The following is a 57671-nucleotide window of genomic DNA, read 5'->3' on the forward strand; positions in this document are numbered from 1 at the left end:
GGGGCAATACGCTCGCCTGAGCGGTAAAGAGATCGAAGCGATGGATTACCCCTGTCAATTAGCACATTAGGTTAGCCGCGTTTTACTTTTGCCAGACTAAACCACATCCCTACCGCTAACAGAATTAACATGCTTCCGGCACTGCTCAGCGCCACGCTGTGCGACCAGGTAAACGCCTGTCTGGCGGCGTCCAGTATCGCCTCACCAAGTGAAGGCGAGAGCGTATCCGCCAGCTGCACCGCTTCTCCCATTGACGACGATGCGCGTTCGATTTCCTCTGCGTTCAGGTCGGAAGGAAGCAGGATAGATGCGGAAAAGCTGCGGCTTAACAACAAGCCAAAGATTGCAATGCCAAGCCCGGCGCCCAGTTCATAGGCCATGGTTTCTATCGCCCCGGCCGCCGCCGCTTTTTCTGCGGGCGCAGCGGCCATAATGGCGGCAGTAGAGGCGAGCAACGCGCTGGCGGCGCTAAAACCCAGCAGCGCCATCAGGCACCAGGCCTGCCATTGCTGCGTGCTGAAATCCGTCATTGCCAGGCCATAAAAGCTCAGCGCGCTTAGCGCCATGCCGCCAGTCGCCACTGTTCGCAATCCCAGTCGTGAAACCAGCATCCCGGCAAGGGGGCCGCTGAATCCACTTGCGAGCATCACTGGCAGCATAAACAGCCCTGCTTCATACGGCGTTAAGCCATGAACAAACTGAAGCTCCTGCGCCATCAGCAACTCGAAGCCGACCAGCGTGATCATCGCCGTCATCGCCATCACAACGCCGCTCAGAATGATGCGATGCGTAAACAGACGCATATCGATCATCGGGCGCGCTGCGGCGAGCTGCGTGCGGATAAACATGCCCAACAACAGCGCGCCGATCATCAGCGTCAGGGCGATAACGCCGCTGGCCAGTTGCCCTTTCAGCGCGGTTTTCGCGCTGTATACCAGCAGCAGGATGGCGATAATCAGCATGACCGCATGGCTAAAGTTCAATGGCTGATCGCGGCGACCGGACTGGCGAGGCACAAAGCGCGCCGTTAACGCCATCACCACCAGAACAATGGGTACATTGATCAGAAAGACCGATCCCCAGTAAAAGTGCTCCAGTAACATACCGCCGACCAGCGGGCCGAACGCGGCGCCGCCCGACCCTACGGCCGCCCAGACGCCAAGCGCCATATTACGGTGACGGGCCTCAGAAAACGTAGCGCGGATACCGGCCAGCGTCGCCGGAACAATCATCGCCGCGCCGATAGCCAGAATCGCACGGGTAGCGATCAGCCAACTGGCGTTGTGGGCGAATGCTGCCGCCAGCGACGCAAGACCGAATAAGCCTCCCCCCAGCAACAGCAGGCGTTTAAAGCCGATTCGATCGCCCAGCGCGCCCATCGGCAATACCATCCCTGCCATCACCAGAGAATAAATATCAATGATCCACAACAGCTCGTTGCCACTGGCGCCCAACGTCATGCTCAGCGTGGGTGCGGCAACGTGCAGCACCGTTGCATCAATCGCAACAGGGATGTAGACCAGTACAATAATCATTAACGTTAACCACTGACGAAACATAAAACGTCCTTTGAAAGCAAAAACTGAACACATGTTCAACTCTCGCGATCCTACGGAAAGTTGAACGCATGTCCAGCTTTTTGTTACACTGCGCCAACTGCGAAAATGGGAGAAAGCCATGAGTTATCTGAATCGGGATGAGCGCCGTGAGGTGATCCTGCAAGCGGCAATGCGCGTCGCGCTGGAAGAGGGATTGAGCGGCATGACGGTAAGGCGAATCGCGCAGGAAGCCGGCGTCGCGACCGGACAACTCCACCACCATTTCAGTAGTTCGGGCGAGCTTAAATCTCAGGTATTCGTTCGTCTGATTCGCACCTTGCTGGATGCCAGCCTGGTGCCTGAGCACTGCACCTGGCGCATGCGGCTGCACGCCATGCTGGGGAGTGACGATGGCGGATTAGAGCCCTACATTAAACTCTGGCGGGAAGCGCAGATCCTGGCGGATAACGACCCGGAAATTAAAAGTGCCTACCTGCTGACCATGCAAATGTGGCATGAAGAAACGACCGCCATCATTGAAGGCGGTCAGGAAGCAGGAGAATTTTCATTGGCCTCAGCCGCCGCTGATGTCGCCTGGCGATTAATCGCATTAGCCTGCGGGCTGGACGGCATGTACGCCCTCGGTATGCCTGAAATGACCGACCCTGCCTACCAGCAGCATCTGGACCGCATGATTACGCTGGAGTTATTTCGCTGATGTTATGCGTTAGTTAACAATGCATCTTTTGTATTTACATTTGGTAACACTTAAGCAACTTATTAACCGCCCTTCACTCCTCGTGGTCTCGCTTTTTTATCTATCCTTTCAATCAATATTCTTAAAAGTCTTCAATAAATTCTAAAAAGGGCCCGCGCGCCCTTCCTGGACTTATTTCTTTTTTTTCATGAACGACGTGTGCGTGTGAGGGCAATATGGCGCTACAAAATGAGAAAAATAATCGTTATCTTTTGAGTGACTGGAGGCCAGAACAACCCGCTTTCTGGGAAAACAAAGGTAAACACATTGCCCGAAGAAATCTTTGGATATCAGTGGCTTGTTTATTGCTCGCATTCTGCGTCTGGATGTTATTTAGCGCCGTCGCCGTTAATTTGAATAAAATTGGTTTTAATTTCACCACTGACCAGCTCTTTTTATTAACCGCTTTACCTTCGCTGTCCGGGGCTATATTACGCGTGCCCTACTCCTTTATGGTACCTATATTTGGCGGGCGTCGCTGGACGATTTTTAGCACAGTTATTCTGATTATTCCCTGTATCTGGCTCGGTTTTGCGGTGCAAAATACATCCACCCCTTTTGGAGTATTTATTATCATTGCGCTGCTGTGCGGTTTTGCTGGCGCTAACTTTGCCTCCAGTATGGGCAACATCAGTTTTTTCTTCCCGAAAGCAAAGCAAGGTAGCGCCCTCGGCGTGAACGGCGGTTTAGGCAACCTTGGCGTCAGCGTGATGCAACTTGTCGCCCCGCTGGTGATTTTCCTGCCCATGTTCACTTTTCTGGGCGTACAGGGCGTGCCGCAGCCCGATGGCTCGCTGCTTTCGCTGACGAATGCCGCGTGGATCTGGGTGCCGTTATTGCTTATCGCGACCCTCGCAGCCTGGACCGGGATGAATGATATCGCCAGTTCGAAAGCCTCTGTCGCTTCTCAACTGCCGGTGCTGAAACGCTTTCACCTTTGGCTGCTCAGCCTGCTCTATCTCGCCACCTTCGGTTCTTTTATCGGTTTCTCCGCAGGATTCGCCATGCTGGCGAAAACCCAGTTTCCCGACGTCAATATTCTGCAACTGGCCTTCTTTGGCCCGTTTATCGGCGCGCTTGCGCGTTCTGCGGGCGGCGTTATTTCTGACAAGTTCGGCGGCGTTCGCGTCACGCTGATTAACTTCGTTTTCATGGCGCTGTTTACCGCCCTGCTGTTTCTGACATTACCGGGCTCCGGCTCAGGAAGTTTTATCGCCTTCTATCTGGTGTTTATGGGGCTTTTCCTGACGGCGGGCCTGGGAAGCGGCTCGACCTTCCAGATGATTGCGGTCATTTTCCGCCAGATCACGATCTACAGAGTGAAACTGCGCGGCGGCTCAGATGCGCAGGCCCAGCGTGAAGCCGTGACCGATACGGCCGCCGCCCTCGGTTTTATCTCTGCGATTGGCGCAGTCGGCGGTTTCTTTATCCCTAAAGCTTTTGGTTCTTCTCTGGCGTTGACCGGCTCGCCGGTTGGCGCAATGAAAATCTTTCTGGTGTTTTACATCGTTTGCGTACTGGTGACCTGGCTGGTTTATGGTCGCCGTAAACCGGCAGCAACAAAAAAATAAAACATATTCATCACAGGTTCGGACGTAGGCCGGATAAGACGCCGGGCGTCGCCATCAGGCAATCGCGCAGCGCCTTATCCGGCCTACAAGACCGCCTGACACATTATGGAGCAGGAGAAATGTCATGAGTAAACTGTTGGATCGCTTTCGCTATTTTAAGCAAAAAGGCGACACTTTTGCGGACGGTCACGGTCAGGTGATGCACACCAACCGGGACTGGGAGGACAGTTATCGTCAGCGCTGGCAGTTCGATAAAATCGTGCGCTCCACGCATGGCGTGAACTGCACCGGCTCCTGTAGCTGGAAAATCTACGTTAAAAATGGTCTGGTGACCTGGGAAACGCAGCAGACGGACTACCCCCGAACCCGCCCGGATCTGCCTAATCATGAACCGCGCGGCTGCCCACGCGGCGCCAGCTATTCCTGGTATCTCTATAGCGCTAACCGCCTGAAGTATCCGCTGGTGCGTAAACGCCTGATTGAACTGTGGCGTGACGCCCTTTCCCGCCAGCCTGATCCGGTACTGGCGTGGGAGTCGATCATGAACGATCCGCAAAAGTGCCAAAGCTACAAGCAGGTGCGCGGACGCGGTGGGTTTATTCGTTCTAACTGGAAAGAACTTAATCAACTGATCGCGGCGGCCAACGTCTGGACCGTCAAAAATTATGGCCCTGACCGTGTCGCCGGGTTCTCGCCGATTCCGGCGATGTCGATGGTCTCCTACGCCGCCGGGACTCGTTATCTCTCGTTGCTCGGCGGAACCTGTCTGAGTTTCTATGACTGGTACTGCGATCTGCCGCCCGCATCGCCGATGACGTGGGGCGAGCAAACCGATGTCCCGGAATCCGCAGACTGGTACAACTCCAGCTATATCATCGCCTGGGGCTCTAACGTGCCGCAAACGCGCACGCCGGACGCACACTTCTTCACAGAAGTGCGTTACAAAGGCACCAAGACAATTGCCATTACGCCGGACTACTCAGAAGTCGCCAAGCTGTGCGACCAGTGGCTGGCGCCGAAGCAAGGTACTGACAGCGCGCTGGCGATGGCAATGGGCCACGTCATCCTCAAAGAGTTTCATCTCGATAACCCCAGCGACTATTTCCTGAATTACTGTCGCCGCTATACCGACATGCCGATGCTGGTCATGCTTGAAGCGCGCGAAGACGGCAGCTATGTGCCGGGTCGCATGATGCGGGCGTCCGATCTGGTCGACGGGCTGGGTGAAACCAATAACCCGGAATGGAAAACCGTCGCTTATAACCGCGCGGGTGAACTGGTGGTGCCGAACGGTTCCATCGGCTTTCGCTGGGGCGAGCAAGGCAAGTGGAATCTTGAGCCGCTGGCGGCAGGCAACGAAACGGAACTGACCCTCTCCTTGCTGGGCCAGCATGATGATGTTGCTGGCGTAGCGTTCCCTTACTTTGGCGGTAATGAGAACCCGCATTTTCGCAGCGTGAAGCAAGAACCGGTTCTGGTGCGCCAGTTGCCGGTGAAGCGTCTTACCCTGGCCGATGGCAGCCTCTGCCCGGTCGTCAGCGTCTACGACCTGGTGCTGGCGAATTATGGCCTGGATCGTGGTCTGGATGACGATCACAGCGCCAAAGATTACGCGGAAATTAAGGCCTACACTCCCGCCTGGGGCGAACAGATTACCGGCGTACCGCGTCGTCACATCGAAACGATCGCCCGGGAATTTGCCGATACCGCGCATAAAACGCATGGCCGTTCCATGATCATCCTCGGTGCCGGTGTGAACCACTGGTATCACATGGATATGAACTATCGCGGGATGATTAACATCCTCGTGTTCTGCGGCTGCGTGGGACAAAGCGGCGGCGGCTGGGCGCACTACGTGGGGCAGGAAAAGTTACGCCCGCAAACCGGCTGGCTGCCGCTGGCATTTGCGCTGGACTGGAACCGCCCGCCGCGTCAGATGAACAGCACGTCGTTTTTCTATAATCACGCCAGCCAGTGGCGTTATGAAAAACTAACCGCGCAGGAACTGCTGTCGCCGCTGGCTGATTCCTCACGCTTTACCGGCCATTTAATTGATTTCAACGTGCGAGCTGAACGTATGGGCTGGCTGCCCTCCGCGCCTCAGCTCAATCTCAACCCGCTCACGCTGAAAAGCAAAGCGGAACAGGCCGGATTATCCCCTGCCGATTACACCGTACAGGCGCTGAAGTCGGGAGATATTCGTTTTGCCTGCGAGCAGCCGGACAGCGGTAAAAACCACCCGCGCAACCTCTTCGTCTGGCGCTCGAATTTGCTGGGTTCATCCGGCAAGGGGCATGAATACATGCTCAAATACCTGCTGGGCACTGAAAGCGGCATTCAGGGAGAGGCGCTGGGGTCCAGTGACGGCGTCAAACCGGAAGATGTGGAGTGGCAAACGGCCGCCATTGAAGGCAAGCTCGACCTGCTGGTGACGCTGGATTTCCGTATGTCCAGCACCTGCCTGTTCTCGGATATTGTGCTGCCGACCGCCACCTGGTATGAAAAAGACGACATGAATACCTCGGATATGCATCCGTTTATTCATCCGCTGTCTGCTGCCGTTGACCCGGCGTGGGAATCGAAAAGCGACTGGGAAATCTACAAAGGGATCGCCAAAGTGTTCTCCGACGTCTGCGTGGGGCATCTTGGCAAAGAAACCGATGTGGTGCTGCAACCGCTACAGCATGACTCCCCGGCGGAGCTGGCGCAGCCGTTTGATATTCTCGACTGGCGCAAAGGCGAATGCGATCTGATCCCCGGTAAAACCGCGCCGAACATCGCGGTGGTGGAACGCGACTATCCGGCGACGTATGAGCGGTTCACCTCCCTCGGCCCGTTGATGGATACGCTGGGCAACGGCGGGAAAGGCATTTCCTGGAATACGGAAAACGAAGTCGATTTCCTCGGTAAACTCAATTACACCAAACGCGAAGGCCCGGCGAAAGGTCGCCCGCTGATTGACACCGCGCTGGACGCCTCTGAGGTCATTCTTGCGCTGGCACCGGAAACCAACGGCCAGGTGGCAGTCAAAGCCTGGGAAGCGCTGGGCGCGATTACCGGGCGCGATCATACTCATCTGGCGCTGAACAAAGAAGACGAGAAAATCCGCTTCCGGGATATTCAGGCCCAGCCGCGCAAAATTATCTCCAGCCCGACCTGGTCCGGTCTTGAAAGCGAGCATGTCTCTTACAATGCCGGGTACACCAACGTTCATGAGCTGATCCCGTGGCGCACGCTGTCCGGTCGTCAGCAGCTCTATCAGGATCACGCCTGGATGCGCGCCTTCGGGGAAAGTCTGGTGGCCTACCGTCCGCCGATTGACACCCGTAGCGTCAGCGAAATGCGCGAAATCCCGCCGAACGGTTTCCCGGAAAAAGCGCTGAACTTCCTCACGCCGCACCAGAAATGGGGCATTCACTCCACCTATAGCGAAAACCTGCTCATGCTGACGCTGTCGCGCGGCGGGCCGATTGTCTGGATCAGTGAAACCGATGCCCGTGAGCTGGGCATTGAGGATAACGACTGGATCGAGGCCTTCAACGCCAACGGCGCCCTCACCGCGCGTGCGGTGGTCAGCCAGCGCGTGCCGCCGGGTATGACCATGATGTACCACGCTCAGGAACGCATCATGAATATCCCCGGTTCTGAAGTCACGGGAATGCGCGGCGGGATCCACAACTCCGTTACGCGCGTCTGCCCGAAACCGACCCATATGATCGGCGGCTATGCGCAGCTGGCCTACAGCTTTAACTACTACGGTACGGTCGGATCGAACCGCGACGAGTTCATCATGATTAGAAAAATGAAAAATATTAACTGGCTGGATGATGAAGGTCGGGATCAGGTACAGGAGGCGAAAAAATGAAAATACGCTCACAGGTAGGCATGGTTCTCAACCTTGATAAGTGCATCGGCTGCCACACCTGCTCCGTCACCTGTAAAAACGTCTGGACCGGGCGTGAAGGTATGGAGTACGCGTGGTTTAACAACGTTGAGACAAAACCTGGTATCGGCTATCCGAAAAACTGGGAAGATCAGGAGGAGTGGCAAGGCGGCTGGGTTCGCGATGTCAACGGCAAGATAAGACCGCGTCTGGGCGGCAAGATGGGCGTTATCACCAAAATCTTCGCCAACCCGGTGATCCCGCAAATCGATGATTACTACGAACCGTTTACCTACGATTATCAGCATCTGCACAGCGCGCCGGAGAGCAAAAACCAGCCCACCGCCCGCCCGCGTTCGCTGATTGACGGCAAAAGGATGGACAAAATTGTCTGGGGGCCAAACTGGGAAGAACTGCTCGGCGGCGAATTTTCAAAACGTGCCCGCGATCGTAACTTCGAGAAGATGCAAAAGGAGATGTACGGCCAGTTCGAAAACACCTTCATGATGTATCTGCCGCGTCTGTGCGAGCACTGCCTGAACCCAAGCTGTGTGGCGACCTGCCCGAGCGGCGCGATTTATAAGCGTGAAGAAGATGGCATTGTGCTGATCGACCAGGACAAATGTCGCGGCTGGCGTCTGTGCATCAGCGGTTGTCCGTACAAAAAAATCTACTTCAACTGGAAAAGCGGCAAATCAGAAAAATGTATTTTCTGTTATCCGCGTATCGAATCCGGTCAGCCGACCGTCTGCTCGGAAACCTGTGTTGGCCGTATTCGCTATCTCGGCGTGTTGCTGTATGACGCGGACCGCATTGAAGAAGCGGCCAGCACCGAACACGAAACCGATCTCTATGAGCGCCAGTGCGACGTGTTCCTTGACCCGAACGATCCGGCGGTGATTGAAGAAGCGTTGAAACAGGGTATTCCGCAAAACGTGATTGAGGCCGCTCAGCGTTCCCCGGTCTACAAAATGGCGATGGACTGGAAGCTGGCGCTGCCGTTACACCCGGAATACCGCACCCTGCCGATGGTCTGGTACGTGCCGCCGCTGTCGCCAATTCAGTCTTATGCCGATGCTGGCGGCCTGCCGCAAACCGAAGGTGTGCTTCCGGCGATCGAAAGCCTGCGTATTCCGGTGCAGTACCTTGCCAATATGCTGAGCGCAGGCGATACCGGCCCGGTGCTGCGCGCCCTGAAACGGATGATGGCGATGCGCCACTATATGCGTTCGCAGACGGTGGAAGGCGTTACGGACACCCGCGCTATTGAGGAAGTCGGCTTAAGTGTGGAACAGGTGGAAGAGATGTATCGCTACCTGGCGATCGCCAACTACGAAGATCGTTTCGTGATCCCAACCAGCCACCGCGAAATGGCGCGTGACGCCTTCCCTGAGCGTAACGGCTGCGGCTTCACCTTCGGCGATGGCTGCCACGGTTCCGACACCAAATTTAACCTGTTTAACAGCAGCCGCATTGACGCCATCAACATCACCGAAGTACGCGATAAGGCGGAGGGCGAATAATGCAGATCCTCAAGATTATCGGCTTGCTGATGGAGTACCCGGATGAGCTGTTGTGGGAGTGCCGTGACGACGCCATCGCGCTTATTCGCCATGACGCGCCAATGCTCACCGACTTCACCACTGAGCTGTTAAACGCCCCGCTGCTGGATAAGCAGGCGCAGTGGTGCGAAGTCTTTGATCGCGGGCGCGCGACGTCGCTGTTGCTGTTTGAACACGTTCATGCGGAATCGCGCGATCGGGGTCAGGCGATGGTCGATCTGCTGGCCCAGTATGAAAAGGTGGGACTGCAACTTGACTGCCGCGAGTTACCCGACCATCTGCCGCTCTATCTGGAGTATTTGAGCGTGCTGCCGGAAGCAGAAGCGCGGGAGGGATTGCAGAACATCGCGCCGATCCTCGCGCTGCTGGGCGGGCGTTTAAAACAACGGGAAACGCCGTGGTATCAGCTGTTTGACGCCCTGCTGTCGCTGGCGGGCAGTCCACTTTCAAGTGACAGCGTCACGCAGCAAATCGGCGGCGAGGCGCGTGACGATACGCGTCAGGCGCTGGATGCCGTCTGGGAAGAGGAACAGGTGAAGTTTATCGAAGATAACGCCACCGCCTGTGACAGTTCTCCGTTACAACACTATCAACGACGCTTTAGCCAGGACGTGGCGCCACAGTATGTTGACGTCAGCGCGGGAGGCCCGAAATGATACAGTACCTGAACGTCTTTTTTTACGACATCTACCCCTACCTCTGCGGCACGGTGTTTATTCTCGGCAGTTGGTTGCGCTATGACTACGGACAGTACACCTGGCGCGCCTCGTCCAGCCAGATGCTGGACAAACGCGGCATGGTGCTATGGTCAAACCTGTTCCATATCGGCATCCTGGGGATCTTCTTCGGCCATCTGTTCGGTATGCTAACGCCCCACTGGATGTACGCCTGGTTCCTGCCCATTGCGGTGAAACAGCAAATGGCGATGATTCTTGGCGGGGTCTGCGGTGTGCTGACGCTGGTCGGCGGCGCTGGTCTGCTGATTCGGCGCCTGTTTAATCAGCGCGTGCGCGCCAGCTCATCCACGGCGGATATTTTGATCCTCTGTATCCTGCTGATCCAGTGCATCCTCGGGCTGACGACAATACCGTTCTCCGCGCAACACCCGGACGGAAGCGAGATGCTGAAACTGGTCGGTTGGGCGCAGGCGGTTGTGACGTTCCAGGGCGGCGCTTCGGCGCATCTGGACGGCGTGGCGCCAATTTTCCGCGCGCATCTGGTGTTGGGAATGACCATCTTCCTGATTTTCCCGTTCACGCGTCTGGTGCATGTCTGGAGCGCGCCGTTTGAGTATTTCACTCGCCGCTACCAGATTGTCCGCTCACGTCGCTGACCTGACCCCATGCCCGGTGGCGCGACGCTTACCGGGCCTACAAAATACTCCCTGTAGGCCGGATAAGGCGTAAGCCGCCATCCGGCGCAAAACGTTATTTCCCTGCCTCCGGGTGGGTATCAAACGCCGCCATGACGGCCGCTAATTCCGCCTCGGTAAACCCGTGCTTCGCATCATCGATCCCCAGCCCAAACTGCTCCTGCAATAGCGCGTAAAGAGACGCCACATCCGGCACATTACGCTGTTCTATCGCATGGCCTTCCTGATAATGGGTGAAATGGAAATTGGTCAACGTCAGTTTACCGCCATCCGGTAAATGGCGGCACATCAACAGGTGATGGCGAAAATGCGACTGCGGCCAGTGCGCTGACCAGAAGTTGCCCATCACGTAATCGCTCTGCTGCTGAACTCCCAGATCGAAGCAATACATCGACTGCCAGTGATCGTGATGGCGGAACTGCAAAATCCAGTTATTCCCCTCTTGTCGCAAACGGTATTTGCCATGCGGCGTCTGTTGTTCACATTCTGCCTGCAAACGGATGGGCGCGGTCAATGTCTGCCCGCCAAATCCGACGTCTGCAATCCACGGTTCGCCTTGCAGTTCGACCAGTAACAGCCGGTGCGTGCGTGGCGGCAAGCTGGTCGGGTTTGTTAGTACGACGCGCCCCAGCAGGCTGCGCACGGTAAAGCCTGTCTCCCGTAAAGCACGTTCAAACAGCCCATTTTGTTCGAAGCAATAGCCGCCGCGACGGGCGGTCAGCAATTTTTCTTCCAGCGACAAATCGTCGAGCTGAATTTCGCGCGGCAGTAAGACATCCAGATTTTCAAACGGAATGGTGCTGTTATGCTGCAAATGCAGCGCTCGTAAAGTGTCAAGATTAGCTTCGGCAGCGCCCGACCAATTTATGCGGGCAAAATAGGCGGTCAAAAAAGACGTCATAAGGCATTCCTGTCTGTAGGGGTTCACGCAAAAAAGCTGATTCTACGCTGATGGCGGCAATCTGTTACCCCGCCGCCTGACGTAATATGTCACGGATGCGGTTCTCAATCTGGAGTATGAGTGATTTTTGGCCTTTGATATGACGGAATGTGCGTAACCGGATAATCAAATGTCCCTTCCAGTCGGCATTTATCGTAGAGTGTCGTTCCCTGAATAAAGATCAGATAAATATTATGCTGCCGATCGTAGACAAAATCGTCGCCATTCTGAAACGTAACCAGTCGAAAGGCGTGATCGCCAATACGTTTTTTCCTTACGCCTCCCGCCCCTACCTGAAAACGATCTTTCCACTTCATTGTTGTTAAACCATAATCAAAAAAAGATATGCGTACGGCACCGCGAATATGGCACATCAGGTTCATACCTATAGCAGCAGAGGCGGAGAGCGTAGACAACAAATATAACGAGGCTGCGAAAATCAAAAAAAGCATATATTTACTTAATTTTTCGTATCTATGACGTTATCACGCACAATAACACTCGTTGTGCGTATAGCCAATGTGAACGTTATTTTGGTGTCGTTACGCTAAGACGATCGCCACCCTGAACGAGGCATACCTATGAGTCGTTTTCGTCCTGTAGAGCTACATCATGCCAGCCGTCTGTTAAATCACGGCCCGACGGTTCTGATCACCAGCCGGGACGATCGCACGGAGCGGCGGAATGTTATGGCGGCGGCGTGGTCTATGCCCGTCGAGTTTGAGCCTCCTCGTCTTGCCATTGTGCTGGATAAAACCACCTGGTCGCGCGAGCTTATAGAACGCAGCGGTATGTTTGGCATCGTGATTCCCGGCGTAGCGGCAACGAACTGGACGTATGCGGTAGGCAGCGTCTCTGGCCGCGAAGAAGATAAATTCAACTGCTATGGCATCCCGGTGGTAAAAGGCCCGGTGCTCGGTTTACCCATGATCGAAGAGAAATGCCTCGCCTGGATGGAATGCCGACTGCTGCCCGCAACGTCGGCACAGGAAAAATATGACACGCTTTTTGGCGAAGTAGTTTCGGCGGCGGCGGATGAACGTGTTTTTATTGAAGGCCGCTGGCAGTTTGATGACGATAAACTGAATACCCTGCATCATTTAGGCGCGGGAACCTTCGTTACCTCGGGCAAAAAAATTACCGCGGGCTGAAGGCGAAATGCCCTCCGGCATCCCCGTTTATCATCCACTCTTCAGATAACGCTATGGCTCAGGATAACAGAAAAGCGAAACATACCATTTGGACCACTCGCGAGGATATGGTGAGACGAGGAATGGCTCTCAGCCTGCCGTGGTTTGCTTTTGTGAATATCAGTTTTGCGCTGATGATCTTTTTTCGTGACGCGTTATTCCACGATACCCACGCGCGCTATCTGGCAGAGATGCGTATTGTCCGCACTATTGATGACGCCGTTATCGGCATTATGCTGGTCTGTGCCCTGCTGTTGATTACCTCCCGGCGGCAATCCTGGCTGACGCAGGGATTATTAATCACCCTTAGCCTGTTCTGGTCCTGGTGCAGTTATTATTTCATCAGCCACTGGCAATTAACGTTCGCCTATCCTCTCTGTGCGGTGTTATTACTCAGCGCCGTGATCGCACTTTATTTTCATACGCCGAGCGTACTCGCTTTTCTGCTCCCGCTATGGCTGACCGTCCCCGTCGCCAGCGTTGTTTTGAATCAGAAAGTGAATATTCATTTCGCGGTGATCTGGGGCATTTTCTCGCTTATTTTGCTGGGCGGCCGTTTTATGCTGATTCGCTGGTTTGATGAAGCCTGGCGACAGAACCAACACAACAACCTGCTTATTTCGCGCCTGGATAACCTTGCGCATCGCGACCCGCTCACCGGTACGTCAAACCGGCGCGCAATGGAAAAACTGCTGCATAGCGCAACGGCGCAGCAAAATGCGTTTGCGCTGATCATGCTCGATGTCGATTTTTTTAAACGCTATAACGACGCCTACGGGCACCCGGCCGGCGATGCCTGCCTGAGTCAGGTCGCGGATATACTCGCTCAGTCGGTGCGTAGCCCGGAAGATGTGGTCGCCCGCTATGGCGGCGAAGAGTTCGCTGTTATTTTGTTTGACGCGACGTTGCAAGATGCAGAGCGCGTGGCGGCGAGAATACAACAAGCGCTGGAAGCGGCGGCGATCCCTCACCCGGCGTCAACGGTAAGTGACAGTGTCACGGTAAGCCAGGGTATCGCCTGCTCAGAGAAAGGAAAAACCGCTGAACAGACGATCGCGGATGCCGATGCCGCGCTGTACCGGGCTAAAGAGGCCGGACGGAATCGTTGGGCGCGCTGAAGGCCATCATTGGCGCCGCCCGTGCTAAATGATGTCGTTATTTTTCAGCACCGTCTGGAGCGGTGGATGCTGGCAGACCGCATCGGCAATCGCGCTAATGTTCGGGGCGTTGTCCTGAAACCAGTCATGGCCCGGCCCCCAGGTGCGCATCACGCACAGATAACAGTCCAGCAGCGTTAGCTGTCCGCCAAAGGCGTAGGGTTCCGCTATCAGCCGATCGTTGAGCCACATATACAGCGCCTTACGGTATTCAAGGCAGCTTTTCTTCAACTGCTCCGGGGCATTTTGCACCCAGCGTTCAGGGTAATCAGCATACGTGAATGTGGGATAAACGTTCGCTACCAGCCAGATTAACAAACGCTGGAACTGCTGACGCTCGGCGTGTCCGACCGGCGGCGCGAGATCGGGACGGCGATCGAGGATCATCAGCGCAATGGCGGCGCTCTCCGTCATGATTTCTCCGTTTTCCAGCGCCAGCGTTGGAATCTGGCACAGCGGGTTGAGCTTCTGGAGCAGATCCCGCTGCGGCCCCTCGGCATCAAACCCCTTCACATCGATAAATTGATACGGAATCTCCGCCAGAGTCAGCATGACTTCGCTAATTGCCGAGCCCCAGCCGGGTACGCCATAAACTTTGATCATGCGGCCTCCACAACGTGTAAAACGCTAAGTGTAGTAGATTCACCGTGCTACTGGCTGAATCGTGACCACAGCGCGGCTGAGCTGACCACACGTAAAAGCACGACGTCTTAACGCTGTGCTTCCGGGTATGTTTTGCGTCGTTTAACAATTGCAGGTAGGATGCTCCGCCGATGGTTTTATCCCTACCACAGAATGATGGGAAAAACCGTTTCAGCGTTAGCCAGGCAATCGTTTGGTTAGCAAAAGGTGCGGCACAAAAAGTATCTCTTCTGTCCGACAGGTCAACAGGTAACACAATGAAAACACACAATACAAACGCGCTTGAACAACATGCCGCGAAACGACGCTGGTTGAACGCCCATGAAGAGGGTTATCACAAGGCGATGGGCAACCGACAGGTACAAATGATTGCCATTGGCGGCGCAATTGGCACCGGATTGTTTTTAGGGGCTGGCGCACGACTGCAAATGGCTGGCCCTGCCCTGGCACTGGTTTATCTGGTATGCGGTATTTTCTCATTCTTTATTCTTCGCGCGCTCGGCGAGCTGGTTTTGCATCGCCCTTCCAGCGGCAGCTTCGTCTCCTACGCCCGTGAATTTTTAGGCGAAAAAGCGGCATACGTCGCAGGCTGGATGTACTTCATCAACTGGGCGATGACCGGGATCGTCGATATCACCGCAGTGGCGCTGTATATGCACTACTGGGGCGCATTCGGTGACGTTCCGCAATGGGTGTTTGCCCTGGGCGCGCTGGCGATTGTGGGCACAATGAACATGATTGGCGTGAAGTGGTTCGCCGAGATGGAGTTCTGGTTCGCGCTGGTAAAAGTGCTGGCGATTGTCCTGTTTCTGGTTGTCGGCACAATCTTTTTAGGAAGCGGCAAACCGCTGGATGGCAACACAACAGGCTTCCATCTGATCACCGATAACGGCGGGTTCTTCCCGCATGGCCTGTTGCCTGCTCTGGTGCTGGTTCAGGGCGTTGTCTTCGCCTTCGCGTCGATTGAGCTTGTTGGTACGGCGGCCGGAGAGTGCAAAGATCCACAAACGATGGTGCCAAAAGCGATCAACAGCGTGATCTGGCGTATTGGCCTGTTCTATGTCGGTTCCGTTGTCCTGTTGGTGTTGCTGCTGCCGTGGAACGCGTATCAGGCCGGTCAGAGTCCCTTCGTGACCTTCTTCTCAAAACTGGGCGTGCCTTACATCGGCAGCATTATGAACATTGTGGTGCTGACGGCGGCCCTCTCCAGTCTGAATTCAGGCCTGTACTGCACCGGCCGAATTTTACGTTCGATGTCGATGGGCGGTTCCGCGCCGAAATTTATGGCGAAAATGAGCCGTCAGCAGGTGCCGTACGCCGGTATTCTGGCGACGCTGGGCGTGTATGTCATCGGGGTGTTGCTCAACTATCTGGTGCCTTCTCAGGTTTTCGAAATTGTCCTTAACTTCGCATCGCTGGGTATTATCGCCTCCTGGGGCTTCATCGTGGTGTGCCAGATGCGTTTGCGTAAGGCGATTAAAGAAGGCAAAGCGGCAGACGTCAGCTTTAAGTTACCGGGCGCGCCGTTTACCTCCTGGCTCACCCTGCTGTTCCTGCTGAGCGTTCTGGTGCTGATGGCGTTTGATTACCCTAACGGCACCTATACCATCGCTTCACTTCCGCTGATTGCCATTCTGCTGGTCGCTGGCTGGTTTGGTGTGCGCAACCGCGTGGCGGAAATTCACCGTACCGCGCCGGTTGTGCCGCAGGAAGAGAGTAAGCAGGACATGGTATTACGAGAAGAGACGGCGAGTTAACACTGGCAGCCCGGTGGCGTGACGTTTATCGGGATGTTGTTACGCAGTAAAAAGGAGGGGCTTGCCCCTCCTTTTTACTTAATGCTTACAGCGTTATTTAACCGTTACAGCGCGATGCGGATAACATCATCTGGCTGAGTGGCTTCCTGCTCACGGGTTGATTTCTGCTTCACGCTCACGAACAGCGTTTGCCCGTCCGCAGACAGCGCCAGGCTATTCGGGAATGTCGGCGTGTCGTAAGTTTTCACGACCTTATAGCTTTTCGCGTCAATCACGCTCACTTTACCGGCCTGGCGGTGCGTCACATAGGCTTCGTTGCGGGTCGGGTTGAACAGCACGGCCAGTGATTCCGGCGCGGCTACTTTTGCCAGCACATTGCCATTACGGGTATCCACCACCAGAACTTCAGCCGCTTTGGAATCGGTGATAAAAGCGCGATGGCCTGCGGTGTCGAGGCTCAGGTTGATAAAGAAGTGCTCTTTCCCGTCATCCAGCAATGTCTTGCGGCTCAGGATCTTGTTGTCCGCAGTATCGATGGTGATGAACTCGCCGTCTGCGTTAGTGGTGTAAAGACGCTTCGCTTGACTGTCAATGGCCAGACCCGTGCTCATTTTACCGGTATTCTGGATGGTCGTTTTCAGGGCGATTTTTTCACCGTCAACCACCCAAATCACGCTCTCTTTACCGATACCGCTGATATATACGGTGTTGGTCGCATCATCGCTGACCAGTTCGCGTGGTTGCAGCGGACGGACATCTTCGGAACGCTTGCGCTCATCCAGCACCAGACGCCCTTTTACATCACCTGTTTTGGCATCGATTGCCGTCAGCGCGCTGTTTACGGTGTTACCAAACCACAGCGTTTGCGTCGCGTTGTTGATGGTCGCGCCAAACGGTTTGAGATCGTTATGGATGGCCTGCGTCACCTCAAGGGTAACCGGGTCGAGGCGATAAACTACCCCACCTTTGTCCGTTTTGCGGCTTTGCGAAGTAGCCAGCCACAGTGCATTTTCCTGCTGGCTATAGGCCATTTCATAAGCGCCCTTGCCGACGGCTTTACGCAGCATTTCTTCTGCCGCCTGCGTGCTAAATGAAGACGCGACCAGCAGTGAACCTAACAGTAAAGAACCACGCAGGCGCGGCGAAAACAGATGACGTAAATGCATGACGACTCCCTTTGATAAACACGTTTGTAGCTGCTTCACATGGCTTCGGCGAGTGAATCCGTGTCCCACTCGCTGTACGTAGATGCGAATAGTAATCATTATTCAGTACAAAGTGGAGCGTTTCTTTGCAGGCAGTCTACAATTTCTTTAATTTTTTCATGTTCCATTAACGCATCGTGCTATTAAATTTTTCATATATTTACAAAGTAATTAAAGTATTCATCAAATTTCATTTGGCACGTTTACTCGTGATTGGTTTTTTTTCATGAAGATCATTACCGCTCGTCAGGCCGCATTTCCCGCCCTTTTATTCCCTTTCGTTTTCTCGCCGGTGAGCCAGGCGGCCACGGCTGAAGATGAACAAACGATGATTGTTAGCGCGACGCCGCAAACGGTGTCTGAACTGGACACGCCCGCCGCCGTCACAGTGGTTGAAGGGGAAGATATGCGACTGGCGACGCCGCGTATTAACCTGTCTGAATCCTTAAACGGCGTGCCCGGTTTGCAGGTGCAAAACCGTCAGAACTATGCGCAGGATTTACAGTTGTCAATTCGCGGATTTGGCTCCCGCTCTGCGTACGGCATTCGCGGTATTCGTCTGTATGTTGACGGCATCCCGGCCACCATGCCGGACGGACAAGGGCAGACGTCCAATATCGATCTGAGCAGCGTCCAGAATGTGGAAGTGCTGCGCGGCCCCTTCTCCGCGCTGTACGGCAACTCTTCCGGCGGCGTGATGAACGTGACGACGGAAACCGGACGCCAGCCGCCGACGATTGAAGCCAGCAGCTATTACGGCAGTTTCGGTAGCTGGCGCTATGGCATGAAAGCCACGGGGGCGATGGGTGACGGAACGCAGGCGGGTGACGTGGATTACACCGTCTCCACGACCCGATTCACCACCCACGGTTTTCGCGATCGCAGCAGCGCGCAAAAGAATCTGGCTAACGCAAAACTGGGGGTGCGTCTGGACGATGCCAGTAAGTTAAGCCTGATTTTCAATAGCGTAGACATTCACGCGAATGACCCCGGCGGCCTGACCGAATCCGAATGGAAAGCCAACCCGCAGCAGTCGCCGCGTGCCGAACAGTTCAACACGCGAAAAACCATCAAGCAGACTCAGGCAGGCCTGCGCTATGAGCGTCAGCTCAGCGAACACGACGATCTGAGCGTGATGATGTATGCCGGTGAACGTGAAACCACACAATACCAGTCCATACCGATGGCGCCGCAGCGGGATAACCCCGCGCATGCAGGCGGCGTAATCGTGCTTCAGCGTCATTATCAGGGTATCGACACCCGCTGGACGCACCGGGGCGAGCTGGGCGTACCTGTGACGTTCACCACCGGCCTGAACTATGAAAATATGAGCGAAAATCGCAAGGGTTACGAGAACTACCGCCTGAATAACGGCGTGCCGCAGTTTGGCGTGAAAGGCGATTTGCGTCGTAATGAGCGCAACCTGATGTGGAACGCCGATCCCTACCTGCAAACGCAGTGGCAACTGACCGAAAAACTTTCGCTTGATGCCGGCGTGCGGTACAGCTCAGTCTGGTTTGACTCTAACGATCATTACGTTACGCCTGGAAACAGAAATGACAGCGGCGAGGCCAGCTACCATCAATGGCTCCCTGCCGGGGCGCTCAAGTATGCGTTCACCGATGTGTGGAACGTTTATCTGGCCGCAGGGCGCGGTTTTGAAACGCCGACCATCAATGAACTCTCCTATCGCCCGGACGGACAAAGCGGCCTGAACTTCGGCCTGAAACCCGCCACCAATGACACGGTGGAAATTGGCAGTAAAACGCGTATTGGCGATGGTTTACTGACGGCGGCGCTCTTCCAGACGGATACGGATGATGAAATTGTCGTCGCTACCAGCGGCGGTGGGCGCACCACATATAAAAACGCCGGTAAAACCCGCCGTCAGGGCGCGGAATTATCATGGGATCAGCGTTTCGCCGGTAACTGGCGGGTAAACGCCTCCTGGACCTGGCTGGATGCGACCTACCGCAGCAACGTCTGCAAAAGTGGCGATTGCAACGGTAACCGCATGCCGGGCATTGCGCGTAATATGGGGTTCGCCTCGCTGGGATATGTACCGGATGAAGGCTGGTATGCCGGCACCGATGCCCGCTATATGGGGGACATCATGGCAGACGATCACAACACGGCAAAAGCGCCCTCGTATACCGTGGTTGGTCTGAACACCGGGTATAAGTTTAACTACAGCAACTTAACGGTCGATGTGTTTGGCCGGGTCGATAACCTGTTTGATAAAGAGTATGTCGGTTCGGTGATCGTCAACGAATCAAACGGACGCTATTACGAACCGGCACCGGGGAGAAACTACGGCGTTGGCGTCAATCTGGCATGGCGTTTTGAGTAAGCACCAGAGCTAAAAAAGCTAAAAAAATAGCGGGGAATCGCCCCGCTATTTTTTAATGTCATGCAGCGTCAATTCTCAGGCATCATCCGCCAGGCGAATCACGACCTTGCCGAAGTTCTTCCCGGTCAGCAGACCGATAAACGCCTCCGGCGCTTTTTCCAGTCCGTCGGTGATCTGTTCGCGGTAGTGGATCTTCCCTTCTTTGACCCAACGCCCCATCTCCTGCTGAAACTCATGAATCCGGTGCCCGTAGTCCTGACCAATAATAAACCCTTGCAGGCGGATGCGTTTTTTTAACAGCGTCGCCATTAATAGTGGCAGCCGGTCAGGTCCGTCGGGGAGTTTTGTGGCGTTATATCCGCTCACCAGACCACACAACGGGATACGTGCCGAAGTATTCAACAGCGGCAGAACCGCATCAAACACCTTGCCGCCGACATTTTCATAATACACATCAATTCCCTGCGGGCAGGCTTTCGCCAGTTGTTCCGCAAAATCCGCCGCGTGGTGATCGAGGCATATGTCAAAACCGAGAATCTCGGTCGCGTAGCGGCATTTTTCTGCGCCGCCTGCGACACCCACCACATGACAGCCCTTCAGTTTGCCGATTTGCCCGACGGTTGCGCCGACCGGCCCGGTGGCGGCCGCAACGACCAGCGTTTCCCCTGCTTTGGGCTGGCCGATATCCAGCAGTCCCATATAGGCGGTAAAGCCCGGCATCCCCAGCACGCCCAGCGCCCATGACGGATGCTCAGGGTTGTCACCGAGTTTCACCAGCCCTTTCCCGTCGGAAATATCATAATCCTGCCAGCCGCTGTAACTTAATACCCATTCTCCCGGACGGTAATCAGGATGACTGGACTCCACGACCCGGCTGACCGTTCCGCCAACCATCACGCCGCCGATCTCCACCGGCGGTGAGTAGGACGGTTCGTCGCTCATTCTTCCGCGCATGTAGGGATCGAGGGACAGGAAAATTGTACGTAACAGCACTTGCCCTTCACCGGGCGTCGCTACGTCGTCCTCTTCCATGCGGAAGTTGCTCTCAACCGGCGCGCCATGCGGACGCGAAGCCAGAACCCAACGACGATTACGGTATGCTTGTTGGCCCATGATGTTCTCCTCTGCTTGTGGCATGAATCCCTCAATAGTAGCCGAACATTAATTACCCGCGTGGTTTAAGCGCACAACCAGGTAAACGCATGTTTCCTGTGTCTCATTGATAAAACGGCAGTCGTTTGGTGGCCCCAGCTCCAGGCAGTCGCCCGCTTTCATCTCATGGCGAACCCCGCCTTCGACAAAGACCAGCTCTCCCTGCTGTAGCCAGATAAGCTGTCTTGCCAGCGCGTAGGATGCCGCAGGCATCGGTACGTCACTCCCTGCCGGAAGCGAGATTTGTACGAGATCGATGGGCAGGTCGCTGCGCGGTGAAACGTGGCGGCGCAGGTAGTGCGTCTGCGGGTCGTGCCAGACGGGTTGATCGGCAAAACGCAGCAGCTTGCCCTCCTGCATTTCTGCCCGCGCGATCAGCGTTGACATGCTGATGCCAAACGCCCCGGAAAGCCGCCCCAGCAACGTGGCCGTCGGGCTGCTCTCTCCGCGTTCGATTTTGTGGATCATGGCGCGCGATACGCCTGCCCGCTCGGCAAGCTCCGTCAGCGACCAGCCCCGCGATTCACGCTCAATGCGAATTCTTGCACTGATCCGTTGATTTATGCTGTCTTCGATAGTATTCATATCGTAATACTATAGTGAACAACAACTGAGGTTCAACATGTCTATTCGATTTGCTGGCAAAGAAGACTGCGCCGCCATCGCCGAAATCTACAATCACGCGGTATTGCACACGGCGGCAATCTGGAACGATCAAACGGTCGATGTGGATAACCGCATCGCATGGTTTGATGCGCGTCAGCTATCAGGCTATCCGGTTCTGGTCAGTGAAGAGAATGGCGTCGTCACCGGGTACGCCTCCTTTGGCGACTGGCGTAACTTTGATGGTTTCCGCCATACGGTCGAACATTCCGTATATGTCCACCCGGATCATCAGGGGAAAGGCCTCGGACGGGCGCTTCTCAGCCGTCTGATCGAGGAAGCGCGCGCATGCGGCAAGCATGTGATGGTCGCCGGAATCGAGTCGCAAAACCAGGCATCGCTGCATCTGCACGAAACGCTGGGGTTCCGCATTACCGCCCAAATGCCGCAGGTTGGCACCAAATTCGGCCGCTGGCTGGATCTGACGTTTATGCAGCTTCAGCTTGACGATCGTCGCGACCCGGATGCGCGCGGATGAACCAGACGCTGACCCTCGCCTTTCTGATTGCCGCCGGTATTGGGCTGGTTGTGCAAAACACGCTTATGGTGCGCATTACACAGAACTCGTCAACGATTCTCATCGCCATGCTGCTGAACTCGCTGGTCGGGATTGTCCTGTTTGTCAGCATTTTGTGGTTTAAACAAGGCGCGGCGGGGTTTAGCGAGCTGGTTTCCAGCGTGCGCTGGTGGACGTTGATTCCCGGCTTGCTCGGATCGTTTTTTGTTTTCGCCAGTATTAGCGGGTATCAGTACGTTGGCGCGGCGACGACTATCGCGGTTCTGGTTGCCAGTCAGCTTATTGGCGGCCTGGTATTGGACATTTTGAGAAGTCATGGCGTGCCGTTACGTGCGCTGGCAGGCCCGGTTTGCGGCGCGGTGTTGTTGGTGATCGGCGCGTGGCTGGTCGCCAGACGCCAGTTTTAACTGCCGCTTCGCCGGATGGCGGCGTCGCGGCGTAAACGCTTTATCCGGCCTGTACATCCCTCACAGGCCGTGCTTATCAACGTCAGAGAATGCTACCACCTTTGGTAAGCTGTTCGCGACGCGCTTCCATATCTTCCTTGTACTGACGACCGTGATGCGCAATCGCCGTCCGTAGCCGCTGTTGCTGGGTGTAACGATCTTCCCGGCTCAGTTCGGCGTCATCGCTCAGCGCGATCAGCAGTTCGTTCATATGGGTAATGACGCTCTCTTCGATAGCGGCATCTACGCGCGCAGTGACCTCTTCCAGGTGCGACATAAACTCTCCTTAAACCATCAATTCAATTTAGCTTTTGAAAAATCACTGCCCATCAGGCTTACGCTGTATCCGGTTACGTTGCTGCGTGTGGCGTAGAACGTTTTGCCGTTTGCCAGCGCGATCCACGGCGCTTGCTGATAGAAAATATCCTGCGCCTGCTGGTAGAGCTGCGCACGTTCTTCCGGCTTGCTCACCCGTTTCGCTTTCTGGACGAGATCATCATACCCTTTATCGCACCAGCGCGCGGCATTTGAGCCGGTTTTTATGCTGTTGCAGCCCAGCAGCACATCGGCAAAGTTATCTGGATCGCCATTGTCAGACATCCAGCCGAACAGCGCGGTATCGTGCTCGCCTTTACGCATCCCGGACAGATACTCTCCCCATTCGTAAGAGACGATTTTCGCCGTCACGCCGACTTTTGCCCAGTCGCTCTGGATCATCTCCGCAATGCGCCGGGAATTGGGGTTATAAGGGCGTTGCACCGGCATCGACCAGAGCGTTGCCTCAAACCCCTTCTCCAGCCCCGCCTGCTTCAGCAAATCTTTGGCTTTTTGCGGATCGTAGTCGTAATCCTTCAGGTTGTTATTAAAGCCCATCATATTTGGCGGGATGGGCGATTTCGCCACCGTACCGGAACCGAGGAACACCGCGTTGATAATGGCTTTTTTATCAGTGGCGTAATTTAACGCCTGGCGCACCAGTACGTTATCAAACGGTTTTTTCTCGGTATTAAAGGCCAGATAGCCGACGTTCAGCGCATCGACCGAATGCAGCGTTAACGCGTTATTCTTTTTAATCTCGTCAAACTGTACGGGTGATGGCGCCGGAATAATCTGGCACTCGTTGGTTTGCAGTTTTGCCAGGCGCGTCTGGGCGTTAGGCGTAATCGAGAAAATAAGATGTCTGGTCGGCACTTCGCCATCCCAGTAGTTCGGGTTCGCCAGGTAGCGAATCTGTGAATCCTGCTTGTAGTGTTGCAGTACGTAAGGGCCAGTGCCGACAGGCCAGTTATCGACGTTTTCCGGTGTGCCTTTTTTCAGCATCGCATCGGCATACTCTGCGGAGAGAATGGAGGCGAAATCCATGCCCCAGTCAGCGAGGAATGCCGCATTGGGTTCGTTCAACACAAACTGGACGTGATAATCGTCGACCTTTTTCACCTCTTTAATCAACTTATCGAGGCCGACATCATTGAAGTATTCGTAGCTGCCCTGCGACACATTATGGTACGGATGATCTGCATCCTTCTGGCGCAGCACCGAGAAAATAACGTCATCGGCATTAAAATCGCGCGTCGGTTTAAAGAATTTATTGCTGTTGAATTTCACGCCCTGACGCAGCGTAAACGTGTATGTTTTCCCGTCCGGGGAAATCGTCCAGTCGGTCGCCAGCGACGGCACCGGCGTATTTTTTACCGGATCGAAATTGATCAGTCGGTTGTACAGCACCTGCGAACTGGCCACGAATGACGGGCCGGAACTGGCGATTTGCGGGTTAAACGATTCGGGTGAGGCTTCAGAACAGTAGATGATGGTATCGGTATTGGCCGCGAATGCCGCTCCTGCCGGTAAAAGTGCGCTGAGCGCCAGCGCGAGCAACGTTTTCCCTGTAGACATCGTTATAAGCCTTTTCATTTGATTATAAAGAGAGTCATATGAGCATAGCTTACAAAAGCTGACAAATAACGAATCACTCTCAGGTTATTCCGTTCTGGTATTTTTCGCTGATGAATGCGTCCTGCGGCGTGAAATAATTTCCCTTAAGTCTTTTTGAAAACGTCAAGATTTTTCCCCCGGCGCTATGCCATGAAAATTAGCCCCTTTTTGCCTCTCTTCCGCCGTTTGCTTGTCTTTGTAATCCGTAAAGTAGATGCGTGAAGAAGTCTAAGGGACAACAACGTGGCAAAAACTCTCTTACGTAGCGGCAATCTGGACGACTATCAGGCCGTGGGCGGCGGCGGTCAGGCCGTATTTGATTCCGCATTGCAAATTCGTGAAACGCTTCGTCTGCGTAAACAGCAGGCAATGGTGGATTGTCTGGCGATCCCGCAAATTAATGACAGCGGCGATCGCGTCGACTGGTATTCCCCGGTCGAGGGAAAAGCCATCGCATGGAAGGCCGCGGAGGAAGAAGCGCGATTTCGGGCGCTGCGCTACCTGAGCAGCACGCTGGAAAACGCGGCGGCGCTGAGCCGCAAAAGTCTGCAATCCGGGAAAACTTCGTTGCAGCTGTTCGGTTCCCTGCTGGAAAAAGCGGTTCAGTTCCCTGGGGAAAACCACGTTTTTCTGGTTGATGGCAAACCGGTCATCACCTTCTGGGGGTTTGTGAATCTTAATGAAAACACCCGTGATGACGTACTTGACTGCCTGCGCGCCATTGATGTTCCGCCCGTCCTGCCGCCTGTCGCTGAACCCGAGCAGGAGGTGGAAGATGAGCCGTTGCCAGAGGTGACGTTTGCCCGTTCCGATGAGCCGTTACTGACGCCGGTGATGATTGAACGCCCCCAGGAACCCGAACCTGAACCGGTCGCCCCTGTTGTTGTCAGCGAACCGCAGGCACCTTCACCATCTCCGACCACTCCCGTGAAGCCCTCTTCGCGTCTGCCGCTATGGAGCCTGCCGGTTGCCGCCGTGATTGTCGCCGCCGTTGCGGCGCCGCTGTTGTGGAAACCGTCTGCCCCCGTCGCCGAAGCCACGGCGGTCAGTACGCCGGTTGTCGCCGCGAAAGTAGACAGTAAACCGTTGCCGAAGATGATTGCCCAACTGCCGCTGCATCAGGCGGAAGTGATTCCGCCAGTGAAAAAAGCGAAGCCCGCAGATGAACCGGTGGTGATCGCCGCCATCCCCAAAGATGCGCTGGTGATGGATGCCGGTCAGATGAAAGCGGGAGTCACGCGCTTTTTGAATGGAAACTGGCGCGTACTGATTGACGTTAAAGATCCGGTCAGCGGAAAAGCGCCTTCGCTGCGTTACCAGATCCAGAACAACAAAGGCACCGCCCGGGTGGTACACGGCGACAACATCGTCTGCCGGGCGGACATTTTCTCCGGCCTGCATCAGACCGGAGAGCTGATGATCAAGAGTCGTGGTCACGCACGTTGCACCGATGGTTCGCGCTACCCGATGCCGGAAATCACCTGTAAAGCCAGCACGAATGACGTTGCGGCTTGCTCAGCGCGTTATGACGCCCATGCGGAAGTCCCGTTGACGATCAAAAAGATAGGTGCCTGATTTTATGTTGGTGAATCTGTGTGATTACAAACAGAGCGTAACGCTCATCGCAAACAGCGGCGTACAATTCCTCGACTTCGGCCTGACGCCGCAGGAGTCTGCCCATCTTGGTCGTTTCGTGCGTAAAACGGCGAACGGCCCCCTGCTCCGGCTCGACTTTGATCTGACCAACGGGCGCTATACGGTACCGGGGCGCACGGGGGGTCAACCTGAAGTGGTCAAACCGGAAAGCACCCAGATGTTGCACTATTCGCTGGATGTGCTGGATGGCGTCTGGTTGCCGCTCCCTTTCCTGCGCTTTAACCCTCCCCGTACGTTTGTGGAAGGCCCCGACAACTGGGCGCGCGTACAGGTGCGTAAGCTGCCTGAACCCGACAGCGCGGGCCATACGCACCGCATTACCGTGGCGCTGGACAGCCAGTTAAGCGAGAATGCGCCGGCGGCGCTGGCGCCTAACGAAAACGACCTGCTCAATGGCACGCGGTTCGCGCTGGCCTGGCGCGATGATGAAATTGCCGATTTTCTTGACCAGACGTGGATTGACGGCTGGCTGCGCGAATCCTTCCTTCACCACGTCACCCAGGAGGAGAACCGCTCCGAGCAGGAGATTCAGCAGGCGCTGCGTAACTTTGAGTACCAGGCGCACTGGCTGAATCTGATGACGTTACTGGGGGAACAGCTTTCCGTACCAGAGGTGAAGCTGGTCACCCACACGCTCAGCACGCCTGCGATTCCGGTGGATCTGATTCTGGACGTCGGCAATACCCATACCTGCGGCGTATTGATTGAAGATCACGGCGACGCCAATGACGGTTTGCGCCAGACGGCGGAATTACAGGTACGCTCCTTAAGTGAGCCGCAATGTCTTAACGATCCGCTGTTCACCAGCCGACTGGAGTTCTCCGAAGCGCGTTTCGGCAAACAGCATTTCTCGGTTGAAAGCGGCCGCGACGACGCCTTTATCTGGCCATCGATTGTGCGCGTGGGCGACGAAGCCCGCAAACTGGCTATGCAGCGTCTGGGAACGGAAGGCAGCAGCGGGATCTCCAGCCCGCGTCGTTATTTGTGGGACGAAACCCCGGTTTTACAGGACTGGCGCTTCAGCCAGATGAACAGCAAAACGCAGCGAGAACCGCTCGCCACCGCCTTCCCGCTGATGAATCTGATGAATGACGACGGACAACCGTTATTCAGCCTGCCGCCCGATGACCGGTTGCCGGTCTTTTCGCCGCAGTACAGCCGCAGCACGCTGATGACGCACATGCTGTGCGAAATTCTGTCGCAGGCGCTGGGGCAAATGAACAGCGTGGCGACGCGGTTACGCCTCGGTTTTCCGGCGTCGCCGCGTCAGTTGCGCACGCTGATTCTGACCCTGCCATCGGCAATGCCGAAACAGGAACGCGAAATTTTCCGCCAGCGTATGTTCGAAGCCATCGCACTGGTATGGAAAGCGATGGGCTGGCATCCGCAGGATGAGGATTTTTCCTCCCGTAAACAGCAGGAAAAGAGCGTTGTTCCGGTGCCGGACATTCAGATGGAATGGGACGAAGCCAGCTGCGGACAGCTGGTATGGCTGTATAACGAAGCGATTTCCCATTACGCCGGGCGCACGGAGACGTTCTTCAACGCCCTGGCTCGCCCGGACCGTTTGCCGGAACCGGGCGAAACCAAAGGTCGGGCGCTACGCGTGGCATCTATCGACATTGGCGGCGGCACGACGGATATGGCGGTCGTCCACTACCAGCTTGATGACGGCGTCGGCGCGAACGTCAAGATCACCCCGCACTTACTGTTCCGTGAAGGGTTTAAAGTCGCGGGCGATGACATGCTGCTGGACGTCATCCAGAAATGCATATTGCCTGCGCTGCAAACCCGCTTACAGCAGGCCGGCGTGACGGATGCCGCCGCCCTGCTGGCAACGCTGTTTGGAGATTCAGGCCGCATTGATACGCAGGCGATTTTGCGTCAACAAACGGCGCTACAGCTGTTTATGCCGCTGGGGCACGCCGTACTGGCCGCCTGGGAACAGAGTGACGTTAGCGATCCGCTCGCGGGTCTACACGCGACCTTCGGCGAACTGCTGACTCAACGCCCTACGCGCAACGTGATGAATTACATCCAGCAGGCGATCGACCATGCGCTGCCTTCAGGCTCACCGGCGTTCGATCTGCTGAGCGTGCCGTTGCAGGTGCAGTTCAGCCACTTACAGGAAGCACTACTGGCCGGTCAGTTTACCCTGACCTCGCCGCTGCATGCCGTTTGCGAAGCGATTTCTCATTACCGCTGCGACATTCTGCTGGTGACGGGCAGACCAACCTGCCTGCCCGGCGTGCAGGCGCTGATCCGCCATTTACAGCCGGTTCCCGTTAACCGCATCGTCTGGATGGACAAGTATCGCGTCCATGAATGGTATCCCTTCAGCCAACAGGGGCGGATTGGCAACCCGAAATCAACCGCCGCCGTGGGGGCGATGCTGTGCAGCCTGGCGCTGGATTTACGGCTGCCGCGCTTTAACTTTAAAGCCGCCGATATCGGCGCCTATTCCACCGTACGCTATCTCGGCGTTCTGGATAACACGGTCAATACCTTGCGCGATGAAAACGTCTGGTATCAGGAGATCGATCTCGATAAACCCGGCGCGAAGCTGGATACCCGTCTGCACTTCCCGCTTCGCGGCAATGTGACGCTCGGTTTCCGCCAACTGGCGAACAGCCGCTGGCCCGCGACCCCACTCTATACCCTGAGCATTAACTCAGCAGAGCTGGCGAAAACCATCGCCGGCGATGGCGTTCTCAATGTCCGGCTGCAACTGCGCGGCGGGAACAAAGAGATGGGGCCGGAATCGTTTGTGCTGGGTGACGCCTGGCTACAGGATGGAACGCCCGTCGCCGCGAATGCCCTGACCTTAAAACTGAATACCCTGGCCGACCGTCGTCATAGCGGCAGCCACTACTGGATCGACAGCGGGAGCGTGTACCTGAAATGAGCAAGACGTTAAACACCACACAGGCCGCCATGGCGTGGGTTAACCATACACGTCAGCACGCAGTACGCCTGGATGATGAAGCAGACGCCCTGCTGGCGCAGCTCACACTCGCCGCCGCCGGTGAATCGGCGCTGAACGCCGCGCAACAGGCAAGAGGCAGCATCGGTCTGTATGGCCATTCACAATCCTCAAAAGCGCATCTGCTTGGCGCGCTGTGCGGTAACGGCGAGGGAAAACTGAACATCGCTACGCCGGAGCGCTGCTTTGACTATTTTACCCATATCAATCCAGGCCATGCGCCAGCCAATATGGCGATCCGTTTTACGCAGGATGAAAGCGCGGCGGTTGATAGCGAATGGCCGCTGCGTCTGCGGCTCATCAGTGAAGCTGAACTGGTACAACTGTTTATCGCCTGGGCCAGCGCCTCGCCCGATAACCGGCAGGTCGAAAAATCCATTATTGAGACGCGGTTAGAAAAGTGGCAGGCGCTGCGTCAGCGTCAGCCGGTTCAGGGCGTGACCGCAGAGGACGTCGCCGCCATTGCCCGTTTCTGGCGCGCCTGCGTTCCTGTCGGGCAACAGCAAATCGACGATGCGCTCTGGCATCAGTTCGCCTCCCTGCTGCCCTCGGTGGATCTGACGACCCGCGCCAGCGCCTGGGCATTACTCTGGGGCGAACAGCCTGAATTAACGCAACAGTGGCTAACGCTGGCGCGTACGCTGCAACAGACCGGCCATGCGCAAGAGTTAGCGGCGCCGTTGAGTCTGCTGGTCGATCATTTTGGCCTTCCGGCAGAAAGTTTTCTGACCCAGGGCGCGTTATCCGGCAACGACGCGCAGAGCGACGTCGTTATACATCCTGTCGAGCACCATCAGTTACTCAATGCGGTGAGCCTCTCTCTGGATTCACTGGCTTTGCTGACGCGTGAACTGGTGCTTAGCGTTGAAAACACGGCGCTGGATAATGTCGATCTGCTTGATATTCCGCTGGCGCCGGATGCGCACCCGCATCCACTCTGGCGGGCAAAACTCGGCTGGATGCTGGAACATTATCGCCAACATTTGCAGCCCGATGTGCTGGTCATTTGCAATGCCACCTCCGCCCGGTCGCAAACGCCCGCTGCCGCCCGCACGCTGCTGGGCTGGGTGAACGATACACAACCGCTGCGCGACGCCGCGCTACCGGGCGTGGTCTGGGCCATTACGCCGCAGGATGCGCGTTTCACAACGCAGCAGAATCTTGATGAAGCCGTGCAGCAGTTAATGGGGAAACCCGGCCTTCACTGGGGCACCCTTCAGGCGCTGGATAAACACAGCTTGCAGCGTCTGGTGGAATGGCTGTCACAGGCGACATCGCCGTTACAGCGCCAGGCGCGGCTGGCCTCCCTGTGTGAGCAGCATCAACAACGGCTTCATGACCTGCTGTTGAGCCATATCACCCCAAAAGACAGCGGCAATAAGGCGACGGAATCCGTTATTCGCCAGCTTCAGGGGCAGGCCGCCCGGCATGGCGAGTTGCTCGACGGGCTTCTGCCGCCGATACACCATTTTGAGTCGCTTTTGCGTATCCAGCAGCCGCGCGAGGAGCAGGTCAGCGGCCTGTTTAATGAAGCGATCGATCTGTTTGCGGATGAGCCAGACGCTCCCCGCCCGGCAGAAAACAAAGAGACAGGGTATCTGGCCCACAAAATGTGGATTAACCATGTGCGCCAGTGGAGCCGAAATGAGAGCAACGCCCGTCGTTTAGGTCTGGAGTCGTATACGCTCAGGCTGGTCGTGGATATTCTGATTACCGCCAGCTATCGGCTTAATGTGCCTCAGCAGTTACAGCAGATTATGCAGCGTGAAGAGGTTTGCGGCGCGCAGCTGCATGCTGGGATCGGTAACTTTATCGCCTGGCTTGGCTACGAAAATGTGGCGGAGGACGCCCGACCCGCCAGCCGGTTCCAGAAAGGATCGGCGATCTTCAGCGCGCCTCGCCTGCAACCGATGGCCCGGCTCACCCAACTGGATGAACAGCCGGTACATGCCGCCAGTCGCTATGTGTATGACTGGCTGGTCGCGCTCTATACCCGGGCAAATGAAAATAAGGGGTATCAGCATCCGCAGGATGTGTCCGACGCCGACAAAAAACGGCTGATGGCGCTGCTCAATGCCTGATGGCGCTACGCAACATCGTAAGCCGGATAAGGCGCTCGCCCGCCATCCGGCAATCTTCATCTCATCAAAACAACGAAAATAACAATGCGACGGGCAGACTCATCGGCCAGGTTGCGCCCACGAGAACGGCGCTCAGAAAGCGGATACGTTTTTTATCGTGGGAAAGAAACCAGGTAATCAGGCAGGCAATCGCCGCCATCACTGCGTAAAAAACCAACATTTTTTGGTAGAGCGACATTTCGGGCATCCGAACCAGAGGGGAAAAACGCGCGCAATATGCTCTTTTTTTTGACGTACATCAAGTTTTATCCGTACTATTCAGCAAAACGCTGAAATAGCGGCACCATTCACCATGTTCATATTTTGTCTTATTGCGGATTGCCTGAACCCGTACTATACACAAAGGGGTCATAACGAAAGGTGGCAAAAATGAATGTTTCCAGTAAAACCGTGGTGCTGATAAATGTCTTTGCTGCTATTGGACTTTTTGGCCTTATCTCATTGAGATTCGGCTGGTTTGCCTGATGTACTGAGTGCTTGCTGCGCATACTGGCAGAGAGCGTTCCTCCTCTCTGCCATCGATTTACGATCTTCCCATGCCGCGCCGGAACGGTAAATTATCCTTAATGTTTAACCATTATGTGGCGGATAACCGTATAGTCTTCCAGCCCATAAAGTGACATATCCTTGCCGTAACCTGAGCGTTTTTGCCCACCGTGCGGCATCTCGCTCACCAGCATGAAATGCGTGTTAACCCAGGTGCAACCATACTGCAATCGCGCGCTCAGGCGATGCGCCCGACCCACATCTTTCGTCCAGACGGATGATGCCAGCCCGTACTGAGTATCATTTGCCCACGCCAGCACCTGCTCTTCATCATCAAACACTGTCATGCTGACAACCGGGCCGAACACTTCTCGCTGCACGATGGCGTCCTCCTGTTTTGCGCCGGCCAGCAGCGTTGGCGCAAAATAGTATCCTGCGCCGTCCAGTTTCTGGCCGCCGGTCACCACGTTGATATGTCCGAGCGCTTTCGCCTCTTCCACCGCTTTTGTCACTCGCTCAAGGTGCGCCTGCGAGCTGAGCGGCCCAAGCTCAGTCGATTCGTCGTTTGGCGAACCGGTTTTCAGGCTGGCGACCGCCGCGCCGAGTTTCTCAACCAGCGCGTCATAGATCCCTTTTTGCGCATAGATACGACAGGCCGCCGTACAATCCTGCCCGGCATTGTAGAAACCGAACGTTCGCACACCTTCGACAACGGCATCCAGATCGGCATCATCAAAGACAATCACCGGAGCCTTACCGCCTAATTCCATGTGCGTGCGCTTAATGGAGGGCGCGGTATGTTGAATAATGTGCTCGCCCGTCGCAATCGAGCCGGTCAGGGAGACCATCCGTACTTTTTCATGCCCGGTGAGCGGATCGCCAACCGTCTTGCCCCGCCCGAACAGCACGTTAAGCACGCCTGGCGGGAAAATATCCTTCGCAAACTCCGCCAGCTTCAATGCCGTCAGCGGCGTGATTTCAGACGGTTTTATCACCACACAGTTACCCGCCGCCAGCGCTGGCGCCAGTTTCCAGGCCGCCATCATCAGCGGATAGTTCCACGGTGCGATCGAGGCGACGACCCCAACCGGATCGCGGCGGATCATCGAGGTATGCCCTTCCAGATACTCCCCCGCCGCCAGGCCGTTCAGACAGCGTGCGGCGCCGGCAAAGAAGCGAAATACATCAACAATCGCCGGGATCTCATCATTGAGCGCGCAATGCAGCGGCTTCCCGCAGTTTTGCGACTCCAGTTCGGCGAATGTCTGCGCATTTTCCTCAATCACGTCCGCCAGCGTTAGCAGTAGCTCCGCTCTGCCTTTTGGCGTGGTTTGCCCCCATTCCGCGAACGCCCGGTCTGCGGCGCGAACGGCGGCATCTACCTGTGCGGGCGACGCCTCTGCAATCTCCAGAATCACCTCGCCCGTCGCCGGGTTGTAGACGGGCTGTTTTTCACCTTCACCGCTGACCAGCTCGCCGTTAATCAGTAATTGATGTGGCATACATCTTACTCCTGTCGCAAAATATTGAGCGGCAGCCTTGCCGTAAATATATGTCCTTTCCTAAAAATAGTCGGCGCGTCTGCCGCGCACCTGTTGGGATAAGGAAATTTAATCAGGTTGTGAGCTGACACGCATTACGCTGCTCCACGCGGCGCGCATGTTCCATCTTTCGGAGTATAGACAAGGAGTTAGGCTGAGGATGGAAAAGACGGGGGGTATTGATATTTCCTATGGCGAGTCAGCGATAAATAACGTTCTGCCCTGATAATCGATACGCTTTCTCTATTTTGGCTAAAACCAAAAGATGGCAACGCGTATTTTATTTCAGCATATCGCGAATAAGTTTCCCCAGTTGAGATACCGCCTGCTCCTCTCTTTCTCCCCACCCCCATGCGGTATTAAACCGGAAAAAATGCGACCAGGTATCAGAGGTCGAAAACATTTTACCAGGGGCGATACTGATCTGATGCGCCAGAGCCTGCGCACTGAGTTCCCCGGCATCAAGAGATTCGGGCAGTTCCAGCCAGAGAAAATAGCCGCTGTCATTGTGGTGAATCTTCACCTCAGCGGGCAGATGGCGCAGCAGCGTTTGCCAGGCCTGCTGTTTTCGCTCCGCCAACTGGCGGCGCAGACGACGCAAATGCGCGTCATAGCGGCGTGTCGAAAGGTAATCGACCAGAGCAAGCTGCATCGGTGAACTGGTGGATAGCGTACTCATCAGCTGTAGCCGCTGAATTTGTCTGGCGTACTTTCCCGCTGCAACCCAACCGATACGAAAACCGGGAACCAGACATTTCGAGAATGACGAGCAATGCAATATTTTATCGTGGCGATCCCAGGCTTTGGCAGGCAGCGGTTTGTCGCGGCCAAAATAGAGCTCGCTGTACACGTCATCTTCAATCAGCACGACGTTGTACTGATCCAGTAACGCGACCAGCCGCGCTTTTTTCTCCGGGCTAAGGGTGAAGCCGAGCGGGTTTTGGCTATTGGTCATCAGCCAGCATGCCTTCACCGGATACTCCTGTAATGCCTGTTCCAGCGCTGCTAAATCGATCCCCTCTTTTACATCCGTGGCGACAGAAAGCGCTTTCAGGCGGAGTCGCTCCAGCGCCTGTAACGCGCCATAAAAGCAGGGATTCTCCACAATAACCCAGTCGCCCGGTTCGGTAACCGCCTGAAGGCTGAGGTTCAGGGCTTCCAGCGCCCCGGCGGTAATGACGATTTCATCAGGAGAGACGGTAATTCCCTGCTGCGCATAGCGTCGGGCGATGGCATGGCGCAGCTCGCTGTTCCCCGGCGGCAGGTTCTCAATCACGCTCATGGCCGTGGCGGTTTTACTGACCTGCGCCAGGGAACGGTTAAGCTGCTGCAACGGAAACAGACGCGGGTCTGGAAAGGCAGAGGCGAACGGCATCACCGACGCATCCCGGCTGGCCTGCAACATTTCGAAAATATAGGTATTAATATCAACGGCTTCATCGCGCATTACCTGCACGGGCGGCATCGCAGGCTGGCGCACCGGGCGCGCCGCCACGTAATAACCCGACTGCGGACGCGCAATAATGCGCCCCTGGCTTTCCAGCAACTGATACGCATGTCCTACGGTCATAAAACTCATGCCGCTGCTGACCACCTGCTCACGCAGGGAGGGTAATCGATCGCCAGGCTGCCACACGCCGGAGGCGATTTGATCGCAAATTTGTTCCGCCAGTCGCTGATATTTCTTCATCGTTTTTTTATTTCACACAATATGTAAGCCTGCTGGAACAACCGGAAAAGCTAAAGCATAGTCAGCGATAACTCTTTACCCAATGCTCTGGCCGCAATCTGCACAGCATCGATTTTCGTTGCGTGTTTTAAGTCGAATAGTCGGGTAATTTCCTGCTTGGGTCTGCCAATGCGCCTCGCCAGCTCCTGCTGCGTGATTTTTGATTCAAGGAACGCATTCAACAAAAGGACTTTAGACGCAATGCTTAGAGGAATCTCCACATAATCATCAGCTTCATCAACCATTGAAGGTAAAGGAATTGGCTGGTTATCTTCAAAATAAAATTCAAAGGCGGTGACTAATGCGCCCTGCGCGGCTTCGAGAGATTCATGGCGGGTGTCACCTTGTGTTAACGCCTCTGGAATGTCCGGGAACGACACAACATAACCCCCTTCTTCTGCGGGAATGAGATTGACGGGATAACGCATAGTTTCTGGTAACGCTCTCATGTGATCAACCTTATATATCTGATGATTAATTCAAACCAAGCTGCTTTAGTATTGCTTTACGCAGGGTGTCTTTAATTTCATCACCAGGATGTCTGGGCATGACGCTTCGTTTGTCGTGATATCTCAACTTCAAATGATTCGTTCCATTTGTTACATCGACTCCCTGAGATTCAAGCCAGCGTCTGAACTCGCTCTGCTTCACCGCGCCTCCCTGCCATGTATTATAACCATAAGGTAAACATTTTTGTTTACCTTTTCTCTTTTTTTGAATGTTATACACCCCGAAATGGCTTTTGGCTGATTAACACTCAAAAACCGGAAAGCCGGTTCCAGTTTTGCGGGAAGGTTAACTATGGTGAGAGGGGTTTTAAGGTACATCAGGCGTGGCCGGGTGACGCTCAGCGTTCCCGGCCAGCCGCTGACTTAGCTTTTACGTTTTGGCAGCGTTTTCATCAGATCTTCCGGGCTTACGGAGGCGACAACGCTGCCGGGCAAGGGCATTTTCAGAATATGATTTTTGATCTTGCCGATAACGTGCATTTCGCACGGACGGCAATCAAACTTCAGCGTCAATACTTCGTCGCCGTGTACCAGTTGCATCGGCGTTGCTTTCCAGCTTTTGATATTCCCTTTCGCCTGTTTCGGGCACAGGTTAAAGGCAAAGCGCAAACAATGTTTGGTGATCATCACCGGCACATCGCCCTTCTCCTGGTGCGCCTCATACGCCGCGTCGATCAGTTGAACGCCGTAGCGATGATAAAACGCGCGCGCTTTGTGATTGTAGACGTTAGCCAGGAAGCTCAAATGCGTTTCCGGGTAAACCGGGTCTGGTTGCGCCACCGGCTTACGGCTGCCGCGTTGATAGTTCGCCAGACGCGCCGCATCCAGCATTTCTGCCGCTTCGCGACGGAACTGGTTGAGTAAACTGTTCGGCACGAACAGTGCGCCGGGGAGATTCACCTCAACGCTACGTGCGTAGTACATCGTCTGTCCCAGCTTCGCCACGCCTTCTTTCAGGTTGTTCAACGCTTTTTCGGCATTGTTCGCCTCGTCAAACTGCCCCTCCAGCGTATGGGTGACGCTCACGCCCTCTTCGCTGGTCAGCGTCAGAATTAGCTGTTCCTGCCAGCCGCCTAACGCGATATCCACCGCCACCCGGCGTTCGCTGGAGGTTTTGGTTAACGCCTGCTGCCAGTTGTGATCGAGATTACGGTTCAGCGGATGATGCGGGCGCACTTTATGCAGGTCGGGCGGCATTTCATTCGGCCAGACGCGATAACGGTTCTGTCCCGTCTTTTCCACCGTATTGGCGCGAAACCCCACCACTTCACGTTTGATCAGCACATTCAGACCATCGCCGTTGGATAACGGTTCCGTCACCTCAACGTCCAGGTGATCTTTTGCCACTTTGACGACTTCGCCTACCGGTAAACCGATAAATTTTGGCGAATCGAACGCGCCGATATCCCCTTTACGGGCGTTAACAAAATAGTCGGTACTGCCGCGATGGAAGGTTTTATCCGTAGAAGGAATAAAAAAGTGCTCAGTACGACCGGCGGAAGCCCGCGCCAGGTCGCCACGCTCCTCGATAATCGCATCCAGCATCTGGCGATAGTGCGCCGTGATGTTCTTCACATAGCTCATGTCTTTGTAGCGCCCTTCAATTTTGAAGGAACGCACGCCGGCATCGATCAACGCGCCCAGATTGGCCGTCTGGTCATTATCTTTCATCGACAACAGGTGTTTTTCGTACGAGACCACCCGCCCCTGATCGTCTTTTAAGGTGTACGGCAGGCGACAGGCCTGGGAGCAGTCGCCACGGTTAGCGCTGCGACCGGTCTGCGCATGAGAGATATAGCACTGCCCGGAATAAGCCACGCACAGCGCGCCGTGGATGAAAAACTCAATAGTAGCGTCGGTGGCCTGATGAATCGCCTGGATCTGGCTCAGACTCAGTTCGCGCGCCAGCACAATCTGGGTGAAACCGACGTCGGCAAGGAATTTCGCCTTTTCAACGCTGCGGATATCACACTGCGTACTGGCATGCAGTTCAATGGGAGGAATGTCCAGTTCCAGGATGCCCATATCCTGCACAATCAGCGCATCGACGCCGGTCTGGTACAGATCGGTAATCAGCCGTTGCGCGGGCTCAAGCTCATCATCATGCAGAATGGTGTTTAACGTCACAAAGATCTTCGCGCCATAGCGATGCGCAAAAGGCACCAGTTCCGCGATATCTTTCAGGCTGTTACTGGCATTATGCCGCGCGCCGAAGCCAGGCCCGCCGATGTAAACAGCATCGGCGCCATGTAAGATCGCTTCACGAGCAATGGCGGTATCGCGTGCCGGACTTAACAGTTCAAGGTGATGAGGTTGCTGGCGCATACGGTTAATATCATCCAATAACAGCAAAATGGCGGCTATTGTAGTCAGAAGCGCGACGTTTCGGAATACTTTTCCCGTCTAACTATGTGGGTAATGGATCAAGGAGTGAAAGTGAACCGTCTGGTCGCTGCTATTGCGATACGCATGGGCGGCATCGCCAGCAAAACGCACGCCTTCGCCGGATTTGAGCGTGCGCCACTCCCCGGTAATACACATATCCAGCGTTCCCTGAATCACCACCACATGTTCGATGACGCCTGCCTCATGCGGCGTCGATTCGCTAAGCGCGCCCGGGGCCATCAATATTGAAAAATGGTCAAAACAGAGCTGCGGGTCCCACGGAAACAGCGGCGTGATCACCATTGCCTGCTGCTGCGGGTCGAAGGTCGGGAGATCCTCCGCTTCCGGCGGGGAGATAAACGTTGAAAACGGGACATTCAATCCGGTGGCAATCTTCCATAATGTCGATACCGTCGGGCTGGATTCGTTGCGCTCTATCTGGCCGAGCATTGCTTTTGAAACCCCTGTCGCTTCCGCCAGACGCGACAGACTCCATTCTCGCTGTTGGCGTAGCGCCTTCAGCGTCGTCGCCAGATAATGGGTCAGGTTGTCCATTTTTCTCCTCCGGTAAAGCCGCAGTCTATCACTTGTGCGCTATAGCGCACAATGCTACAGTTTGTGACCGTTATAACGCACAAGGGGCAATTATGCGTTCGTTTTCACTTCCTCTGCCAACCGTGTTGTCTGGTTTTGTTGCGGTCCTGGTCGGCTATGCAAGCTCAGCGGCAATCATCTGGCAAGCCGCGATTGCCGCCGGCGCATCAACCGGACAAATTGCCGGATGGATGACGGCGCTTGGCATCGCGATGGGCGTCAGTACGCTGGCGTTAACCCTATGGTATCGTGCTCCGGTACTGACGGCATGGTCAACGCCCGGCGCCGCGTTACTGGTTACCGGCTTGCAGGGTCTCACGCTTGCGGAGGCCATCGGCGTATTTATTGTCGCGAATGCGTTAATCGTTCTGTGCGGCGTAACCGGGTTGTTTGCCCGCTTAATGCAGGTGATTCCGCATTCTCTTGCCGCCGCGATGCTGGCCGGTATTTTATTGCGTTTTGGTTTGCAGGCGTTCGGTCATCTGGATGGCGAGCTGTTTCTGTGCGGCAGTATGCTGCTGGCGTGGTTAGCGCTGAAAGTGCTGGTGCCGCGCTATGCGGTTATCGCCGCAATGGTTGTCGGTATTCTGGTTGCGGGCATGAAAGGTGACATTGTCACGTCTTGCATAACCCTCTCCCCGGTGCTACCGGCGTTTATCGCGCCCCATTTTTCGCTTGCTCATAGCCTCGGCGTCGCCATTCCACTGTTTCTGGTGACAATGGCGTCACAAAACGCGCCCGGTATCGCCACGATGAAAGCCTCCGGTTACTCCCTTCCGGTTTCGCCGCTGATCGTATTTACAGGGCTGCTGGCGCTGGTTTTATCTCCCTTTGGCGTCTACTCCATATGCATTGCCGCTATTACCGCCGCCATTTGCCAGAGTCCCGAAGCGCACCCGGACGCCGGGCGTCGCTGGCTGGCTGCGGCTGTCGCAGGCGGATTCTATCTGCTGGCGGGATTGTTCGGCGGTTCCGTTACCGCTCTGATGGCCGCCCTGCCCGTAAGCTGGATTCAGATGCTGGCCGGGCTGGCGCTGCTGGGAACAATCAGCGGTAGTCTGTACCAGGCATTGCTTAATGAAACGGAGCGTGATGCCGCTATCGTGACCTTTCTCGTCACCGCAAGCGGGTTGACGCTGCTGGGCATTGGCTCTGCGTTTTGGGGACTGGTAGTCGGAGGCGTCTGCTACGGGGTGCTATCGTTTGCTCGCCGCGCGTAACTGCGACGGCGTCTTACCGGTCACCTGCTTAAAGCGATTGCTGAAATGGCTCGCCGAACTGAATCCGCAGGCCATCGCGATCTCTGACAGCGAACGGGTTGAATGACAGACCCATTGCTGTGCCAGCGCCATACGCCGCTGCATCACGTACTGGTGCGGCGCCATGTTCATCGACTGGCGAAACATTCTGGCGAAATGAAATTCGCTCAATGCCGCCTCGCGCGCCAGATCGCTTAGCGTCAGCGGCTCAGCAAGATGCGCTTCAATGTACGCCAGCACATTGCGCAGCGTGGCGGGCGCCAACCCGCCAGTAACCGTCGGGAGACGCCACTGCACGTTACTGTAATGCTGCACCAGATGCGTCAACAGCAGTGACGAGGCGGCGCTGAGCGTCATATGATTCGCCGGTTGCTGCCAGTCATTTCCCAGCAGGAACTGGCGATAAACCGCCGTTATTCCCGGATCGTTGCCAAAGGTGCGCTCATCCAGGGTAAAGCTGTACGGGCTTTTATCCCAGACCTTTTCCCCAACATCCCGCAGATGGGCATCTGTACAGTAGAGATGGACAAACGACAGGTCGTCGCGAATGTCCCAGACGGACTCACTCTCTTTTGGCATCAGACAGAAGCGATCCGGCCCCCCGCCATTCTTCCAGCCGCCCGGCGTTTTGTGGTAGCTCTCGTAGCCGTCAGCGACATACAGGCTGAGAGTATGGTGATCGCAATATTGCGTAATGTTGTCACGTTTATTTGACCATGCCGCCAGCTGGACACCCGAATGCAACGCAACCGAGTCATGCAGCACGGCATTATGTTTGCGTAAATTTTCAAAGGCATCATAAGACTGAGACATACCATCACATCACAAAGCAGTAATAAGTAGAATCTCAGTCTATAACAGCCACGATCCGTTTCCAGCCCTCACCGCTCAGACAGCGGCAAAAAAGCGCAAGATTTTGCAAGTCATCCGCAAACCGGTGCAAGCGCGCGCATTTTTTACATGTCACATTCCTTCTTCGGATAATAAAGATAACGAAGAGAGTGTTATGAACGCATTATTATACTGTCTGGTGGTTGTCATTTGGGGAACCACCTGGATTGCGATTTATCTGCAACAAGGCCCGGTATCGGCGCCCGTGTCCATTTTCTGGCGGTTTGCCGTCGCCAGCGCGTTAATGATGCTCATCCTGCTGGCGAGCGGGAAATTACGTAAATTATCCGGGCGCGACCACCTGTTTTGCCTGTTACAGGGCGGATGCGTCTTCTGCTTTAATTTCTGGTGTTTTTATAGCGCCGCCGCCTGGATCAACACGGGGCTGGAGTCCGTCATTTTCTCAATGGCCGTACTGTTCAATGCGGTTAACAGCTTTGTGTTCTTCGGACATAAACCGCCGCTACGCTTTTATTACGCTGCCGGTCTGGGATTAACGGGCATTATCACGTTGTTCTGGCAGGATCTGGCCAACAGCGGCTGGAACCACTCGCTGTTACTGGGGATTGGTCTGAGCGCGCTGGGAACGTTTGGCTTCTCTTTGGGAAATATGATCAGCATGCGCCATCAGAGAAAAGGTCTGGAAGTCATGACCACCAACAGTTGGGCGATGCTGTACGGCACGCTGCTGATCGCCGCCATTGCCTGTATACGCGGCGATAACTTCACGCCGCAATGGACGTTGAGCTACCTCGGCGCCCTGCTGTATCTGGCAATATTCGGTTCCGTTATCGCGTTTGGCGCGTATTTTACTCTGGTGGGACGCATCGGCCCCGGCAACGCGGCCTACAGTACGCTGCTGTTTCCTCTGGTGGCGCTGACAATATCCACACTCTACGAAGGTTACGTCTGGCAAATGAATGCCGTTGTTGGATTAGTGCTGATTCTGGTTGGCAATCTGGTGATGTTCACGCGTCCAGAGGCGTTAATGAGTAAGTTAATTTACCGTCGCCGGGCGGCATAAAAAAACGCGCCATCCGAAGATGGCGCGTGAACTTATTTTTTACCGACATCAAACATGGTGGCATCAGTCGCCATGTCATCAATCACTTCTTTCAACGTTTCAAACGCCATCGGCGTATTTTCGTTGCTCAGGTCTTTACCCTCGCCCTGACGAACCACTTTCACCACCGGTTTATTGGTGGCGGCATCAATCAGCTCGCCTTCAAAGTAAAGATGCGTATCCATTGTGCGATGGCCTGTCGCCATCTGCGTACCCGCAACCACCAGGGCGACCGGCACCACTTCATAGAATTGCAGCCCCTCTTTGCTGGTATCAACGCCGGTTATCGCGCCGCGGAAAATCAGGCTACGCGGCCCAGGGGTCGTCACCAGAGGTTTACGTTTCTCAATGGCCGTTTTCAGTTGGGTATCGGTATAGCTTCGTAATTTATCCAGAACCTGCTGCCCGACCTGCGTCGTGGGTTTTGGCACCGGATAGTAGGTTATCGGGTTCCAGACGATGCTGTCATATTTAGACTCATCAAAGCTGGAGTCAACCCAACGGAGCACCGGTTTTCCCGTTGCGGAGGTTGTTTCTTTCAGCCCTGAATAATCTTTTAAGAACCCAGAATATTTATCCGGCTGAGTGATTTTTGACGCACAGCCAGATAAAGCCAATAAGCCAGAAAGCACTGCAACTTTAAATAAAGTATGAGTACGCATGGAAACTATCCCTTTTGTTTTTGCAGATATGCAATTGGAATAGTAGCAAAAGGAAACTAATCTGGATGGACTATAAATGGTATCGCCAGCACAAATTCAACACGGCGAGTTGCAGGCCGTATCAGGCCTGCAACGCTATCATAAAATTGCGTTATGCGCTTTTACGCGCCAGCAGCGTCGCAAAACGCAGTTTGATGCGGTTGCCGTTGGCGTCCGTGCGGTGAAGTTCACCCACATCCTCGTTGTATTTCAGCAATTCCCAGCCTTCGTAGTAACGGCGCAACTCCCCTTCTTTAAACGCAAACGGGAAACCCACGGTGCAGGGAAAATCTTCCGTATCCATTGCCGCCACAATCAGGTTATGCCCGCCCGGTTTGGTGCAGCGCTGCATATTGGCAATCAGCCCCGGAATGGTTTTCGCTTCCAGGAACATCATCACGACCGTTGAGAGAATAAAATCGTAGTCGCCTTCGAAGCTTAACGCGTTAAGGTCAACCACCTTTGCTTGCAGGTTTTCCAGCCCTTCCGCCGCTTTGATGCGCTCAACGTTGGCGATGCTCATCGGATTCTTATCCCAGGCGGTAACGTCATAGCCGTTCGCCGCCAGATAGAGGCTATTACGGCCATTTCCGCAGCCCAGATCCAACGTTTTACCCGGCGCGACCACCTTTGCCGCCTCAACGACGTCGGAGTGCGTGCGGGTTAAATCGTATTTTTCAGTAAAGTAATTTTCGTCACGAAGGGTCATTAGTTATCCTCAGATTTCAGTAATGCGGCGCGTTCTGTGCGCACGAGAAGTTTCCCCTGCATCAGCAGCGCAAACGTGCGTACGAGCAATAACGCTATGATAAAATTGGTAAAAATAAACAACGGAATCGCCAGCGTATGAAAAAATCCCGACGCGCTGGCGTGCCCTAAATGCAGCCCTGTCGTCGCCAGTGCTGAAACGCCGAACGAGAAGCTCCAGAAAGAGGCATTAAACGGCTGTGACAGATACCACGGCATCAGGCGCAGCATGAAAAGCAGTTGCAGCAAGCCATAGCCAAACAGCATTTTTGCCAGCGTATCGCCTTCTCCGCCGTTGACGCTCAGCCAGGCGCTACAGGCTACTAACGCCGGAGCCAACTGAATGCCCAGCGATGTGCGCAGTACCGCCGGTAATTCACCGGAACTGCGCAAACGTTGCAAAATAACGGGTTCCAGACTCAGCCACGAGAATACGCCAGCTCCTAAAAAGACCAGCCCGGCGTCGTTGTAACCCAACGCGCCGCAGGCCATCGCGCTAATAAAGTTATTCGCTACCGTCGGCAGATACAGCCCCGGCGTTGTCGCCTCTTCAGGATGCGAACCGCGCCAGAGCCCCGCCGTTTGCCATGCGGCATAAGCCAGTTGCACCACGACGCCAATGCTGAACAATCCCACGGCTAACCCACGACACCAGGGGACAAAACCAATCGCCACCAGCATCGTGGTCGCAGGAAAAAGGCTGACAAAACTGCTCTTTACCGGATGCCGTACCTCCGCCAGTACGCTCTGTGGAAAACGCAGCAGACGGTTAAGAAAGGCAAGCGTCAGCAAGCTCCAGATGATCATTGCCAGGATCACCAGGCCATCGCCAATCCAGTGACTGACGGGCCAGATATGGCTGGCATAGCGCCACGCGAAGCCCATGCCAATGGTGCCCAGTACCATCCCAAAATAGCCAGCCGGAAGATTGAGCACCCGGTCGCTCTGCTTGTTCTTACTCATTTTGTTTAATTTATAAAGTATATTTTAAATGCATTTTATGGAATTTCGCCCTGTTTAGCCAGTGCTGAAAAATTTGCTACGGTTATCTTAAGCGAGCAAAGGGAAATTCCCCATGAGCAAATATCACCTGAGTGAAGAATCGCGTGCCTTTAGTTATCAGGATAACGGCCACAAGAAAAGCGTCCTGCTGCGCCAGATCATTGCCCTTACCGACTTTAACGACGTCAAAGCCGGAACCACTGGCGGCTGGGTAGACGATGAAAGCGTGCTGGCGCAAGAAGGACACTGCTGGATTTACGACGAGAATGCCCTCGCATTCGCCGGGGCGATGATTTCAGGCAACGCCCGCATCACCCAGGCCTGCATCATCAGAGATCGCGCGCAAATCGGTGATAACGTCTGGATTGATCTGGCCGAGATCAGTCACGGCGCCCGGATAAGCAACAACGTCACCGTGCAGAATTCGCTCGTTCGCGGTGAATGTCATCTGTCTGGCGACGCTCGTATTCTGCACCATTCGGAGATTATCGCCGCAAAAGGCCTAACTCAGGAAAGCGACCTGACGCTGCAAATCTACGATCGCGCCACCGTCAGCAGCTCGCGCATTGTGCATCAGGCGCAAATCTACGGCGATGCGATAGTCACCCAGGCGTTTATTGAACACCGCGCGGAAGTGTTTGATTTCGCGATCGTCGAAGGAAATGAAGAGAATAACGTCTGGCTTTGCGACTGTGCCAAAGTGTACGGTCACGCCCGCGTTATTGCGGGAACGGAGGAAGATGCCATCCCTACGCTGCGTTACAGTGCTCAGGTGGCGGAGCACGCGACGGTTGAAGGTAACTGCGTATTGAAACATCACGTTCTGGTCGGTGGTCATGCCGAACTACGCGGCGGCCCTGTCCTGCTTGACGATCATATCCTGATCGAAGGCCATGCCCGCATTCTGGGGGACGTGCTGATTGAGCATCATGTGGAAATCACCGATCGGGCGACGATCGAAACCTTTGATGGCGACAGCATCCATCTGCGTGGCCCAAAAGTGATTAACGGTGAACAGCATATTACACGAACACCGTTGGCAGGGTTACTCTGAGGCGTTCTCGATAATGCGGGCGTACAGGTTAACGTCGTGATACTCCCCGTTGAGAAACTCCGCTTGTTTCAGGCATCCTTCCAGTTCAAAACCATTGCGGCGCGCCACCTGGTTGCTCGCCTGGTTCGCAACCCGACATTTAATCACAAAGCGTCGAAGCTCGCCGCGCCCGGCATAATGGCCGATAAACGCCTGAAGCGCGCGCGACATAATACCCTGCCGCTGGTGAGATTCATCCAGCCAGTAACCGATATAGGCGGTTTTATTCAACGGCTCTATCAGATTAAACGAGATGACGCCCACCACCTCCTCTTCCTGAAAGATAAGGAACATTTTGGCGTAGCCGCGCTGGTGCAACATCATATTACCCTGCACATTTTTGCGCGTATCGTCTTCGCTGGCGACAAACTGCGGCCAGTTTAGCGATGCCTGTAGCCAGTCTTTGTTTTTAAGCACCAGTTGATGTAACGGCGTAACATGGCACTCTTCCACCGCTCGCAGTTCCAGTGTTTCGCTGATCGTGATGACTTCAGCCATTTCTCCATCCTTTACGGTGACAACAGCAGGATTTATTAGCTTATCACAGACTTGCCCGTATACCTGAAAACAGGAAGGGCTTCCTTGTCTGTCAGGAAGCCCTTTTAAGCAGGACAAAGACTGCGCAGTGCCTACAACGAATCAGCTCTCATTCAAACTTTCTTTCTGCAATATTCTGAGCAGATCCTCCTTCAGATGGAGTTTCTCTTTTTTCAGACGAACAATATCCAAACTGTATCCCCTGCCGTCAGAACCTTCCAGCCGGGCAATCTCATGATCAAGGGTGTTGTGTTTTTCGAACAAGGAAAGAAAGCGAGGATTCTCGGTTTTCAGTCGTGAAATCAGATCTCTGTATTCTGGAAACATACGCACTCCCTGTTAGTGGCTGTAAAACGTGTACTGAAGTACACACCGTCAGCTTACGCATTTGACATAAGGAATAATGCGAACGGGATCGAGTTTAAATAATGAGCAGAAAATGCGCCGGGAATCGTCGGGAGAAAAGAGCCGCCAGCAGTGTAGCGGCTCGGGGCAGCAGAGCGGATTAACGCATCACGCGGTCATCAACGTAGCGACGCTTATCCGGCGCCGGCGGGAAATACTGATACAGCCAGGTTTCGCTAATGGCGTCCCCCTGGCAGCGCAGGAACATACGCATATCCACCGGGTCGGTCGAATCTGACGTCGGATACCAGTCAAACTGGATGCGATAACCATCGAACGGTTCGACGTAGAGGATCTCAATCTGTTTCGCTTCGCCGTTAGACAGCGTAATGACAGGCTCGATCCCCTTCGGCGCAGCGGCTTTCAGGTCGCCGCCGACAAAATCAATGGCAAAGCGGCGCGCCCATTTTTCCGGGTAGTGTTCACCCGGCGCCCACCCTTCGGGGAAACCGCCCATACCGGTACGGGTCGCCATCACGCGCGCCAACGGCGAGCGAACCGGCGGTTGCGCGCTCCAGTAAAGACGGTATTTGAATGCCAGATCATCGCCCGCTTTGATCGCTTTTTCCGGCTGCCAGAAGCACACCACGTTATCGAGCGTTTCACCGGTCGTCGGGATTTCCATCAGGCCGATAGACCCTTTCCCCCATTTGTTACGCGGCTCCACCCACAGGCTTGGGCGTTTGTTATACCAGCCCATGATGTCCTGATAGTGGGAAAAGTCACGGTCAAGTTGCAGCAGGCCGAACCCTTTCGGGTTATTGTCGAGATAGGCGTTGAACTGCAATTTCTGCGGGTTATTCAGCGGACGGCAGATCCATTCGCCATTGCCCAGCCACATGGCCAGGCGGTCAGAGTCATGAATTTGCGGATGAATGGTGTCGCACATCCGGCGTTCATTGTTGCCGCAGCTGAACATGCTGGTCATTGGCGCGATACCCAGCTGCTTGATGTCTTTACGCGCATAGATGTGGTTTTCCACATCCATGATCACCTGACTCTCTTCGCAGTGGATCACAAATTTATAGGCGCCAGTGACGCTTGGGCTATCCAGCAGCGCGTACACGGTAAAGGTGGTGTCGCCCGGTTTCGCCGTCTCAAACCAGAATGCGGTGAAGTCCGGGAACTCTTCTTTGCTGTCGGTATAGGTGTCTATCGCCAGGCCTCGCGCGGACAGCCCGTACTGATAAGTGTCATCCACCGCGCGGAAGTAGCTTGCCCCCAGGAAGGAGACGATGTCGCGACGCGCCAGTTCAGGCGCTTTAAAGGCGCGAAAGCCCGCGAAGCCAAGGTCGGTTTGCCCTTCCAGTTGACGGGTATCGACACCGGCATCGTTGTATTTGAACAGTTCCGGGCGGAAATGAATTTCGCGCGCCTGATGTGTGCTGGCATCAAGCGAGAACATACGCACGCGACGACGAAAGCCCATTCCTACGTGGAAAAATTGCACATCCAGCTTGCGGCCTTCGATGTTGTTCCACAGAGAGTGCGCCGCATCGTACTGAATGCTGTTGTAGGCCTGCGGCGTCAGATTCGCCAGCGTATTGGGTAACGCCCGGGGTTCGCCGCCCCACGGCTTTTGCGCTAAATCGTTCGCCATTGATTGCAGAACGGAAAAGTCAAAACGGACGGTTTGACCATCTGCAATATCAGACTCTGCCGCGAAAGCGGCGCGGGAAAAGAGTGAAGCAATACCGCTCGTACCGCACACGGCGGCCATTGCCATTGAACCTTTAATAAATCGTCTACGATCCATACCTGAAAGTGAGTCCTTCTGGTCGTGTGAATGGTCCCGCGCTGGTCTCTATCAGCGGCAAGAAGTGCAACGTTTCTGACCGCTCACTCTAGACAAAATTCATTAATAATCCAATTGTTGGCTGTCGATAATCTGTACAAAAGCCAAAATATTTTATGTCGATAAGAACAGACTGAATACCGTGTAAATACAGATGGGCGCGCTTTCAGGTTATGAAAAGCGCAACCTGCCGAACATCTCGCCATTATTCCAGACTGACGTGATGTTTCATCACCCGTTTGAACAGCGCCATCCGCGCACCCATAAAGCGGTTCTCTACTTTAAAACCGGCAAATTTATTCAGTCCGATGCGTAACAAGCGATCCCGCCCCTGAACGCTGGCGGGCCAGCGCACCGGACCATGCAGAACATCGCAGGTCCGGCTGGCGTGACGGGCGAAATTAACCCAGTAATCGGCGATATGCCGGGCAAACGCCAGATCGTTGTCATTCACGTAATTGCGCGCGGGTTCCGCCAGCGTCAGCGTATCAAAGACATACGGCACTTCATTTCCGTGCCAGGCGCCGTTGGCGTAGGTTGTGTGTTCAGTTTCCGCGACATAGTCAAACCAGTATCGCCAGCACGGTTCACCTACCCGCTGCTGCGCCTGCATCACCACATAGCCCAACGTGGTGAACGCCATATCGCGGCAGACCTGACGCCCCAGTTCCTCATCACCCTTCACGCCGGGATAGAGCAGCCTGATCAGCCCTAACCCCAGTCGGCGTTCGCGCCGCAATTTCGCGATCTGCCCGGCGAGATCAACGCCAAACACCGCCATCACGCTCGCTTCGTCGCTGTTGGAGCCAATCAGAACCGGCATTGGGTGCTGCTTTCCGGCAAAGAAGGTCTCCATCATCGGCTGTGGCAATACCGCATCGCCGGAAATCGGCGTCGGCGCGATCTTCAACGGTGCGCCCAGCGGCCAGAATGCCTCCGCCGGTAGCGCCCGCAACTGTTCAGCAGTAGCGTTCGGCAAATTAAAATGCGCCGCCAGTTCGATACCCTTTTGCAGCGCGACCTCGCGCGGCGTATCCGGTAACGTATAACCACTCTGAATAATGGCTTTATGGAACAGGCCCTTTGCCCGTGGGGACGCCATCAACGACAGGACGCTACGCGCGCCAGCGGACTCGCCGAACAGCGTCACATTCTGCGCATCGCCGCCGAAAGCGGCAATATTGTCCTGCACCCAGCGTAGCGCCGCGATCTGATCGAGCAAGGCGAAGTTATGCACGCATTCGCCGTCCTCGCCATCAAGGGCCGGATGAGCAAAAAATCCCAGGTGACCAAGACGATAATTGAGCGTGACTACCACGACATCGCGCTTCGCCAGCGCACAACCGTCGTAAGGCGGTAATCCTCCCGCGCCGATGGTGTAGCCGCCGCCATGCAGCCAGACCATCACCGGCAACGGCTGCGGGCGCATCGCGGGCGCCCAGATGTTCAGATACAGGCAATCCTCGGAAAAACGCCCCGGATCGCCCCCGCCAAGCTCGCGACAATATTCAATATCCTGCCAGCTGGCGCATGAAAATGTATTCGCAGGGCGTTCGCCCTGCCAGGGGGCGGCAGGCTGTGGCGCCCGCCAGCGGAGCTGACCCGTAGGCGGTGCGGCATACGGTATACCGCGCCAGATGTGGATATCGTTTTGCACGACACCCATGACATTTCCCTGTTGCGTTTCGACAAACGGGATGGAGGGATTCAACATGACGCATTCCTTTTCCTTCACATCCCGACAGCATACCGCGATCAGAGCAGTCCGCAACGCCGTTTACTGCGTTCTTCCGCCGCCTGATAAAGCGCAAACTCATCATATACCGGGCACCCTAACGCCTGCTCAAAGGCGTCGCGGCTGGCATTGCCGTGGCTGCGCGCCTGGGTTTCGTTACCCAGGTTAGACTGGAATATTCCGGCCGCGCTTACTGGCAGAAAATCTTCATAGGTAATGGGTTGTGCCACCACCCAACCGCGTTCAATCAGCGGCTGTGGGTCGTCGCCCGGATGAATAGACTGGCGGTGCGATTCACCAGCAGGCGTTAACCGGTAGCGAAACCAGGCGAGCCCCTGCTGGCGCAGTAAAAATTCGCTGTCCGGGAAAGCGTTAAAGACCGCCTGCAAATGCAGCTGATGCGTAAGATTATCTTTGCCCGTCCCCGCCTTATGCAGTAACGCATCGTACAACCGCCGCCCTTCAGGCGTCAGCGCCACGCCGCGCTGTTCAATCTCACCAAAACGCGCCGTATGGCTGCCCTCCGTTTCACCGGCAAACAGCACCGACTCTTCCAGCGCCTTGAAACTGGTCTGGCGTAACAGAATCGGCACCTCACGGCGCGGCGGCCCTTCAATCAGGATCTTGGGTTCGATACCGCATTCCGGCATCATCAACTGCACTTTGTCGATATCCAGCGTGCGCGGCGTCAGGTGGTTAATGTGGCACCCCGGAAAACACACTACGTCAGCAATCAGACGGTGTTCATTATGTAATGCCTGATACGTTTCCCTGTCCACCGTGGCGTGCCGGTGCCAGCGGAAAGTCTCCAGCGCCTCCTGCACAAACTCCCGCGCCTGCGCCCCGGTAAAATTGCCCTGCGCATCAAAGACGTCCAGAAGTTCGCGACAGCGCGGCGTAAAGATATCGCGCCTCGCCAGAATGTCCGCCGCGCGTTGGCGCAGCGTCGCGTTCTCAATTAACTCCAGCCGTAATAGCGAGGTGAAGACGCGAAACGGGTTGCGGGAAAGCGACGCATCGTCAATGGGGCGAAAGGCGGTGGAATGAACGGGAACGCCCGCCTGAGAAAGGTCGTAATAACTGACGGGATACATCCCCATAATCGCAAACATTCGGCGCAAGGTGGAAAGCTCCTGCGCCGTACCCACCCGAATCGCGCCATGCCGCTCAACGTTCAGCCGCGCCAGCTCATCCGCGTTGGCCAGCTTTTCATGCAGCGTGGGATTATTTTCCAGTACCGTCAGATTCACATCAGCGACAAGTTCCAGCAATGTACCGTACTGTGGAACTTCCTGCTGGTACATTGCTGACATTGCCTGCGAAAAGTGTTCCCGAATCTCATCAGCCGCGATGGTGTTCGCCATAATGTCATGCCTCCAGTGAATATTACCTGGAGTGTAGAAAACGCCGTTCACTCTGGTGGGAAGAATTTACAAAGTGTGATCTCACCTGTGCGGATTCATGTGATGTTCCAGCCAGGGGAGCATCTGTTTCTTACGGCTCAGCATCCCTTCCACCTCGCAGGGGTGCGGGACATCCGGCTGGGCATCTCCGGCAAACCAGAGGCGGGAATAACCGAGATTGATATCCGTGAGCATCAGAACAACCAGCGCCGCATCTGCCCCGGCGGCATAGCGCGCCATTTCCTCACGCAGGTCGTCCATCATCGCATCAACCTGTTCCAGCGCATACAGCTCAAGCTGCGCCACGCAAACCCGCTGCCCGTGGACAGTAAAGGTTTTCATGTCCTTCTGAAGAAGCTGGCTGGCGCTCATCCCTTCCACGCTGGTTTTCGCGTACAGAAGATCGCGGCTAAAGCGTTCAAGAGACAAACCGGCGAGCTGGCTGAGCGATTCCACCGCAAGGCGGTCATCCGGGGTCGTTGTCGGCGAACGAAGCGTGACAGTGTCACTCAGAACGGCGCCCAATAATAACGTCGCTTCTGCGGGGGAAAGCTGTTTTCGAATGGCATCCGTCATCAGTTGCCACAGTAATGTCGCACTACTGCCAACAGGTTTTACCCACACTTCCGGCGGCAGTCGGGTGATCAACCCGCCTAAGCGGTGATGGTCAATAATGCCAACAACGTTACTCTGCGCTAAAGAATCCGGCCCCTGGGCTGGTTCGGTAAAATCAACCAGCCAGACGTCCCGATCGGTGAGCGGAACGCTTAATCGTTCAGGAATGGGCAACCCCGCCTGCGCAAAAATAAACTGCGTCTCACGGTTGGCTTCCCCCGTGCGGAACGCCATTGCCTCCTGCCCGCGCAACGTCAGCCAGCGCGCCGTCATCATGGCCGTACAGATAGCATCGCTATCAGGATTGAGGTGACCAATTACATATATCATTGTTGTTTCCTGTTGGAAAAAGCATGAGGAACCGGAAGAGTATTGACCAGCCCGACACGCTCCTGGTGATAAAGAGTCATATCAGGCGTCATCAGCCTACTGAAACGAGGCGGTTGGAATAAGGTGGAACGCCATCACCCTGCACTGGATTGTGAACCCGCTTGATGTCTCTTTCAAGTATGAACTCACGTTATGACCTGTCGCTTTCTGCGCCACGCATTGTCATTATTCTCACATCACTGTGAATCGTACAAAACATAAGCAAAACAAACTTCTTGTAAAAGAAATGAGTTAGATGTTAATAATATTTTGCTATCAAGTTATCAAAAACCAATAACTTTACTTGTCACCGGCACCGCTCTGTTTTTAACATCGCTTATGGAAAAAAATAGCTTGTTTAGTCAGCGCATCCGTTTGCGCCATCTTCATACTTTTGTAGCTGTCGCCCAACAAGGAACACTGGGGCGCGCGGCTGAAACCCTTAACCTGAGTCAACCTGCACTCTCTAAAACGCTTAACGAGCTGGAGCAACTGACCGGAACCCGCCTTTTTGAGCGCGGTCGCCTCGGCGCGCAGCTAACGCTGCCCGGCGAACAGTTCCTCACCCATGCGGTAAAAGTGCTTGATGCGCTTAATACCGCGGGCCAGGCGTTGAATCGCAAAGAAAGCCTCAATAATGATGTGGTGCGCATTGGCGCATTGCCCACCGCCGCATTGGGTATCCTTCCGGCCGTTATTGGTCAGTTCCATAAGCAGCAAAAAGAGACGACGTTACAGGTCGCCACCATGAATAACCCGATGCTGCTCGCTGGCTTAAAAACGGGGGAAATCGATCTCGGTATTGGCCGGATGTCCGACCCGGAATTGATGAGCGGTCTGAATTACGAGCTGCTGTTTCTGGAGTCGCTGAAGCTGGTTGTGCGCCCTAATCACCCGCTATTACAGGAAACCGTCACCTTAAGCCGTGTGATGGAATGGCCGGTGGTCGTGTCGCCCAAAGGCACCGCTCCCCGGCAGAATGCGGAAGGTTTGCTACAAAGTCAGGGCTGCAAAATGCCCGTTGGCTGCATCGAAACGCTGTCGGCCTCGCTGTCTCGCCAGCTTACCGTTGATTATGACTACGTCTGGTTTGTCCCTTCAGGCGCGGTGAAAGAAGATCTGCGCCAGGCTACGCTGGTATCACTGCCGATTCCCACCCTGGGCGCTGGCGAACCGATTGGCATCCTCACCCGCGTGGACACGCCGCTTTCTCCCGGCGCGCAGGCGCTGATCGCCGCTATCCGTAAATCCATGCCGCACTGAATGCGCCCTCAAATAAATGCCGGATAAGACGCGTTAGCGTCGTTACCCGGCAATATTAAGGCTTAAAACGTTTCCCAGTTATCACCACTGGTTGTTACCGGCTGCGGTGATGAACTGGCGACGACGTTCACAGACGGCGCGCGTTTAATCGCACTTCCCCCCTGCAAACGAAACGCCCCGACCGCTTCGGTTAAGCGAGCAGCCTGTTCTTCCAGAGATGCGGCGGCGGCAGAGGCCTCTTCGACCAGCGAGGCGTTTTGCTGCGTGACCTTATCCATCTCGGAAATCGCCTGGCTCACCTGCACAATCCCACGACTTTGCTCATCAGAGGCTGCGGCGATCTCCAGCATAATGTCCGTTACGCGTCGCACGGCATCGACAATATCATTCATGGTGTTGCCTGCTGCGACGACTTCCCCGGAGCCCTGGTCAATCAGTCTGACCGATTCGCTGATCAGCCCTTCAATTTCTTTCGCCGCCTGCGCACTGCGGCTTGCCAGCGTGCGCACTTCACTGGCGACCACGGCGAAACCGCGCCCTTGTTCACCCGCTCGCGCCGCTTCGACCGCCGCGTTAAGCGCCAGGATATTGGTCTGGAAAGCGATGCTGTTGATGACGGCGGTGATCTCGGAAATTTTCTTCGAGCTATTGGAGATGTTGCCCATTGTTTTCACGACGCCAGACACCATCTGACCGCCGTGACTGGCTTTGCCGGAGGCGTCTTCCGCCAGTTTGCTGGCATGGTGCGCGTTGTCCGCATTTTGTTTTACCGTAGCCGTGAGCTCTTCCATGCTGGCTGCGGTCTGTTCAATTGCTGCGGCCTGCTCTTCCGTACGCGATGACAAATCGGTATTGCCGGCGGAAATCTCACTGGTGCCGCGATAAATCTCTTCCGCCCCCTGACGTACCGTTCCCACCGTTTGCCCCAGAGAGGACTGCATCTTCTGGAGATGGCGGCTTAAGCGACCGATTTCGCTGCGTCCGGTTGGATCATCCGGCATGGTGAGATCGCCTGCGGCAATCTGTTCAATACGCTGCGCAGCACGTTGCAGAGGGTTGATTACCGTCCGGCGGAGCGCGATAAACGTCAGTAGCGTAAGCACCAGCGCCAGCGCGAACGCTCCAATCATGAACATCAATCCCAGTTGGCTGCGCTGATGCGCCTGGTCGCTAAGCTGATTCGCGCGCGCCGTGCGTAGCTCAATCGCCTTGAGCAATACGGTGTTATACGCGGTATCAAGCGGTCTGGCCTGTTCGTTTTCATGGTTGATAATCGCCTCGAACATGCCGTTTCTGGCGTATTTCAACATAGGTTGCAGGCCATCAATATAGGCTTTGAAGCGGGTATTCAGCTCCGCATCCAGCGCCTCGTCCGCCGGTGTTTTTACCGCCCGCGCCATAAAGACGTTAAAGCCTTCCTGCGACTGCTTAATCCGCTTCTCCGCCTCAGCGATATTGGCTTTCATGTCATCCATTTCAGCAATGCGGCTCGCCGCGCCTGCATGGATCATATTGATACGCGCGGTACGCAGATGGTTAGAACTGTTGGATAAGCCCATCCGCACCTGAATTTCGTCCGTCACATCCCGCTGGTCACGATCTGCCTGTAGCAGGAAGTACCCCGCCAGCCCGGAACTGAGTGCGAACAGAAGAAGGATGCCACCGAGAATGGAGGAAAACAGCGGAACCAGCCGAATATGATGCAGAAAACCCAGCTTATGCGGTGCTTGCATCGTTGATGTGTTGTCCATGACCGTCGACTCTCTTGTAGGTTATTGCGTATAAAACACGCCCGTTAGATAGTCATCGGCATTCCAGGAAGTTTGCTTACGGTGAAAATCGGAATGTTTGTCACATTTTCACAACATTTATTCCTGAAAATTCAGGAAAGTGCCAGCGGCAGACCCGCTGGCATGTGAATCAGTTATCACCGAAATGGATAACGGTGCGAATGGACTTGCCCTGATGCATTAAATCAAAGGCATCGTTGATTTGATCAAGCGGCAAGCGATGGGTAATGAACGGGTCCAGACGAATTTTCCCCGCCATCGCCTCTTCCACCATGCCTGGCAGTTGGCTACGCCCTTTCACACCGCCAAAAGCGGAACCGCGCCAGACGCGCCCGGTAACAAGCTGGAACGGACGGGTTTTAATTTCCTGGCCTGCGCCAGCCACGCCGATGATGATGCTCTCGCCCCAGCCTTTGTGGCAGCACTCCAGCGCTGCGCGCATCACATTGACGTTACCGATACATTCAAAACTGAAATCGACGCCGCCATCGGTCAGCTCAACAATCACATCCTGGATGGGTTTGTCATAGTCATTCGGATTAATGAAATCGGTCGCGCCCATTTCTTCCGCCAGTTTGAATTTCTCCGGGTTGGTGTCAACTGCCAGAATACGCCCGGCTTTCGCCTGCACCGCTCCCTGAATCACCGCCAGGCCGATACCGCCCAGGCCAAAGACCGCAACGCTATCCCCTTCTTTTACTTTTGCCGTGTTGTGTACCGCGCCAATCCCTGTGGTGACGCCGCACCCCAGCAGACAGACTTTATCCAGCGGCGCCTGCGGATTGACTTTCGCCAGGGAAATTTCAGCACAAACGGTATATTCACTGAATGTGCTGGTGCCCATATAGTGATAGACAGGTTCGCCGTTGTAAGAAAAACGGGTGGTGCCATCCGGCATCAGCCCTTTACCCTGCGTGGCGCGCACCGCCTGACACAGGTTGGTTTTGCCGGATTTACAGAACTTACACTCGCCGCATTCTGCGGTGTACAGCGGAATAACATGATCGCCAGGCTTCAGACTGGTGACGCCTTCGCCAACGTCAACCACCACGCCACCGCCTTCGTGACCCAGCACCGCCGGGAACACGCCTTCCGGGTCGTCGCCGGAGAGCGTAAACGCATCCGTATGGCAAACGCCGGTATGGGTAATTTTGACCAGCACTTCGCCTTTTTGCGGCGGCGCGACGTCAATTTCAACAATCTTTAACGGCTGGCCGGGGCCAAATGCAACTGCTGCACGTGATTTCATTTGTCTCTTCCCATTATTGTGAGGTGATCTGTTTATTTTAGATAAGCGCGCAGAAGGTGGCCGATTTCAGCCATGCGCACGGCGCGTTGATCCGGCGTGGTGTCGCCGCTGACCAGTTCATCTTTCAGGTGAATCTCAACCATCTCTCCCATCAGCCCGTTAGATGCGCCGCGAACGGCGGCAATCTGTTGCAGGATCGCCAGGCAAGGTTCTCCTGACTCCAGCGCCCGTTCCAGCGCGTCAACCTGCCCGCGGATACGGCGAACCCGAGTGAGAATACGTTTTTTATCTTCAGGTGAATGCGGCATACGCCCTCCATACTATAGGGGGGTATACTATCAGATTTGTTATGTGGCTGTAAAACCAACAGCAGCATCTCGCTATTTGTATGACAAATGCCTATACTGCCCGCTTCCGATGTAGACCCGTTTTCTTCACCTGCGTCACGGGTCTGGTTACACGCAGGTGTTTTCTAAAAGAAACCCCGCATTACGCGGGGTGGTGAGAAGAGTCAGGAACGTTTGCGCGGCATCATGCGCAACAGCGTATTGTCTTTCCAGACGTAGTGATGCATCAGCGCCGCGGCGGCATGCAAACCAATGACAAAATACCCCAGTTTCGCCAGCGTGATATGCCAGGTTTTCAGCATATCCACCACCTCAAAATTAGCGTCTGACGCATGCGGCATCACCAGGCCGAACGCAACCCAGGGATTGCCCCGGTTATACATCATCACCAGGCCAATAATCGGCAAGACAATAAACAGCAGATAGATCACCAGATGCCCAAGATGCGCCATTCCGGTCACCATCGGCTTTGGTTTTGGCACAATGGGCGGCGCCGGGTATTTCAGTCTGACCAGCAGGCGCGTCACCATCAACACCAGGATGGTCATCCCGCACGAGACATGAACCATATTGATCCACGGACGATAGCTACGGGGCGCAAATCCCCTCAACTCCATTGCACAGTAGGTCACAATAACCAGTAAAAAGACCAGCCAGTGGATGCCAATTTGCAGGCTTGTGTACTTATTGCTCATAACACGTCCTGAGTAAAAAAATAAAGCGTCAACATAGCGAGCTTTTGTTAAAAA

General features: G+C 55.1%; 51 protein-coding genes and 1 riboswitch (1 of these 52 only partly in view). Of the genes, 21 read left to right on the forward strand and 30 right to left on the reverse strand.

The window, feature by feature from the left end:
• On the forward strand, positions 1–70 hold the final stretch of the coding sequence (locus OGV50_RS00745; RefSeq protein WP_024130326.1) for a GFA family protein. The gene continues 371 nt to the left of window position 1, outside the view; the window shows 70 of its 441 coding nt (coding positions 372–441); the start codon falls outside the window, past its left edge; it ends in the stop codon at positions 68–70.
• 1 nt (position 71) lies between these two features.
• Here OGV50_RS00745 and OGV50_RS00750 read toward each other — a convergent pair whose 3' ends face one another.
• Positions 72–1559 (reverse strand): MFS transporter, encoded by a 1488-nt coding sequence (locus OGV50_RS00750; RefSeq protein ID WP_200090618.1) that lies wholly within the window; start codon positions 1557–1559, stop codon positions 72–74.
• A 118-nt stretch (positions 1560–1677) separates the two neighbouring features.
• On the opposite strand from OGV50_RS00750, the gene OGV50_RS00755 reads away from it, so the two are divergent.
• The 6 genes from OGV50_RS00755 to narI all read left to right on the forward strand — a co-directional run bounded on the left by OGV50_RS00755 (position 1678) and on the right by narI (position 10644).
• On the forward strand, positions 1678–2256 hold the full coding sequence (locus OGV50_RS00755; RefSeq protein ID WP_058669179.1) for a TetR family transcriptional regulator: 579 nt from the start codon (positions 1678–1680) through the stop codon (positions 2254–2256).
• Positions 2257–2471: 215 nt separating this feature from the next.
• On the forward strand, positions 2472–3866 hold the full coding sequence (locus tag OGV50_RS00760) for a NarK family nitrate/nitrite MFS transporter (RefSeq protein ID WP_012132378.1): 1395 nt from the start codon (positions 2472–2474) through the stop codon (positions 3864–3866).
• 124 nt (positions 3867–3990) lie between these two features.
• On the forward strand, positions 3991–7731 hold the full coding sequence (locus OGV50_RS00765; protein WP_115181635.1) for a nitrate reductase subunit alpha: 3741 nt from the start codon (positions 3991–3993) through the stop codon (positions 7729–7731).
• Complete coding sequence (narH, locus tag OGV50_RS00770; RefSeq protein ID WP_012132376.1) at positions 7728–9272, forward strand: nitrate reductase subunit beta; 1545 nt, start codon at positions 7728–7730, stop codon at positions 9270–9272. The genes OGV50_RS00765 and narH overlap by 4 nt, the downstream gene beginning before the upstream one ends.
• Entirely contained in the window at positions 9272–9967 is a 696-nt protein-coding gene (narW, locus tag OGV50_RS00775; RefSeq protein WP_012132375.1) for a nitrate reductase molybdenum cofactor assembly chaperone, read from the forward strand. Before narH ends, narW begins: the two co-directional genes overlap by 1 nt.
• Entirely contained in the window at positions 9964–10644 is a 681-nt protein-coding gene (gene narI, locus OGV50_RS00780) for a respiratory nitrate reductase subunit gamma (RefSeq protein ID WP_012132374.1), read from the forward strand. The genes narW and narI overlap by 4 nt, the downstream gene beginning before the upstream one ends.
• Before the next feature lie 94 nt (positions 10645–10738).
• On the opposite strand, the gene nhoA is transcribed toward narI, so the two are convergent.
• Positions 10739–11584 (reverse strand): N-hydroxyarylamine O-acetyltransferase, encoded by an 846-nt coding sequence (gene nhoA, locus OGV50_RS00785; RefSeq protein WP_114847898.1) that lies wholly within the window; start codon positions 11582–11584, stop codon positions 10739–10741.
• Between the two features lie 104 nt (positions 11585–11688).
• On the reverse strand, positions 11689–12075 hold the full coding sequence (locus OGV50_RS00790; protein ID WP_286488224.1) for a hypothetical protein: 387 nt from the start codon (positions 12073–12075) through the stop codon (positions 11689–11691).
• Positions 12076–12204: 129 nt separating this feature from the next.
• Between OGV50_RS00790 and OGV50_RS00795 the strand changes: the two genes are divergently transcribed.
• Together OGV50_RS00795 and OGV50_RS00800 are read left to right on the forward strand one after the other, a co-directional pair.
• The gene (locus tag OGV50_RS00795) at positions 12205–12774 is read left to right on the forward strand and encodes a flavin reductase family protein (RefSeq protein ID WP_049009885.1); all 570 of its coding nucleotides are present in this window, start codon (positions 12205–12207) and stop codon (positions 12772–12774) included.
• A gap of 107 nt (positions 12775–12881) precedes the next feature.
• Entirely contained in the window at positions 12882–13931 is a 1050-nt protein-coding gene (locus OGV50_RS00800; protein ID WP_172962712.1) for a GGDEF domain-containing protein, read from the forward strand.
• A 24-nt stretch (positions 13932–13955) separates the two neighbouring features.
• Here OGV50_RS00800 and OGV50_RS00805 read toward each other — a convergent pair whose 3' ends face one another.
• Positions 13956–14573 carry a glutathione S-transferase family protein gene (locus OGV50_RS00805; RefSeq protein ID WP_049009879.1) on the reverse strand — a complete coding sequence of 206 codons (618 nt, stop codon included), beginning with the start codon at positions 14571–14573 and terminating at the stop codon, positions 13956–13958.
• Positions 14574–14869: 296 nt separating this feature from the next.
• Here OGV50_RS00805 and ansP point away from each other — a divergent pair, with 296 nt between their 5' ends.
• On the forward strand, positions 14870–16369 hold the full coding sequence (gene ansP, locus OGV50_RS00810) for an L-asparagine permease (RefSeq protein ID WP_024130324.1): 1500 nt from the start codon (positions 14870–14872) through the stop codon (positions 16367–16369).
• A gap of 104 nt (positions 16370–16473) precedes the next feature.
• Here the strand turns inward: ansP and yncE are convergent, their stop codons facing one another.
• Positions 16474–17535: a 7-bladed beta-propeller protein YncE gene (yncE, locus tag OGV50_RS00815; protein ID WP_024130323.1), complete on the reverse strand. Its 1062-nt coding sequence runs from the start codon at positions 17533–17535 to the stop codon at positions 16474–16476.
• A gap of 265 nt (positions 17536–17800) precedes the next feature.
• Here yncE and pqqU point away from each other — a divergent pair, with 265 nt between their 5' ends.
• Complete coding sequence (pqqU, locus tag OGV50_RS00820) at positions 17801–19924, forward strand: TonB-dependent receptor PqqU (RefSeq protein ID WP_286488225.1); 2124 nt, start codon at positions 17801–17803, stop codon at positions 19922–19924.
• A 75-nt stretch (positions 19925–19999) separates the two neighbouring features.
• Here pqqU and curA read toward each other — a convergent pair whose 3' ends face one another.
• Both curA and OGV50_RS00830 read right to left on the reverse strand, forming a co-directional pair.
• Positions 20000–21037 carry an NADPH-dependent curcumin/dihydrocurcumin reductase gene (curA, locus tag OGV50_RS00825; RefSeq protein ID WP_115626695.1) on the reverse strand — a complete coding sequence of 346 codons (1038 nt, stop codon included), beginning with the start codon at positions 21035–21037 and terminating at the stop codon, positions 20000–20002.
• 48 nt (positions 21038–21085) lie between these two features.
• Entirely contained in the window at positions 21086–21661 is a 576-nt protein-coding gene (locus OGV50_RS00830) for a helix-turn-helix domain-containing protein (protein WP_012132365.1), read from the reverse strand.
• Between the two features lie 37 nt (positions 21662–21698).
• On the opposite strand from OGV50_RS00830, the gene OGV50_RS00835 reads away from it, so the two are divergent.
• Together OGV50_RS00835 and OGV50_RS00840 are read left to right on the forward strand one after the other, a co-directional pair.
• Entirely contained in the window at positions 21699–22217 is a 519-nt protein-coding gene (locus tag OGV50_RS00835; protein ID WP_049008494.1) for a GNAT family N-acetyltransferase, read from the forward strand.
• Positions 22214–22663 (forward strand): DMT family transporter, encoded by a 450-nt coding sequence (locus OGV50_RS00840; protein WP_104868649.1) that lies wholly within the window; start codon positions 22214–22216, stop codon positions 22661–22663. The genes OGV50_RS00835 and OGV50_RS00840 overlap by 4 nt, the downstream gene beginning before the upstream one ends.
• A gap of 82 nt (positions 22664–22745) precedes the next feature.
• Here OGV50_RS00840 and OGV50_RS00845 read toward each other — a convergent pair whose 3' ends face one another.
• Together OGV50_RS00845 and OGV50_RS00850 are read right to left on the reverse strand one after the other, a co-directional pair.
• Positions 22746–22979 (reverse strand): YdcY family protein, encoded by a 234-nt coding sequence (locus tag OGV50_RS00845; protein ID WP_012132361.1) that lies wholly within the window; start codon positions 22977–22979, stop codon positions 22746–22748.
• A gap of 17 nt (positions 22980–22996) precedes the next feature.
• A complete protein-coding gene (locus OGV50_RS00850; RefSeq protein WP_024130321.1) occupies positions 22997–24595 on the reverse strand; it encodes an ABC transporter substrate-binding protein in 1599 nt (532 codons plus the stop codon).
• A gap of 282 nt (positions 24596–24877) precedes the next feature.
• Here OGV50_RS00850 and OGV50_RS00855 point away from each other — a divergent pair, with 282 nt between their 5' ends.
• From OGV50_RS00855 to OGV50_RS00865, 3 genes are read left to right on the forward strand one after another with little or no spacing between them, the layout of a single operon-like run.
• Complete coding sequence (locus tag OGV50_RS00855; RefSeq protein WP_286488226.1) at positions 24878–26209, forward strand: SrfA family protein; 1332 nt, start codon at positions 24878–24880, stop codon at positions 26207–26209.
• 4 nt (positions 26210–26213) lie between these two features.
• Positions 26214–29195: a virulence factor SrfB gene (locus OGV50_RS00860; protein ID WP_286488228.1), complete on the forward strand. Its 2982-nt coding sequence runs from the start codon at positions 26214–26216 to the stop codon at positions 29193–29195.
• On the forward strand, positions 29192–31354 hold the full coding sequence (locus OGV50_RS00865) for a virulence factor SrfC family protein (protein WP_286488229.1): 2163 nt from the start codon (positions 29192–29194) through the stop codon (positions 31352–31354). The genes OGV50_RS00860 and OGV50_RS00865 overlap by 4 nt, the downstream gene beginning before the upstream one ends.
• A 64-nt stretch (positions 31355–31418) precedes the next feature.
• Here the strand turns inward: OGV50_RS00865 and OGV50_RS00870 are convergent, their stop codons facing one another.
• Positions 31419–31592, reverse strand: a complete 174-nt coding sequence (locus OGV50_RS00870) for a GhoT/OrtT family toxin (protein ID WP_047464087.1) — start codon at positions 31590–31592, stop codon at positions 31419–31421.
• A 191-nt stretch (positions 31593–31783) separates the two neighbouring features.
• Here OGV50_RS00870 and yncL point away from each other — a divergent pair, with 191 nt between their 5' ends.
• Positions 31784–31879: a stress response membrane protein YncL gene (gene yncL, locus OGV50_RS00875; protein WP_071818853.1), complete on the forward strand. Its 96-nt coding sequence runs from the start codon at positions 31784–31786 to the stop codon at positions 31877–31879.
• A gap of 98 nt (positions 31880–31977) precedes the next feature.
• Here the strand turns inward: yncL and patD are convergent, their stop codons facing one another.
• The 6 genes from patD to OGV50_RS00905 form a co-directional block, all read right to left on the reverse strand.
• On the reverse strand, positions 31978–33402 hold the full coding sequence (gene patD, locus OGV50_RS00880; protein ID WP_286488230.1) for an aminobutyraldehyde dehydrogenase: 1425 nt from the start codon (positions 33400–33402) through the stop codon (positions 31978–31980).
• Positions 33403–33721: 319 nt separating this feature from the next.
• Positions 33722–35131, reverse strand: coding sequence for an aminotransferase-like domain-containing protein (locus OGV50_RS00885; RefSeq protein ID WP_198448181.1), 1410 nt, complete (start codon positions 35129–35131; stop codon positions 33722–33724).
• 50 nt (positions 35132–35181) lie between these two features.
• The gene (locus OGV50_RS00890; protein ID WP_125337124.1) at positions 35182–35598 is read right to left on the reverse strand and encodes a type II toxin-antitoxin system HicB family antitoxin; all 417 of its coding nucleotides are present in this window, start codon (positions 35596–35598) and stop codon (positions 35182–35184) included.
• Positions 35599–35644: 46 nt separating this feature from the next.
• Positions 35645–35821 (reverse strand): type II toxin-antitoxin system HicA family toxin, encoded by a 177-nt coding sequence (locus OGV50_RS00895; protein ID WP_071818852.1) that lies wholly within the window; start codon positions 35819–35821, stop codon positions 35645–35647.
• 221 nt (positions 35822–36042) lie between these two features.
• Complete coding sequence (locus tag OGV50_RS00900; RefSeq protein WP_112002115.1) at positions 36043–38004, reverse strand: peptidase U32 family protein; 1962 nt, start codon at positions 38002–38004, stop codon at positions 36043–36045.
• A 78-nt stretch (positions 38005–38082) separates the two neighbouring features.
• Complete coding sequence (locus OGV50_RS00905; protein WP_286488231.1) at positions 38083–38619, reverse strand: helix-turn-helix domain-containing protein; 537 nt, start codon at positions 38617–38619, stop codon at positions 38083–38085.
• A gap of 92 nt (positions 38620–38711) precedes the next feature.
• On the opposite strand from OGV50_RS00905, the gene OGV50_RS00910 reads away from it, so the two are divergent.
• Positions 38712–39878 carry a benzoate/H(+) symporter BenE family transporter gene (locus OGV50_RS00910; protein WP_286488232.1) on the forward strand — a complete coding sequence of 389 codons (1167 nt, stop codon included), beginning with the start codon at positions 38712–38714 and terminating at the stop codon, positions 39876–39878.
• Here the strand turns inward: OGV50_RS00910 and OGV50_RS00915 are convergent.
• Complete coding sequence (locus OGV50_RS00915; protein WP_012132344.1) at positions 39855–40730, reverse strand: AraC family transcriptional regulator; 876 nt, start codon at positions 40728–40730, stop codon at positions 39855–39857. The genes OGV50_RS00910 and OGV50_RS00915 overlap by 24 nt on opposite strands.
• A gap of 193 nt (positions 40731–40923) precedes the next feature.
• Here OGV50_RS00915 and OGV50_RS00920 point away from each other — a divergent pair, with 193 nt between their 5' ends.
• A complete protein-coding gene (locus tag OGV50_RS00920) occupies positions 40924–41832 on the forward strand; it encodes a DMT family transporter (protein WP_012132343.1) in 909 nt (302 codons plus the stop codon).
• A 32-nt stretch (positions 41833–41864) separates the two neighbouring features.
• On the opposite strand, the gene OGV50_RS00925 is transcribed toward OGV50_RS00920, so the two are convergent.
• The 3 genes from OGV50_RS00925 to tehA all read right to left on the reverse strand — a co-directional run bounded on the left by OGV50_RS00925 (position 41865) and on the right by tehA (position 44282).
• A complete protein-coding gene (locus OGV50_RS00925) occupies positions 41865–42533 on the reverse strand; it encodes a DUF3313 domain-containing protein (RefSeq protein ID WP_047463635.1) in 669 nt (222 codons plus the stop codon).
• Positions 42534–42684: 151 nt separating this feature from the next.
• On the reverse strand, positions 42685–43281 hold the full coding sequence (tehB, locus tag OGV50_RS00930) for a tellurite resistance methyltransferase TehB (RefSeq protein ID WP_012132341.1): 597 nt from the start codon (positions 43279–43281) through the stop codon (positions 42685–42687).
• Entirely contained in the window at positions 43281–44282 is a 1002-nt protein-coding gene (gene tehA / locus OGV50_RS00935) for a dicarboxylate transporter/tellurite-resistance protein TehA (protein WP_058669188.1), read from the reverse strand. The genes tehB and tehA overlap by 1 nt, the downstream gene beginning before the upstream one ends.
• Before the next feature lie 112 nt (positions 44283–44394).
• Here tehA and ydcK point away from each other — a divergent pair, with 112 nt between their 5' ends.
• A complete protein-coding gene (gene ydcK / locus OGV50_RS00940) occupies positions 44395–45375 on the forward strand; it encodes a YdcK family protein (protein ID WP_286488233.1) in 981 nt (326 codons plus the stop codon).
• Here the strand turns inward: ydcK and rimL are convergent.
• The 6 genes from rimL to OGV50_RS00970 all read right to left on the reverse strand — a co-directional run bounded on the left by rimL (position 45367) and on the right by OGV50_RS00970 (position 52234).
• The gene (gene rimL, locus OGV50_RS00945) at positions 45367–45912 is read right to left on the reverse strand and encodes a 50S ribosomal protein L7/L12-serine acetyltransferase (RefSeq protein ID WP_012132338.1); all 546 of its coding nucleotides are present in this window, start codon (positions 45910–45912) and stop codon (positions 45367–45369) included. The genes ydcK and rimL overlap by 9 nt on opposite strands.
• Positions 45913–46053: 141 nt before the next feature.
• A complete protein-coding gene (locus OGV50_RS00950; protein WP_012132337.1) occupies positions 46054–46278 on the reverse strand; it encodes an HP1242/YdcH family protein in 225 nt (74 codons plus the stop codon).
• A gap of 178 nt (positions 46279–46456) precedes the next feature.
• Positions 46457–48112, reverse strand: a complete 1656-nt coding sequence (locus OGV50_RS00955; protein ID WP_024130319.1) for a glucan biosynthesis protein D — start codon at positions 48110–48112, stop codon at positions 46457–46459.
• A gap of 244 nt (positions 48113–48356) precedes the next feature.
• Positions 48357–49865 (reverse strand): carboxylesterase/lipase family protein, encoded by a 1509-nt coding sequence (locus OGV50_RS00960; protein WP_198448177.1) that lies wholly within the window; start codon positions 49863–49865, stop codon positions 48357–48359.
• Positions 49866–49906: 41 nt separating this feature from the next.
• Positions 49907–51250: a 2-oxoadipate dioxygenase/decarboxylase HglS gene (hglS, locus tag OGV50_RS00965; RefSeq protein ID WP_286450707.1), complete on the reverse strand. Its 1344-nt coding sequence runs from the start codon at positions 51248–51250 to the stop codon at positions 49907–49909.
• Between the two features lie 81 nt (positions 51251–51331).
• The gene (locus OGV50_RS00970; RefSeq protein WP_286488234.1) at positions 51332–52234 is read right to left on the reverse strand and encodes a DHHA2 domain-containing protein; all 903 of its coding nucleotides are present in this window, start codon (positions 52232–52234) and stop codon (positions 51332–51334) included.
• A gap of 75 nt (positions 52235–52309) precedes the next feature.
• Positions 52310–52382, reverse strand: a riboswitch (Fluoride riboswitch).
• Positions 52383–52612: 230 nt separating this feature from the next.
• Here OGV50_RS00970 and OGV50_RS00975 point away from each other — a divergent pair.
• Positions 52613–53536: a LysR substrate-binding domain-containing protein gene (locus tag OGV50_RS00975; protein WP_012132331.1), complete on the forward strand. Its 924-nt coding sequence runs from the start codon at positions 52613–52615 to the stop codon at positions 53534–53536.
• Between the two features lie 62 nt (positions 53537–53598).
• On the opposite strand, the gene OGV50_RS00980 is transcribed toward OGV50_RS00975, so the two are convergent.
• From OGV50_RS00980 to cybB, 4 genes are all read right to left on the reverse strand, one after another.
• The gene (locus OGV50_RS00980; protein ID WP_071258353.1) at positions 53599–55287 is read right to left on the reverse strand and encodes a methyl-accepting chemotaxis protein; all 1689 of its coding nucleotides are present in this window, start codon (positions 55285–55287) and stop codon (positions 53599–53601) included.
• Between the two features lie 169 nt (positions 55288–55456).
• Positions 55457–56575, reverse strand: coding sequence for an S-(hydroxymethyl)glutathione dehydrogenase/class III alcohol dehydrogenase (locus OGV50_RS00985; protein ID WP_012132329.1), 1119 nt, complete (start codon positions 56573–56575; stop codon positions 55457–55459).
• 32 nt (positions 56576–56607) lie between these two features.
• Positions 56608–56883: a metal/formaldehyde-sensitive transcriptional repressor gene (locus OGV50_RS00990; protein ID WP_012132328.1), complete on the reverse strand. Its 276-nt coding sequence runs from the start codon at positions 56881–56883 to the stop codon at positions 56608–56610.
• A gap of 203 nt (positions 56884–57086) precedes the next feature.
• Positions 57087–57617: a cytochrome b561 gene (gene cybB / locus OGV50_RS00995; protein ID WP_012132327.1), complete on the reverse strand. Its 531-nt coding sequence runs from the start codon at positions 57615–57617 to the stop codon at positions 57087–57089.
• Positions 57618–57671: the final 54 nt, after the last annotated feature.

Origin of the sequence: Citrobacter sp. CK180, assembly GCF_030333655.1 — a bacterium.
Lineage (GTDB): Bacteria > Pseudomonadota > Gammaproteobacteria > Enterobacterales > Enterobacteriaceae > Citrobacter_B > Citrobacter_B koseri.

Coding starts and splice junctions, on each gene's coding strand:
- OGV50_RS00750 (WP_200090618.1), bottom strand. CDS start 1,559: ATGTTTCGTCAGTGGTTAACGTTAATGATTATTGTACTGGTCTACATC.
- OGV50_RS00755 (WP_058669179.1), top strand. CDS start 1,678: ATGAGTTATCTGAATCGGGATGAGCGCCGTGAGGTGATCCTGCAAGCG.
- OGV50_RS00760 (WP_012132378.1), top strand. CDS start 2,472: ATGGCGCTACAAAATGAGAAAAATAATCGTTATCTTTTGAGTGACTGG.
- OGV50_RS00765 (WP_115181635.1), top strand. CDS start 3,991: ATGAGTAAACTGTTGGATCGCTTTCGCTATTTTAAGCAAAAAGGCGAC.
- narH (WP_012132376.1), top strand. CDS start 7,728: ATGAAAATACGCTCACAGGTAGGCATGGTTCTCAACCTTGATAAGTGC.
- narW (WP_012132375.1), top strand. CDS start 9,272: ATGCAGATCCTCAAGATTATCGGCTTGCTGATGGAGTACCCGGATGAG.
- narI (WP_012132374.1), top strand. CDS start 9,964: ATGATACAGTACCTGAACGTCTTTTTTTACGACATCTACCCCTACCTC.
- nhoA (WP_114847898.1), bottom strand. CDS start 11,584: ATGACGTCTTTTTTGACCGCCTATTTTGCCCGCATAAATTGGTCGGGC.
- OGV50_RS00790 (WP_286488224.1), bottom strand. CDS start 12,075: ATGCTTTTTTTGATTTTCGCAGCCTCGTTATATTTGTTGTCTACGCTC.
- OGV50_RS00795 (WP_049009885.1), top strand. CDS start 12,205: ATGAGTCGTTTTCGTCCTGTAGAGCTACATCATGCCAGCCGTCTGTTA.
- OGV50_RS00800 (WP_172962712.1), top strand. CDS start 12,882: ATGGTGAGACGAGGAATGGCTCTCAGCCTGCCGTGGTTTGCTTTTGTG.
- OGV50_RS00805 (WP_049009879.1), bottom strand. CDS start 14,573: ATGATCAAAGTTTATGGCGTACCCGGCTGGGGCTCGGCAATTAGCGAA.
- ansP (WP_024130324.1), top strand. CDS start 14,870: ATGAAAACACACAATACAAACGCGCTTGAACAACATGCCGCGAAACGA.
- yncE (WP_024130323.1), bottom strand. CDS start 17,535: ATGCATTTACGTCATCTGTTTTCGCCGCGCCTGCGTGGTTCTTTACTG.
- pqqU (WP_286488225.1), top strand. CDS start 17,801: ATGAAGATCATTACCGCTCGTCAGGCCGCATTTCCCGCCCTTTTATTC.
- curA (WP_115626695.1), bottom strand. CDS start 21,037: ATGGGCCAACAAGCATACCGTAATCGTCGTTGGGTTCTGGCTTCGCGT.
- OGV50_RS00830 (WP_012132365.1), bottom strand. CDS start 21,661: ATGAATACTATCGAAGACAGCATAAATCAACGGATCAGTGCAAGAATT.
- OGV50_RS00835 (WP_049008494.1), top strand. CDS start 21,699: ATGTCTATTCGATTTGCTGGCAAAGAAGACTGCGCCGCCATCGCCGAA.
- OGV50_RS00840 (WP_104868649.1), top strand. CDS start 22,214: ATGAACCAGACGCTGACCCTCGCCTTTCTGATTGCCGCCGGTATTGGG.
- OGV50_RS00845 (WP_012132361.1), bottom strand. CDS start 22,979: ATGTCGCACCTGGAAGAGGTCACTGCGCGCGTAGATGCCGCTATCGAA.
- OGV50_RS00850 (WP_024130321.1), bottom strand. CDS start 24,595: ATGTCTACAGGGAAAACGTTGCTCGCGCTGGCGCTCAGCGCACTTTTA.
- OGV50_RS00860 (WP_286488228.1), top strand. CDS start 26,214: ATGTTGGTGAATCTGTGTGATTACAAACAGAGCGTAACGCTCATCGCA.
- OGV50_RS00865 (WP_286488229.1), top strand. CDS start 29,192: ATGAGCAAGACGTTAAACACCACACAGGCCGCCATGGCGTGGGTTAAC.
- OGV50_RS00870 (WP_047464087.1), bottom strand. CDS start 31,592: ATGTCGCTCTACCAAAAAATGTTGGTTTTTTACGCAGTGATGGCGGCG.
- yncL (WP_071818853.1), top strand. CDS start 31,784: ATGAATGTTTCCAGTAAAACCGTGGTGCTGATAAATGTCTTTGCTGCT.
- patD (WP_286488230.1), bottom strand. CDS start 33,402: ATGCCACATCAATTACTGATTAACGGCGAGCTGGTCAGCGGTGAAGGT.
- OGV50_RS00885 (WP_198448181.1), bottom strand. CDS start 35,131: ATGAAGAAATATCAGCGACTGGCGGAACAAATTTGCGATCAAATCGCC.
- OGV50_RS00890 (WP_125337124.1), bottom strand. CDS start 35,598: ATGCGTTATCCCGTCAATCTCATTCCCGCAGAAGAAGGGGGTTATGTT.
- OGV50_RS00900 (WP_112002115.1), bottom strand. CDS start 38,004: ATGCGCCAGCAACCTCATCACCTTGAACTGTTAAGTCCGGCACGCGAT.
- OGV50_RS00905 (WP_286488231.1), bottom strand. CDS start 38,619: ATGGACAACCTGACCCATTATCTGGCGACGACGCTGAAGGCGCTACGC.
- OGV50_RS00910 (WP_286488232.1), top strand. CDS start 38,712: ATGCGTTCGTTTTCACTTCCTCTGCCAACCGTGTTGTCTGGTTTTGTT.
- OGV50_RS00915 (WP_012132344.1), bottom strand. CDS start 40,730: ATGTCTCAGTCTTATGATGCCTTTGAAAATTTACGCAAACATAATGCC.
- OGV50_RS00920 (WP_012132343.1), top strand. CDS start 40,924: ATGAACGCATTATTATACTGTCTGGTGGTTGTCATTTGGGGAACCACC.
- OGV50_RS00925 (WP_047463635.1), bottom strand. CDS start 42,533: ATGCGTACTCATACTTTATTTAAAGTTGCAGTGCTTTCTGGCTTATTG.
- tehB (WP_012132341.1), bottom strand. CDS start 43,281: ATGACCCTTCGTGACGAAAATTACTTTACTGAAAAATACGATTTAACC.
- tehA (WP_058669188.1), bottom strand. CDS start 44,282: ATGAGTAAGAACAAGCAGAGCGACCGGGTGCTCAATCTTCCGGCTGGC.
- ydcK (WP_286488233.1), top strand. CDS start 44,395: ATGAGCAAATATCACCTGAGTGAAGAATCGCGTGCCTTTAGTTATCAG.
- rimL (WP_012132338.1), bottom strand. CDS start 45,912: ATGGCTGAAGTCATCACGATCAGCGAAACACTGGAACTGCGAGCGGTG.
- OGV50_RS00950 (WP_012132337.1), bottom strand. CDS start 46,278: ATGTTTCCAGAATACAGAGATCTGATTTCACGACTGAAAACCGAGAAT.
- OGV50_RS00955 (WP_024130319.1), bottom strand. CDS start 48,112: ATGGATCGTAGACGATTTATTAAAGGTTCAATGGCAATGGCCGCCGTG.
- OGV50_RS00960 (WP_198448177.1), bottom strand. CDS start 49,865: ATGTTGAATCCCTCCATCCCGTTTGTCGAAACGCAACAGGGAAATGTC.
- hglS (WP_286450707.1), bottom strand. CDS start 51,250: ATGGCGAACACCATCGCGGCTGATGAGATTCGGGAACACTTTTCGCAG.
- OGV50_RS00970 (WP_286488234.1), bottom strand. CDS start 52,234: ATGATATATGTAATTGGTCACCTCAATCCTGATAGCGATGCTATCTGT.
- OGV50_RS00975 (WP_012132331.1), top strand. CDS start 52,613: ATGGAAAAAAATAGCTTGTTTAGTCAGCGCATCCGTTTGCGCCATCTT.
- OGV50_RS00980 (WP_071258353.1), bottom strand. CDS start 55,287: ATGGACAACACATCAACGATGCAAGCACCGCATAAGCTGGGTTTTCTG.
- OGV50_RS00985 (WP_012132329.1), bottom strand. CDS start 56,575: ATGAAATCACGTGCAGCAGTTGCATTTGGCCCCGGCCAGCCGTTAAAG.
- OGV50_RS00990 (WP_012132328.1), bottom strand. CDS start 56,883: ATGCCGCATTCACCTGAAGATAAAAAACGTATTCTCACTCGGGTTCGC.
- cybB (WP_012132327.1), bottom strand. CDS start 57,617: ATGAGCAATAAGTACACAAGCCTGCAAATTGGCATCCACTGGCTGGTC.